The sequence below is a fragment of the Serratia liquefaciens genome (genome assembly GCF_027594825.1).
In the GTDB taxonomy this organism is placed as follows: domain Bacteria; phylum Pseudomonadota; class Gammaproteobacteria; order Enterobacterales; family Enterobacteriaceae; genus Serratia; species Serratia liquefaciens_A.
Genome location: NZ_CP088930.1, coordinates 3,523,473 through 3,579,542 on the forward strand (window position 1 = coordinate 3,523,473; position 56,070 = coordinate 3,579,542).

Below are 56,070 nucleotides of genomic sequence, written 5' to 3' on the forward strand. Positions count from 1 at the left end.
GTCGGCGATGTTGCCGGGTGCAGTGCTGGCAGCGGACTCGACCGACGTTGGCACCATCAACGTAAAAGGGCAGTCGCTGGGGGGCGGCATGATGGTGCAGGAGGACAGCGCCAAGTCGCGTTCCACCGTCACCAAAGAGGCGATGGATAAAATGCCGGCGGCGGCCAACGCCATCGACAAGCTGAAATATACGCCTGGCCTGAACGTCAACAGCAACGACGCCAGCGGCCTGAGCGGCGTCGATTACACCATGCGTGGCATGAACTCCGATCAAATCGGCCTGTCGATGGACGGGATCCCGATCAACGACTCCGGCAACTATGCGGTTTATCCGAACCTGCTGGGTGATTCGGAGAACCTGGGGGAAGTGTTCGTCACCCAAGGCTCTTCGGAAGCCGACGGCCCGCACATTGGCTCCAGCGGTGGCAATATTGGCCTGGTGACGCGGCGTCCGTCTAAAGACTTCGGCGGCTTCGTCAAACAGACGCTGGGCAGCAACAACCTGAGCAAAACCTTTGCCCGTCTGGAGACCGGTGAGTACAACGGCTTCAGCAACTGGATCTCCTATTCGCACACCGAGGCCAAAAAGTGGCGCGGGGAAGGGCGTCTGTACTCCAACAAGTTCGAGATGAACTCGCTGTATGAAGACGGTAACGGCAACAGCAGCAACCTGATCATGAAGTACAACCAGCAGAATAACGTTAACTACAACACCCTGAGCAAGGCGCAGTTCGCGGAGGACCCCCGTGGCGATTATGACACCACGCCGTCCTACAACAGCCGGGGCCAGTTGAACAAGTATTACAAGCTCAACCGCAATCCTTTTGACAATTTCAACCTGACCTTCACCCAGAAGCTGCAGCTGCGCGACAACCTGGCATTGACCCTGCAGCCGTACTACTACTGGGGGAACGGCGGCAGCTTCAGCGGTCAGACGGCATCGGTATTGTCCAATACCTCGGACCGGGCCGGTCAGTATGACCTCAGCAACTTGCAGTCCAACACCTATTACCGTCCTTCCTGGACCCAGACCTGGCGGCCGGGCATTACCACCAAGCTGAAGTGGGACATCAACGATCAGCACAGCCTGGATATTGGCTACTGGTATGAGCGTGCGCGCCAGTCGCAGACCCAACCGTTTATCGGCATCAAGGACGACGGCAACCCGGAACAACTCTCGGGCAAACTGGGCGGTTCCGATCAGGTGAAGGACGCCAACGGCAAAACCGTACAGGGGCGTAACCAGTACACCATTACCCCGGCGCAAAAAGTGTGGCTGCAGGACACCTGGTTTGCGACGCCGGACTGGACTTTCGTCGGCGGGCTGGCCTATCAGTACGTTGAACGAAAAGGCGATAACAAGGGCAGCCTGTATAACGTGCCGGAAAAGCGTGATGCCAAATACCATGAATTGCTGCCTAACTTCAGCGCCAGTTACAAGCTGAACCCGGAAAACCAGATGTTTTATAACCTGACGCGCAACATGCGCACCCCGCCAAACTATGTGTTGTACAACGTCGGCGACTCTATCAGCACCAAACCGGAGCTGAGCTGGAACCATGAGCTGGGCTGGCGCTTCGAGCGTGAAGATATGCTGCTCAGCGCCTCGTTGTTCTACATGCGCTACAGCGACCGTCAAATCTCCACCACCAACCCGGCCGGTGACTACGAGATGATGAACATCGGCAACGTAGAGAACAAAGGGCTGGAGCTGGAGTGGAGCGGCCAACTGCCGCATAACTTCAACTACTACACCTCTTACACCTATACCGAGTCCAAGCAGAAGAGCGACATTGTCAGCAACGGCGGCCTGCCGCTGCCGACCAGCGGCAAAGAGGTGCCGAACGTGCCCAAAAACCTGCTTAACGTAACCCTGGGTTATGACGACGGTTTGTATTACAGCAGCGTGAGCGGCAAATACGTCAGTGCGTTCTACGGCGACCTGACCAATGACGAGAAGATTGGCGGCCGTACGGTATTCGATCTGGCGGCGGGGGTGCATCTGCCGGTGGACAAGAAGATCGTCAAGAGTGCGGCACTCCGTTTTGGCATCAGCAACCTGTTTGACAAGGAGTACCTGACTTCGGTGCGTACCACGACCTTCAACGCCGCACCTTATAACGGCGTGAGGGCCAGCACGCCTTACTACAACGTCGGTGAAGAACGTACCTTCAGCGTATCGCTGGAAGCCACCTTTTAACTATTTATACCCTGCGGCTTTCAAGTTGCAGCCAGGCGGCCAACTCGCTCATCCCCAGGCGCTTACTTAAGTAAGTAACTGGGATGAGCGAGTGCAGGTAACAACGCTGCGGCTTGAAAGACGACGGGTAAGAGGACTGAACGATGAATGCCAATCTATTACACGACATTATTTTCTACGTGATGTACGCCGCGCTGGCGATTGCACTGGTGATCATTATCGAACGTGCGTTGTACTTTGCCTATACCCAACGTCAGGCGCGTCGACTGGAGCAGGCGCTGACGTTGGACGTGCACCGCACGGCCGATCTGCCGGATGAGTTGACCCAGCGCAACAGCCTGCCGCTGGCGGTGATTTCACCGGTGCTGGAGCAAAAACATCGTGCCGGTGACCGCGAGGCGATCGGTGATCTGATCGACGCTCAGTATTTGTTGAGCAAGCCGCTGATGGCGAGAGGCCTGTGGTTGCTGGAAACTATCGTTACCGCGGCGCCGCTGTTGGGGCTGCTGGGTACGGTGATGGGGATTATCGAAACCTTTAAGGCACTGGCTGCCTCGGGGGTGTCCGAACCGAGCCTGGTTTCTGCCGGGATGGGCACCGCACTGTACGCCACCGGGTTGGGTATCGCCATCGCGCTGCTGTGCCTGGTGGGGAACAACTATTTGCAAAGCCGCATGGAGCGGATTAACGAACTGTTGAAGGTGCTGCTGATCCGCGCCGGTGCGCCGGGCAGCCGCCCGGAAAACGGCAGCCGCGAGCAACGGGTTGACAGCGAGGTGCCGCGCTATGCCTAATGGCCGTCATTCACGGTGGCCACTGGGCCGCCTTTACACTGCGTTATGGGGTGGTTGTCTGTTGATGTTGAGCCAGAATGCGGCGGCGCGCTTTGAAATTCCCGGCTACGAGCTGGTGTATACCGCACCGGTAGAAACTGCGTTGCAGGCGGATGACCTGCGCAACACGGCCGAGGTGTGGCAGCAGATGTTTGATGCGGCGAAAACCCGCATCGATCTGGGCCAGTTCTACGTGGCGAACCAACAGGGTTCGCTGCTGGATGGCGTGCTGCAGCATCTTAAAGCGGCGGGGGAACGTGGGGTAAAAATTCGTTTCCTGATGGAGGAGAAGGGCATCCGCATTTCTACTCCCGAAACGCTGGAACAGCTCAAGGCGATCCCGAATCTGGAGCTGCGCATCATCCCTTACCAGCGGCTGAGCGGCGGCATTCTGCATGCCAAATACCTGCTGGTGGACGGTGAGCAGGCGTTTGTCGGCAGCCAGAACTTTGACTGGCGCGCGCTGGCACACATCCATGAAACCGGGTTGCGCATCAGCGATGCCGGGGTCGTGGGGCAGATCCAGGCGATCTTCGAACAGGACTGGCAGGCGCAGGCGTTGCTGGCGGCGGATAAACCGGTGCCCCAACTGACGTACCAACCCACGGCGGAAACGCCGCAGGGCAATTACCTGATCGCCAGCCCACGCGCCTACAATCCGGTGGGCGTGATTGACTCGCAGCTTGAGCTGCCGCGCCTGTTGGCTTCCGCCAGGCAGCGGGTGCGGGTACAGGTAATGGACTATGCGCCGTTGTCTTTTGGCCCGGACCGCACACGGCCTTACTACGCGGTGATCGATAACGCCCTGCGCAGCGCCGCCGCGCGCGGTGTGCAGATTGAGCTGATGGTCGCCAACTGGAATACCAAAAAGCCGGATATCGCCTGGCTGAAGAGCCTGGCGGTGGTGCCGAACGTACAGGTGAGAATTGTCACCATTCCACCGGCCAGCAGCGGGTTTATCCCATTTGCCCGAGTGATCCACAGTAAAATCATGACCATCGACGGCGGGATCGCCTGGGTGGGCACCAGCAACTGGACCGGCGGCTATCTGGACAATTCGCGTAATCTGGAGATTGTTCTGCACGACGCGAACATGAGCCTGCGGCTGGACAAGTTGTACAGCCAACTGTGGGACAGCCTGTACGCCGAACCGCTGAAGTTGGATTACGACTACCCGACGCCCAAACCGGGCGGCGAGTCCTGAGAGTGTCGGCAAATCCTCGTCAAGACTGAACCGGCAAGGGTCGAACACGTTCGACCCGATTTACCCCTGTTAATGCAGCACCCATGTTCTGGGCTTCACCGGATTATTTCCGCCAGCCGCTTTTTTCCAGTGCCGTCAGCAACTGTTCGGCGCTCAGTCCTTCCGCCCGATGGCCATTACCGGAAACGGTATTGGCGGCCAGCAGGGCATTGATAATCGCCTCTTCCACCGCTTCTGCCGCGGCTGCAAACAGCTCGGAGATGTAATCATTGTTCACCATGCGCAGCGGAGTGGTAAAGGCCCCTTTGTTGGCGTAGTCGGCAGGGGGGAGGCCGTCATTGCCGGTGGCGAAGGCGATAAAAATGTCGCCGCTCGAGTCTTCGGTACCGCCGCCGGTGCGGGCAATGCCGATGCTGGCGCGTTGGGCCAGACGGGCGCATTGGTGCGGCAACAGCGGGGCGTCGGTGGCCAGGGTGACGACGATCGACCCCATGCCCGGGTGCGGCAGCTGCGGCGTGAACGGCGAGTGAATATGTGCCAAATGACGGCCCACCGGGTAACCGCCCACCAGCAGCGACGCGCGTTTGCCGTGGTTGGCCTGCACGATGGCACCCACCGTCCAGCCACCGCGATCGGCAGGCAGGCGGCGCGAAGCGGTGCCGATGCCGCCCTTGAACTCATGGCAGATCATCCCGCTGCCGCCGCCGACGGCACCTTCCTGGGGTAGCCCTTGGTGTGCCGCCTGCAGTGCTTGCCGCACATGTTCAGGCTTGACGTGAAAACCGTTGATGTCGTTGAGCAGGCCATCGAAGGTTTCCATCACCACCGGCATATTCCAGTACACCGCGTCGCCGGCCGGCAGCGCCTCGCGTTCCAGCGCGATCAGGCTGTCACGTACCACGCCGACGCTGTGGGTGTTGGTGAAGGCGATTGGGCTGGTGAGCAGGCCGGCTTCGCGGATCCACTCCAGCCCGGTGGCGTCGCCGTTGCCGTTAAGCACATGCACGCCGGCAAAGCAGGGGGATTGTCGCGCCTGACCGGCACGCGGTTCGATCACCGTGACGCCGGTACGCACGCTGCGCCCCTCGGCCAAATCGGCGTGGATGCTGGCGTGGCCGACGCGAACGCCGGGCACATCGGTGATGGCGTTCAGCGGGCCGGCAACGCCGTGGCCGATTTTAATGCCCAAATCCTGAGCGCGCTGCGACATGGTTATTCTCCTTCAATTGAGGGTTCAACGTGCGGGATAGCCTGCCGGGTGCGCATGTAACTCAGCAGCAGACCAAAACAGAGGATACCGGCGATGATAATAAAGTCTTTCAGGCTGCTGGCGATCAAAATTGTCCATAACACATACAGGCAGCCGATCAGCGCGATCGCCACCGGCAGCGGCCACAGCGGCATCAGGTACGGGTGGTGGAAGCGTGCTCGGCGGCGGCTGATCAGCGCGGCGACCGCCATGATGATGTACACCAGCAGCAGCAGGATCACGGTAAAGGAAGTCAGATCGCCGAGGTTGGAGCAAAAGGCCAACAGCGCGGAGGGAATACCGAACAGCAGGGTGGCGATCCACGGCGTGCCAAAACGCGGGTGGATGATTTTCAATGCCCGGTTCACCTGCGGCAGCCAAAAACCGTCACGCCCGCTGGAGAACATCATGCGGCTAAACTGCGCCACGATGGCGATAATGGCGTTAAACACCGACAGGTAAATCGCACCGCTGACCACCCGCGCCAGCGTCGGCCCCCCCAGTTGGCTGACCACGTAGCCGACCGGATCGGCCTGTTTGGCCATTTCCGTCAGGGACGGCGCGCCAATCAGCAAAGCGGTAAAGGGCAGCAGCTCGACCAGTACCACGATCGCCAACGTCAGCATGATGGCGGTGGCCATGGGTTTGCCCTGTTCGCGCATGTCCTCCGCCATATACACCGCGGCACCGTAGCCGTTATAGGAAAACAGCGCGACGCCGACCATGGCGACGATCAGCGGTACGGAAACCGGCGCCAACACGCCTTCGGGGTTTAGCATCACCGGCGCGACGAGGATGTCCGCACTTTGGTGCGGGTTGCTGAAGCCCAACCAGGCGATTAACCCCAGCACCGCGATTTCAACCACCAAAAAGGTGCCGGTCAGCAGCGCATTGGCCTTGATGTTGAAAATGGCGCAGGCACCGCCGATCAGGATGGTGATCATCCCGGCGGTAGAGGCGTCGAACTGAGTCCCCAGCGCGGTGTTCAGATAAGGCACTGCACCGGTGGCCAGCACCGCCGGCACGAACAGCGCAGCGCTGAGGATAAACAGGTAAGTTTGCAGTCCGCACAGGGTGCCGAACAGGCGTTTGATAATGCTGTATTCACCCCCGGCGCTGGGGTGCGCCGCGCCGAGTTCGGCATAGCACAGGGCGATGGTGGCGGCGATAAAGGCGGCGATCAGAAATGAGATAAAGGCACCGCTGCCGGCGCTGGCGATCGCCAGTGGAGCAATAACGAAAATGGAGCTGGCGGGCGTGACGCCGGAGGCGGTAATCATCACCACGTCGAGGACGCTGAGATTACCTTTGAATTTGTGTTCTGGTGTGGACTCAGTCATTCAAAACTCCATTAACGCGTTAGTGGATTATTTTACGGACGGCGGTCGTGCGGGAGAGCATTGCGATGGCATGCCGCTGCCCGGGCCTGATTAAATGGAGCGCGTGGAAAACGAGGCGAATTTCTTCGCCCCTAAAAAATCATTATGTTTATTATGAGATTACCCTTGCCCGGACGGGAAGCTGAAGGTGGCATGCTGGGCGTCATGGGAAGAGGGCCAGCGCTGGGTAATGGTTTTGCGCTTGGTGTAGAACCTGACGGCATCCGGGCCGTAGGCGTGCAGGTCGCCAAACAGCGAGCGTTTCCAGCCGCCGAACGAGTGGTAGGCCACCGGAACCGGCAGCGCGACGTTGATCCCCACCATACCGACCTGAATATGATTGGAAAAATAACGTGCCGCCTCGCCGTCGCGGGTGAACAGGCAGGTCCCGTTGCCGTACTCGTGGGCGTCAATCATCGCCATCGCCTCTTTCAGCGAGCCGACCCGAACCACGCCCAGCACCGGGCCGAAGATCTCCTCCTGATAAATCCTCATTCCCGGTCGCACGTGGTCAAACAGCGTAGGGCCGAGGAAATAGCCCTGGCTGATTTGCCCGCTGTCTTCCCGCACTGCCAGCTTGCGGCCGTCGACTACCAGGGTGGCGCCTTCTTCAACGCCCCGATCGATATAGCCTTTCACCTTTTCATAATGCTGTTGGGTGACCAGTGGCCCCATGTCGTTGCGGTTATCGCTACCGGCGCCGATCCGCATGGCCGCCATTTGCTGCTGTAGCCCGGCGACCAGCGCATCGGCCGTGTCGTCTCCCACTGCCACCACCAGCGGGATGGCCATGCAGCGCTGTCCGCAGGAACCGAACGCCGCGCCCATCAGCGCACTAACGCTGCCGGCGATGTCGGCATCCGGCAGCACCACCGCATGGTTTTTCGCGCCGCCCAGCGCCTGCACCCGTTTGTTCTGACCACAACCGGTGTGGTAGATGTGCTCCGCGACCGGCGTAGAGCCGACAAAGCTGACGGATTTGACCCGGGGATCGTGCAGCAGGGTGTCCACCGCCTCGCGGTCGCCGTTGACCAGGTTCAGCACTCCCGGCGGCAGCCCGGCTTCGGACGCCAGTTGAGCGATATACAACGTGGAGGAAGGGACGCGTTCGGAGGGTTTCAGTACAAAGGTGTTGCCGCACACTACCGCCATCGGCCACATCCACAGCGGCACCATCGCCGGGAAGTTAAACGGCGTGATGCCCGCCACCACCCCCAACGGTTGAAACTCGCTCCAGCTGTCGATGCCTGGCCCGGCGTCCTTGCTGTGCTCGCCTTTCAGCAGCTCCGGTGCATAGCTGGCGTACTCAATGTTTTCGATACCGCGCTGCAGTTCGCCCATGGCGTCACTGAGCACCTTGCCATGTTCGACGGTGATCAACCGGCAGATGGCATCGGCATGCTGTTCCAGCAGCGTTTTTAGACGCATCATCACTCTGGCCCGCTTCAGCGGTGGCGTATCCCGCCAGGCCGGGTAAGCGCGTTCGGCGGCGTCGATGGCGCTTTCTACCGTGGCGCGGTCGGCCAGCAACACCTCCTGATATGACTGCCCGGTAGCCGGATCGTAGACCGGCTGGCTGCGGGTGCCGCCGGTGGCGGACTGGCCGTTGATCCAATGTGCAATTGGCATGGCTTGCGCTCCTTTATTATTCGGTTGCGTTGATAGCGTCGCCGAGGGCGTTGATCAGCGAATCGATCTGCGCCTCGCTGCTGATAAACGGCGGTGCCAACTGCAGGGTGTCGCCACCATAGCGGACATAAAACCCGCTTTCCCAGCAGCGCATCGCCACCTCATATGGCCTGCGTGCCGCCTCACCCGGCCGGGCCGCCAGCGTGATACCTGCCGCCAGGCCAAAGTTGCGAATGTCGCTGACGTGGCTGCATCCCTGCAAACCGTGCACCGCCCGTTCGAAATGGGGGGCCAACGCTTGCACTCGTTCGATCATCTTCTCGCGTTCAATGATATCCAGCGTCGCCAGCCCCACCGCACAGCTGACCGGATGGGCGGAGTAGGTGTAGCCGTGCGGGAATTCGAGCAAATATTCCGGTTCATCGGTGGCCATGAAGGCCTGGTAAATCTCGGGCCGAACCACCACGGCGCCCATCGGTTGTGCGCCGTTGGTGACCTGTTTGGCAATATTCATGATGTCCGGCGTGACGCCGAATGCCTCGGCGCCGGTCAAGGCACCACAGCGGCCGAAGGCGGTGATCACTTCGTCAAAAATCAGCAGAATATTGTGTTGAGTGCAGATCTCGCGGATGCGTTGCAGATAACCGACCGGCGGTACGATCACCCCGGCCGAGCCGGAGAAGGGTTCGACAATCACCGCGGCGATGGTCGAGGCGTCACGCAGTGCGATGATGCGGTTGAGTTCCTCCGCCAGTTCGGCCCCCTGCTCGGGCATGCCGCGTGAAAAGGCATTTCCCGCCAGTTGGGTATGGGGCAGGTGGTCCGCTTCGGCGCTGGCACCAAAGGCTTTACGATTGCCGGCAATGCCGCCCACCGCGATGCCACCAAAGTTAACGCCGTGGTAGCCTTTTTCGCGACCGATAAAACAGGTTTTTCCCGCCTGGCCTTTGGCTCGCCAATAGGCACGAGCCATTTTTAACGAGGTGTCTGCCGCTTCGGAGCCGGAGCCGGTGAAAAACACGTAGTCCAGCCCGGCCGGGGTCATGGCCTTGATTTTGTTAGCCAGCTCGAAAGATAAGGCATGGCCGAACTGAAACGCCGGGGAATAATCCAATCGGGAAAGTTGCCGGTGAGCGGCATCGGCAATTTCCTGGCGGCCATGGCCCAACCCGCAGCACCACAACCCGGATAATCCGTCAAAAATTTTGCGACCGTCCTGGCTAGTATAATAAACGCCTTGCGCGTGGCTTATCATTCTCGGGTTGGCTTTAAAATTACGGTTGCCGGTAAAGGGCATCCAATGTGCTTCTAACCATTCACGGTCGGCTTTATTTTCACGGTGATTTAAATCAGCCATTTTTCCCTCCGAGGGGGAGAACAGGTACGGTTAATTAAATATACCCGTCATCTTTTAAGTTACAGCGTTGTTATCTGCACTCAGTTATATGGCCCGTCCATGGGCCATACCCCTGCGGGCAGCGTTCAAATCGGCCACCGGCAGATTTGTCACCCCAGTTACTGTAGGGGGCGAATAAATTCGCCCCGATTAATGCGGGCGCAGCATGCAGCGCCCCTACAATATCTGGGATGAGCGAGCTGGCCGCCTAGCCGTAACTTAAAAGCCATAGGGTATAAATAAGCGTGTTAATGAAATGTTGAGTGAAATTGACTATGTTCTGCTTCTTCACTAATGTGAATAATCATATGTCGAAACTTACTTAAGGTTTTATGCAAGTAAAAAAGCGCGCATTGTTGGGCCAGTTATCGGATATGGATCTGCGGTTGCTGCGGGTATTCAAGGCGGTGGTCGACTGTGGCGGCATGAGTGCCGCCGAGCTGGAGCTGAACATCAGCCTGTCGACCATCAGCAAGCACATCAAGGATCTGGAGCAGCGGCTGGGCCTGACGCTGTGCCACCGCGGGCGCGAAGGGTTTGCGGTTACTGACGAAGGGCTGCTGATTTATCAGGAAACCGTGAATCTGTTGGCGGCGACCGAGGCCTTTCACCGTGGGGTGGATGATGTGCATCAACGCCTGGGAGGACAGCTGCACGTGGCGATATTCGACCATACCGTCAGTAATCCTCAGGCGCATATCGGCCGGGCGATCGCCTTATTCAGCGAGCAGGCGCCGGATGTCTCTTTGCAAATGTATGTGGAGCCGATAAATACCATTGAACGCGGCGTGATTGACGGCCAATTTCAAATTGGCATTATTCCCATGCACCGCAGTGCGGAAAGTTTATCTTATAGTTCGTTATTTCATGAGAGGATGTTCTTATATTGTGGCGCGCAGCATGAATTATTTTCCGCTAACCATGAAATACTTAATTGGGATCTGTTGCACAATTATGCCTTTGCCGGATTAGGCTACCATTCGCCGAATATGGAACTGAGCCTGCAGCAGCATTTACATCGCAAGGCAACGGGGTTTGCCCAGGAGTCGATCGCGACCCTAATTCTTTCCGGTAAGTACGTCGGCTTTCTTCCCGACCACTATGCAGCGTTTTTTGTCGCGCAAAATATGATGCGCGCCATCAAACCGACGCTGTTCCGTTATCACTGCGAATATTCCAGCGTGCTGCGGCGTTCGCCCAGCCCGCAGCGGGTGGTCAAGCTGTTCCACGAATGCCTGCTGGCGGCTCATGGAACAGCTTAATATTTACTGATCTTTCTTCTTGCCAAAAATCTTGATCAGCAAGCCGACCAGGATGCCAATCGCGATGCCGGTGAAAATCCAGCTGATGATGCCCATGTCCAATCTCCCGCTATTACTTTGATCTGATTATATAATCATTCGATGCGGAATGCGCCTTCGATCATCTGCTGCCGCTGCGGCGCGCTGTAGTCGATCAGCGAGTTCTTGCTGTTGGATTTTGCCAGCGTCACCGCCAGTTCGTCAGCGGAAATCGTCAGGTCATCCTGCCAGAAACTGGCGATGGCATTGCGGGTAATAAAGTCGATCAGGTAGCGTTCCGGGCTGTCATGCTGCTCGGGGAACAGACGGGCGGCAAGCTCAGCCATCAGCGCCCTCTGCTGCGGTTGTTCGCTTTTCGCCAGCAGTTCGAGGAACGGCAGCAGCAGGCGGCCGCAGACCTGGCCGTGGTGATAGTCGCGCAGGGCGCCAATCTCACCGGCGATGCCGTGGATCACTCCCAGCCCGGCGGCGCTCAGCGTCAGGCCGCCAAGATAGGAGGCTTGCATAATAGCTTCATGAGCCTCGGCGCTGCGGTTGAGCGCAGGCCAGGCCTGCAGGAAGTGGCGGATGCCGGTCAGCGACATCTCGCGCGTCATAGCGTTGGCGGTTTTGGACAGATAGGCCTCGAACAGGTGGGTAAAGGCGTCGATGGCGCAGTAGGCCAGCACCTTGTCCGGCGCACCCTGCAGCAGCTGTGGATCCAGGATGGCAGTCTGCGGCACAAAGTTGTTATGGCGCAGCGAGGCTTTCACCTTGCTCACCTGGGTGTCGGTGATCACCGCATTCTGCGTGACTTCACTGCCGGTACCGGCGGTGGTGGGGATGGCGATCAGCGGCAGGGTTGCACCGCTGATTTTTGTGTCGCCGATCTTTTCCATATAGCGCAGGGTGGGCAACGGGTGCTCGACCAGCGCGGCAAAGGCCTTGGCAGCATCCAGTACGCTACCGCCGCCAATGGCTACCACGCGTCGCACCTTGCCGCGCCAACGCGCGACCCAGGCATCTATCTCTTGCGGCGAAGCCTCGTGACTGACGATTTCGGTGCCGAGCAGCAGCGGCGTCAATGCGTCTGCCAGTGAGGAATACACCGCGCCATTGAGGAATGATCGGCAGCTAAACAGCAGCGTCGGCTGTGGTTCGGCGGTCAGTAGCGGGATCAGTTGGCTGATGCTGCCGTGGCCGAACCAGGTATGGCGGTTGGCAATGGTCAGGCTGATAGTCATGTTCTCTCCTTGGCACGCGAAAATCACAGCATAAGCCAGCCTCTGCGGCTGAACCACTGCTTTTCTCTGCCTGACAGGGATTCCGTTAATATATTAATCCAGCCTCATTCGGCCCCGCCGCAATAATCTGGCGAAGGTGTGATTTGTTTAACATGTAAACGATTATGCGGTTGCATTTGGCGCTATTGAGTGTTTTCTATAACAAACAGGCCACGGCGTAGCCGGAATAAAGTGATTGTTAATTTATTAATAATGGCGGGGCGAAGATGAATATTCAGGTGGAACGATTATCCGCAGTGATAGACGCAGTCGCAACCCAAGGTTTCTATCCCAACCTGCTGGCCTGGCTGGAAGGGTTCTTCGCCTTTGATAGCGCCATTGTTTACGCGTTTGAACGCGGCCAGGCACCGCGTTGCCTGATCAAAACCGAGCGAGAAAACAGTGACGCGGTCAATCAACTCTATCAACAGGGCGCTTACCTGCAGGATCCGTTTTACCAGGCGCTGAATGATGGCGGCGGTGGCGAGGTGCTGACCCTGCGCCAGTTGGCTCCCTGCGGCTTCTACCATACTGATTATTACCGTAACTTTTACCGCAAGACCGGCTGGCATGATGAAGCCGGCGTGCTGCTGCCCCTGACACCCGAACGCGGGCTGGGGGTGTTTTTCGGCTCGGCGCGCCAGTCGGTGGGCGTGCGTTATCCGCAGTTGGCTGAGCTGCGCGATGCGTTGACGCTGCTCAAGAGCGTAGCGCGGCTGCATGGCGAAGTGATCGTCGCTCCGGCAGAGCCTGAAAGGGTGATGGATCATGCGGTGCAGGCACGTTATCTGCTGACACCTCGTGAGCGCGAAATAGTGGATCTGATCCTGGACGGCTGCGGTTCGCAGCAAATCGCCGATCGGCTGTTCATCAGTCTGGGAACGGTGAAAAACCACCGCAAGAACATCTACAGCAAGCTGGCGATCGGTTCGCAGGCCGAACTGTTCAATCTGCTGTTGGCCACCCCGCTGCGTCGCAGCGCCTGAGTGTTAATTATTTGTTGCGAATGTCCCTAAGGGGACATGGCGACGTCGCGCCGACCTCCTGATAATCCGATGTTATGGCATAGGGTCTTCGGGAGTGCGACAGTGAACAATAATATCGAATCGTTAACCTACTACGCGGCAACCAAAAAATACGATCTGCGCTTCCCGACGCTGGAAGAAGATCTGGACGTTGACGTGGTGATCATCGGCGGCGGTTTCTCCGGCATCAATACCGCGCTGGAGCTGGCTGAGCGGGGCATCACCAATATCGCCATACTGGAAGGGCGTTATCTGGGTTACGGCGGCACCGGCCGCAACGGCGGGCAGGTGATGGCCGGCATCGGCCACGATCTGGAAAAAATCAAACGCCACGTCGGCCCCTCCGGGCTGGAAACCATCTTCAAAATCAGCAACCTCGGCGCCGGGATTATTCGCGAACGCATCAAGAAGTACGAGATTGATGCCGATTTCTGTTTTGGCTATGGCTACCTCGGCAGCAATGCACGCCAGGAGAAAACCCTGCGCAGCTGGCTGAAGGAATTCAAGGCGGTCTCGCCGGATGAAGAGATTGAACTCTACACCGGCGCAGAGGTGAAGCAGGTCGTGGGGTCAGACGCCTACACCTGCGCATTGAAACACATGGGCGGCGGCCACGTGCATTCGCTCAACCTGCTGTTGGGCGAGGCGAAGGCGCTCAGCGGCTACGGCGTGAAAATCTTCGAAAACAGCAGCGTGCTGGGCGTGGAATACGGTTCGCGCATCAAAGTGCGCACCGCCATGGGCTCAGTGCGTGCCAACAAGATGCTGTGGGCGTGCAACGGTTTTCTCAACGGCATGGAGCCGTTCATCTACGACAAAACCATCAATACCTACGCGTTCCAACTGGCTACCGAACCCTTGCCTGAAGAGCTGATCCGCCAGATCAGCCCGATCCGCGGTGCCTACAGCGATATCCGCCCGGTGATCGATTACTACCGGGTGACCAATGAAAACCGGCTGCTGTTTGGCAGTGCCACCCGCTTGATCGAATACATTCCCTCGGATCTTAAGGCCTGGAACCGCAACCTGATGCTCAAGGTGTTCCCGTACCTGCACGACGTGAAGATCGACCTGGCCTGGGGCGGGCCGCTGTGTTGCAGCGCCAACCTGTTCCCGCAGATCGGCACCTTGCCGCAGCATGACAACGTGTTTTATGTGCAGGGCTATTCCGGCTTTGGCGTAACGCCGAGTCATATCGTTTGCAAAGTGTTGGCAGAGGGCATGAGCGAGGGATCGGATCGTTACGATCTGATGAGTTCAATCCCGCACGTCAATATCTTCGGTAAAGACAAGCTGCGACGGGTAATGACTACCGCCGGCAAGGTTTGGCACCAGACATCCGGCTACTGGAAAGGCCGTCGCTAATTTTTATCACAGGAGAGAAACATGAAACCATTACTGCTTAAGCAACCACTGCCTGAACTGTTGGACATTGGCAGCGTCAGCAACCTGGGCGCCACAGTGATCGCCGGTGAGCCAAACGTCGGGGTGGCGAGCCTTTTCGGTGAGCCGACCGACAACCTGAACTGTGGCATTTTCAGCTGCACGCGCGGCACCTTTGTGATGGAGTATCCGTTCTCCGAACACGCCACGGTGTGGGAAGGCACCGCGACGCTGACCGACGAAAAGACCGGTCAATCCGTGCAGTACCAGGCCGGGGATTCGTGGTTTGTCGAAAAAGGCACCCCGGTACGCTGGGAGATCACCTCGGATCGTTTTGTAAAACATTACCTGGCGATCGTAGAAGGTTGATCGTGAACTGGCCCCTCTCCGCCGGGAGAGGGGCATTCCGCTATCCCAGCACCCGATCGATAAAGTCGGTGATCCGCCTTAATATCTGATCCTTGTTGGTTTCGTTAAAACTCTCGTGCCGCCCGCCTGGATTGACCATCGCTTCGAAATCGCTGCCCTTGAGCAGATCGATCGCGGTTTGCGATTCCGCCATTAACACCAGCCTGTCGTCATCGCCATGTATCCACAGCGTAGGCAGCGTGCCGAAGCCCGGGCCGGCGTTGATTTTCGCCAGGATCTGCTGCATTGCCCGCAGCGTCGGGCGTTTGAATGGCCCATGCCATACCAGCGGATCGGCCTGATAGGCTTCCCCCACCGCCGGGTCACGCGACAGGGTAGCGGGATCGAGCGGCGTATCTGGGATCACCGGCAGATCAAGCAGATCGGAAATCAGGGTTCTTTCGCCAATCAAGGGGCCGGAAAGCACCAGTGCACGCACGCCATCGCCATAGCGTTGAACGTAGCGGGTGGCAATCATCCCGCCCATGGAATGGCCGATGACCACCAGGGGGACGTCAGGATGCAGCTGCTGAAAATGCTCCGTCACGCGGCGAACGTCATCGACCACGGCGTCATAATCCTCAATCAATACGCGTTCACCCTGCGAAAGCCCATGACCGAGATGATCGGGGCCGAACACCCGCGCACCCTGGGCTTCCAGCGTACGGGCTACGTACTGATAGCGCCCGAGATGCTCGCCGTAACCGTGCACCAGCAGCGCCAGAAAGCGCGGCCGGTCATGGCCCCAGTCATGCACGGCAATATCGCCATGGCCGCCTTTGATAAAGCTGATCTTCTGTTCAGACATCGTATTTTCTCATCGGAAGGGTCATATTCAGCGTAGCGGCAAAGCGGAGAATGGGTAGGGGCACTGCGTGCGGTGCCCCAGGATATTTAGCGAATAAAGTGCTGCGCCAGCGCATCGATAGCCTGACGCTGGAACAGGTTGAAGGCGTCTCGCGGCTGCTGTTGGCGGATGAATGCCAGCAGCGGATCTTCGACCTCGGTGCGAATACCGCTCAGTTGCTCCATCACTGCCAGACCGCAGAAGGGCACGTAGGACTCGGCATAACCGCCCTCATGCACCATCACCAGCTTTCCATTGCACAGGCGGTCGGCAGCGTCCTGCACCAGAGCCGTCATGCTGCGGAAACTGTCGCTGTGCAGCTGCATGCGCGCCAGCGGGTCGAGGGCATTGGCATCGTAGCCGCAGGCGACAATGATCAGCTCGGGTTTGAAGCGCTCCAGTGCCGGGATCACGATCTGCCGCATGGCATACAGATAGCCGTCGTCACCGGCACCTGCCAGCAGCGGAATATTGATGTTAAAGCCTTCTCCTGCCCCGGCACCGCGGTCCTGTTCACCGGAGTAGCCCGCCGGGAAGCAGCCGTCCTGATGCAGCGACAGCGTCAGCACGTCGTCACGTTGCCAGTAGATATGCTGCGTGCCGTTGCCGTGATGCACGTCCCAATCGAGCACCGCCACTTTGCCCAAACCGTATTTGTCTTTGGCACGCTCGATGGCGATGGGGATATTGGCCAGAAAGCAAAACCCCATCGACCGATCCGGCAGGCAATGGTGGCCCGGTGGGCGCGACAGCGCATAGGCGTTATCCAGTTTGCCCTGCAGCACCGCTTCGACCGCCGTGCAGGCCAGCCCGGCGGACAGTTTGGCTATCTCGTAGCTGCCCGGCCCCAAAGGGGCTTCCTCACCCAGCATGCCCCCGCCGTTATCGCTTAGCTGTTTGAAACGTCGCAGGTAGTCGGCCGGATGAATGCGCAACAGGTCTTCTTCCGTCGCCATGTCGGCACTCAGCAGCTGGAGCTGGCGCGACAGGCCGGACACGTCCATCAGGTTTTTCATCCGCCGTTTGGTTTCCGGCGATTCGGCATGGCCCGCCCCTGAGGGCGGTTGCACCCAGCCGCCGACCGGCAGCGTAGTGGCATGCAGGCCGGTGCTGTGCCAGAAACAGCGTTCATCAAACAAGAAACCGGTTTTTCTTTTCACCTTATTACTCCTGTTAAATGGCGCGTTGAACGCGCGGTGAAGCCAGCGAAATCAGCAGCAGCGACAGCAGCGCACTGCCCAGCGCCCCGACCAGCAGCCTGTCGAAACCGCCTGAAGACTCAATCCAGTAACCGGCCAGCGTTGGGCCGATCGCCATACCGCCGCCAATCACCAGATTGATGTTGTTCATCAGCTTGCCGTTGTTATCCAGCCCGGCGACGCGGGCCAGGATAAACGGCAGCACAAAGGTCCAGGTAAACTTGAACAGCACCGCCGCCAGCGCAAAGCGCAGCAGCTGCGGCGTGTGGAACAGCAGCGCAATGCCGGCGATCAGCAAGCCGTAACTTAGCCAGATGAGCCCATTGCCGCTTCGCCTGGCGCTGATGAAGGCCGCACCACCGGCACCGACGATGCCAAACAGCGTGGCGGACGCCAGCACCTGGCCGCTGCTGACCGGCGAAAGGCCGGCCGCGTGGGCGATACTGCCGATAAAGGTCCAGACTGCGCTCAGGCTGATATAAAAGGTCAGCACCGCCAGAACGGCGAAGGCTTTGCGCAGCCATGGCGTTGCCGTGGCATGGGCGGTGGATTGAGCAGGATGAAAGCCGCTGGGAAAGGCGGAAAGCAACGGCAAGCTGCACAGCATGATGGCCGCCAGGATCAGGTATACCGCCATCAGGCCAAAATGGGCGAACAGCAGGGGCAGCACCAGCAGGCCAACGGCGCCCAGCACCAGTTGGCCCAGTACCCATAACGCGTAAACCCGGCTGGGGTTGGCGGTGCCACCGGCACAGGTAATACACAGGATCATCAGCGTGCCGCCCGCCAAAGAGGCGATGAAGCGCAGCCCCAGCAGCAGGTGAAAATCACTGACCAGTGCCGACGCCAAATTGCCGACGATAAACACCCCCGCAGCCAGGGTTGCCACCCGGCGCCAGTTAACGCGGCTGATCCACCACCAGGCGGGCAGGGTGGCGAGGCTCATGGCCCCCAGCTCGGTGGAAAACAGATGGCCGATTTGCGCGGGGGTGAGCGACCATTGGCTGGCCAGCTGTGCGGCAACCGCCGGAGCGGTCATCAGGATGCCCGGTGCAATGGCGGCAAAGATGATGATGGCGGTCAACAGCCGCGGCGGGCAGGGGAGAGCCGCCCCGGCAGCGGGTACAGAAACGGAATCACTGGACATAATAAGTATCCCCGCAGGTTAAGCCTGACTCAGATATAACCGCGTTGCCGTATTCTGGGCAGGCGGAAACCGCGCCATGAATGGCGAATAATTAACGAACTTATTTTCTCCACTATAAGCCGATGTTATGGCTCTATTTATTAACCGTGGGCAATAAAGCTGCTGGCCACCAATTCGGTACGGTTGACCACTTCAGTTTTGGCAAAAATATTGCGCATATGGGTTTTTACCGTTGAAAGCGAAATACCCAGCTTCAACGCTATGCGTTTATTACTGGCGCCTTCACGCACCATATTGACGATCTCCTGCTCTTTGGCGGTGAGCAGGCGGGCTTCCCCGTCGGGCAACAGGTCGCGGGTCGCCAGTTCGATCAGCGGCATCACCGCCCGCAGGCGACCGCGTTCCAGTTCGGTAAACGGCGTATCGCGGATCAAGGACACTCCGGCAACGATGCGTTTACGCTGCCGAATAAAGATCTCCGTCATGTCGCGCATATCATTGGGCAGCATAAAGTCATGATAGTAATGGCGGTTATTGGCGATTGCCGCCGGGCTCATGCCGACCATATTGATGTCCTGCTGGTGAAAGTTGGCCGGCTTGAGCGGATCGATCTGCTGGAAATGGTTCAAGTACTGCTGATGGGTTTTATCGGAGATGCCGTGCAAAATATAGTGGTCTGGCCGTAGGTCATGGTTAACCAAATAAAACACCCCTGCGGACACCGGGATCAGGTGTGCAATGGTGGTCAAACAGCTGTTGATAAAGGCATCGGACGATGCAATGTGCATGATTCATTTCCTCCCTTTATCGTTCGGTCTGGAATATTCGGTCAATATGTGAACGATACAAGCATAGTGATAGCAATTGTGCAACACAATAAATACATATTAACAACGTGAGCCTGATTGCAATAAAACACATAAATAACAAGGCAACGAAGAAGCCTCGGCAGCGACAGTGCTGCATGGGTGTCGATATTTTATTAATATATTAACGAATGACCTGTGGCCTTCCTGCTGAATTTACAGCAATTTCCCCCTCGGCGTGGTGACCCCCTGCGATATCACCGGCCAGTCTCGCCGCTGATGCCGCTCCCCGCGGCTCGTTCTTAAGAACGATAGACAGCCTTAATCCCGTTGGTTCTCTCTGTGAAAACCTTTTCCTGCCAACGAAAACCATAACGGTTGATTGGGCACCAAAGGTAAGACGAAAAAGCTATGGTTTGGCCTCGTCCTTAAGGACGATAGTCAGCATTTTCTTTTCCTCTCTATAGTGATATTGCCGCCACTGGCGACGAAACACCTGCAAATGCACCATCAGGGCCAAACGATAAAACTATAAGAGGATATAACCATGAACCTGTCGTCGCGGCTTCATGCCCATCTTGAGCGGGGCAAGGTCGGATTCCCCACCACGCTGGCCAGCTCGGTCGGGGTGATTATGGCCAGCCCGGTGATCCTCACCGTGACCAGCGGTTTCGGCATCGGCGGCGATACCTTCGCGCTGGCGATGCTGATCGCCTTTATCATGATGCAGGCCCAGCTCACCACCTTCTCGGAGGCGGCGGCGATATTGCCGACCTCAGGATCGGTGTATGACTATATCGCCTGTGGTATGGGACGTTTTTTTGCCATTACCGGCGCGCTGTCGGCCTACCTGATCGTGCATATCTTTGCCGGGACCGCCGAAACCATTCTCTCCGGCATCATGGCGCTGGTGAATTTTGAGCACCTTAATACCCTGATGGAAACGCACAATGCTTCCTGGATGGTGGGGGTGGGTTTGGTCATCGTCTTCGGTGCACTCAACGCCTTCGGCATTGAGGCCTTCGGTAAAGCGGAGATCGTGCTGACCTTCGCCATGTGGAGCACCCTGGTGATATTTGGCATTACCGGGCTGCTTTCGCCGCATGCGGTACCGCTGGAAGGCTGGTTTGGCAGCACGCTGAGCCTGAGCGATCCCTTTGCGGTATTCAGCCTGATCGGCATGGCGATGTTCATGTTCGTCGGGTGTGAGTTGGTCACGCCGATGGCGCCGGAGATCAAACGCTCCGCCAGCGTGATCCCTCGGGCAATGTCGCTGGGACTCTGCGGCGTGGCGGTTTGCATGGCGTTGTACGGCGCGGCGCTCAGCCATCAGGTGGAAAATGTGGTGGTAGATGCCGCCAACGGCGTTCATCTGTTGGATACGCCGATGGCGATCCCGGCTTTTGCCGGTCAGGTGATGGGCGAATTCGGCAAATACTGGTTGGGTATCGGGCTGCTGCTGGCCGGGGCGGCGACCATCAACACGCTGATGGCGGCGGTGCCGCGCATTCTTTATGGCATGGCGCTGGACGGGGCATTGCCACGTATCTTCGCCTATCTGCACCCCCGTTTTAAAACCCCGGTGGTGGGTATTCTGGTGGCGGTGTTAATACCCTGCGTGCATGCCTTCGCCATTCAGGGCAATCTCGACCGCATCATTCCGCTGGTGCTGGCGGCGGTGTGCGCCTGGGGCGTGGCCTACCTGCTGGTCACCTGCTCGGTGGTGATCCTGCGTATTCGCCGCCCGGATCTGCCACGCGCTTACAAATCTCCCTGGTTCCCGCTGCCGCAAATTGTCTCCAGCGTGGGCATCGTGCTGGCGATTATCTATATCACCCCGCCGGGCATGGATCCGCGTGCCGTCTATATCCCGTTCAGCATCATGATTGGCCTGACTGCCGCCTATGCGTTGTTCTGGACCCTGTGCGTACAAAAGGTCAATCCGTTTAAACCGGTGCCGGTCGAACAGGTACTGGAAACGGCCTTTGCCAAAGCGGAAAGCGAGGAGGCGCAGTTTGATCGGCTTACTTCCCTCACTTAATCGCTATTGGCAGCGTCCTCCGGCGGGCTACCAGCCAGGGGTGACCCTCAGCCGCCTGGCGAACAGTCTGCAGCCCTATGACTGCGAACGTCTTTCGCCCTGCCTGCTGCGCCTGACCCTGCCACAGGGAGCGGTTATCGACATCAGCGAACGGGTCAGCGCGCTGTTTATGGCGCATATCGTCAGCCAGCGTTTCTGCGTGCAGGGGGCGTGCTCGCAGAAGGAACCGCTGACGCTAGGTATTAACGCCGGGGGGTGGTTACGGCGACGCGGTATCGTTTATCGCGCGACCCGGGATGATGCCGCAGCGCAGCGAATGATTGCCGCTCTGCGGCGCTATCCGCAGATTGCTGAAACGCTGGAGCAGCTTGATTTTCGGCGTATCCAACTGACGGTCGCTGCCGGTCATTGGCGGCTGGAGATCGAACATTTTGCCGCTTCGGAAGTGGTCAGCCGTTTGCCTGCCGGTCGCCGCTATCTGCGGCTGGAACCGGAGCAGCGGCGCTTGCTGCTGAGCAGCCTGCTGATGATCGGCCAATTGATGGAGAAACTGGATGAGTAGAGTCGTGGTGATTACCGGCGGCGGCACCGGCGTGGGGGCTGCGTGCGCCAGGCTGCTGGCGAGCAGGGGCGATCGGGTATTTATCATCGGCCGCCGCCGTGAACCTCTGATGGCGCTGGCGGACGACATTGGCGCGCAGGTATTGGTGGGGGACGCCGCCAGCGGCGAATGCTGGCAAAGCCAGCTGTTGCCGGCCATTTTGCAACAGGCCGGGTGCATCGACTGCCTGATCGGCAGCGCCGGCGGGATGGGGCTGGGGCGGATTACCGAAATGAACGATGACCAGTGGCGTCTGGCGCTGGACAGCAATCTCAACAGTGCTTTTGCCAGCGCCCGCGCCTGCCTGCCGGAGCTGGTGAAAACCGGCGGCAACCTGCTGTTTGTCGCCTCGATCGCTTCGCTGGCCGCCGGGCCGGAGGTTTGCGGCTACGTGACCGCCAAACATGCGCTGATTGGGCTGATGCGCTCCATCGCTCGTGACTACGGCCCGCTGGGCGTGCGTGCCAACGCGGTGTGTCCCGGTTGGGTCACTACGCCGATGGCGGATGAAGAGATGCAGCCGCTGATGGCTGAGTACCACCTTACGCTGGAGCAGGCTTACCAACGGGTATGCCGCGACGTGCCGTTGCGTCGCCCGGCCAGCGCCGAAGAGATCGCCGGTATCTGCCGTTTTCTCTGTTCGGACGAAGCGTCGATCATTACCGGTGCGGCGCTGGTGGCCGACGGCGGCTCCACCATCGTCGACGTACCGACATTGGCTTTTACTTCCCTTTAAGGAGCATCAAATGAGTACAGAAGCGGTATTTATTCAGGTTGGCGCACTGGCGGAAGGCTTTGCGCCGCACAGCAATACGCTGGAACAGCAGCATGGGTTGAGCGGTAACACGCTGACATTACGTTTTGCCGACGGTGAAATGCTGAGTTGTCACTTTGTCGATGAGCAGACGCTGAGTTGGGGGGAGTACAGGGGCATCGCTTATCGCGCCACCAGCATCCGCCCCGGCATTCTGTTTATCGATTTTCTCGATCCCGCACAGGATAACGCCAGTATTACGCTGGTGTGCGATCGCAACCAGGGGAATTTCACGGCGGTGTATGGCCAATTGCCGGATGAGGAACAGGCCCGTCTGGACGCCTTCAGCCGGGTTGAGCAAGGGCTGCCGCTGACGGCGGTCAACGTTGAATTCCACTTTGGCACGCTGGATAACGCCGATGCTGAGCCGCCACAGTTCACTGACGAGCTGATCGGCATGCGCAATATGTATACCTACAGCCCGACCGAGCGTTACGAACACATTTATCTGAACGACAATTTCTATGCCTGGCAGTGTCTGGACGGCGTGGAAAAAGGGCTGGCGGATGTCGATCGCTGCCACTACGTGAAGGTAGCCGAACAGCTGTACCTGTTTGTCTGGCGGGAGAAGATTGTGCCGACGCTGGGCGTAGTCATTATCGACCTGCAAGGCATGCGCACCGACGGCAAGATCCTCGGCTATCAGGGCAGCGATTTCAGCGCGCTGAGCAATTTTGCGGTAGGCGCCCATGCGCAGGTGCTGAACACCACGCGTCACCCACGGGGATAGGCCGATGAATGCAACCTATGCGGCCGATGCCTTCAGCGGTCAGGTGGTACTGGTGACGGGCGGTGCGCAGGGCATCGGGCTGGCGATCGTCAGTGCCTTTGCTCAGTTGGGCGCGACGGTGGTGATGGCGGATCTGCAGCTGCAAAAAGCGCAGGATGCCGCCGAGGCACTGCAACAACAGGGCGGGCAGGTACAGGCGATGGCCTGCGATCTGGCCGATTCGGGGCAGATTACCGAACTGATAGCGGTGGTGGGGTTGCAGCATCAACGGCTGGACGTGGTGATCCATAACGCGGCTTACTTCCCGCTGACACCCTTTGCCGAGATTGACGCCGTGTTATTGCAACGCACGCTGAGCGTTAATCTGATGGCGCCGTTCTTTCTGGCACAGGCGGCGTTACCCTGGATGCAGCGTCAGGGCGGGGGCTGCATTTTGGTGACTTCGTCAGTGACCGGGCCACGGGTCGCCTATCCGGGGCTGGCGCACTATGCCGCTTCAAAGGCCGGGGTCAATGGGTTTATTCGCGCGGCGGCGCTGGAACTGGCGGCGGCCGGCGTCAGGGTCAACGGCGTGGAGCCGGGGATGATCCGCACGCCGGCGATGGCCAATCTGGGGGGCGCGGCGGTCAATCAGGCGATTGCGGCCGCAGTGCCGCTCGGGCGATTGGGGGAGCCGGAAGACATCGCGGCGGCGATGGTGTTTCTCGCCTCGCCGGCGGCCGCCTATATGACCGGCCAAACGCTGGTGGTGGACGGCGGCGCATTACTCCCCGAGGCCCATCCTGTTCTTTCTTGACGTTGCAGCCTGGCGGCAACGCCAATTATTTAGAGGATGATAATCGAAAGGATCATTTCTTTGTTGGATGGGCGGTCACGTTGGCGGGCAGTTTCTCCCCCAGGGTGATCAGTTCGTCCAGCAAGGTCATCAACTGGTCCATTTTCTGCTGTGAAAATGCGGCTTCGATCTCAGCGTACCCCTGTTCTACCTGGTGGCGCGCCACTTCATACAGCTCCTGCCCCTGCTGGGTGAGAGACACGTACAGCTTGCGCTGATCGTTAACCGGTTTCAGGCGGAAAATCAGCTTATCGCGTTCCATGCGCGACAAAATGCCGGTCAGGCTGGGGCGCAGGATGCAGGTTTCTGCCGCCAATTCGTGGAATTCGATTGAACGGCTGTTGGCCAGAACGCGAATGATGCGCCATTGCTGTTCGGTCAGGTTATGGCTTTTCAGGATCGGGCGAAAAAAGCCCATGGCGGTTTCACGCGCTTGCAGCAGGGCAATGGTTAAGGACTCATGCATAGATTTGGCCTTGGCTATAAGGGGTTCTTTGTTCCGGCATTTACCGGCGGGGCTCGGCAGGCGGCCCCACGGGCGCTGCAATCCCTTCCTGTAAATCCTGATTTTATTAATAACTTAATAGTAGCCAAGTTTACCCCGATGGATAAAGCGAAAACGCCTATACAGCGGTAAAAATCAGCTAAAAATGATTAATCCGTTGAATAATCACGCTAATGTTCATGGGTTGTGAATATTTTGTTATCACGATCACAAATCAATCCACCCGCGTTGCGTAAAAGCTGAACAGCGTATAAAAGTATTCATTAACATATTAATGAATGCCAAATTGCCCTGTTGTGTCATTGAAAGGAGTTTGCATGAAAGGCACCGTATTTTCCGTCGCGTTGAACCACCGCAGCCAGATAGACGCCTGGGATCAGGCGTTTCATCAGCCGCCGTATAAAACCCCGCCGAAGACCCCGGTGTGGTTTATAAAACCGCGCAATACCCACCTCGCCAACGGCGGGGCGATCCCGTTTCCTGCCGGTGAGCAGGTGCAAAGCGGCGCTACGCTGGCGGTGGTGATTGGCAACACCGCCCGTAAGGTGCCGGTTGAACGGGTCGCCGACTATCTGGCCGGTTATGCGCTGGCCAATGACATCAGCCTGCCGGAAAGTAGCTTTTACCGCCCGGCGATCAAAGCGAAATGCCGCGACGGTTTTTGCCCGTTGGGGGAGATAGGTGCATTGGTGAATTCCGAGCAATTGGAAATCATCACCGAAATCAACGGGGTGGAACAGGACCGCTGGTCGACAGCCGATTTGGTGCGTTCGGTGCCGGAACTGATCGCCGCCATCAGCGATTTTATTACCCTGCAGCCGGGCGACGCAGTGCTGATCGGCACGCCGCACCAACGGGTGGACATCAAACCCGGAGATGAAGTGAGGGTGCGTGCCGCCGGTTTACCGACCCTGACCAACCGCGTAGTGCAGGCAGGAGAAACAACATGAGACATGCCCGTATTCGCCATCATGGCCAAATTGTTAATGTCAGCGTCGACGAGCAACTGCGCGTGACGTTGCCGGACGGCACGGTGTTGCCAGAGCAGGACGTCGAGTGGTTGCCACCGGCGCAGGGCACGGTGTTTGCCCTGGGGCTGAACTATGCCGATCACGCCAGCGAGCTGGAATTCAAGGCCCCGGAAGAGCCGCTGGTGTTCCTCAAGGCGCCGAACACCCTGACCGGCCATCGGCAGGTTTCGGTACGTCCGGCCAACGTCGACTATATGCACTACGAAGCCGAGCTGGTGGCGGTGATCGGCAAGACGGCGCGTAACGTCAGCCGCGAAGATGCCATGGCATACGTGGCGGGCTACACGCTGTGCAATGACTACGCCATTCGCGACTATCTGGAAAACTATTACCGCCCAAATCTGCGGGTGAAAAGCCGCGATACCCTGACGCCGATTGGGCCGTACATCGTCGATCGTGACGATATCGCCGATCCGCACCGTCTGGCACTCAGCACCTACGTCAACGGCGAGCTGCGCCAGCGCGGCAGCACCGCCGACATGATTTTCGATATTCCCTACCTGATCAGTTACCTGAGCGAATTTATGACGCTGCAGCCGGGCGACATGATCGCCACCGGCACGCCGAAAGGGCTGGCCGACGTGCAGCCGGGCGATGAAGTGGTGGTGGAGATTGAGGGCATCGGCCGTCTGGTTAACCACATCATCAGTGAAAAAGATTACGAGGAAAGCCTGCGATGAAAACCATCAACCATTGGATTAACGGTAAGAACGTAGCCAGCAAAGAGTATTTCACCACCACCAATCCGGCCAACGGCGAGGTGCTGGCAGAGGTCGCTTCCGGCGGGCAGTTGGAGATCGATCAGGCGGTGGCTGCCGCCAAGGCTGTGTTCCCGAAATGGGCTAATACGCCAATGAAAGAGCGTGCTCGCCTGATGCGTCGTCTGGGCGAGCTGATTGACGAGAACGTGCCGCAGATTGCCGAGATGGAAACCGCCGACACCGGTCTGCCGATCCACCAAACCAAAAACGTGCTGATCCCGCGTGCTTCGCACAACTTTGAGTTCTTTGCAGAGATCTGCCAGCAGATGAACGGCCGCACCTATCCGGTGGACGACAAGATGCTCAACTACACGCTGATCCAGCCGGTGGGGGTATGTGCGCTGGTGTCACCGTGGAACGTGCCATTCATGACCGCAACCTGGAAGACTGCGCCTTGCCTGGCGCTGGGCAATACCGCAGTGCTGAAAATGTCCGAGCTGTCGCCGCTGACCGCCGATCGCCTGGGCGAACTGGCGCTGGAAGCCGGTATTCCGGCCGGGGTGCTCAACGTGGTGCAGGGTTACGGCGCCACCGCCGGCGATGCGCTGGTGCGTCATAAAGACGTGCGTGCGGTGTCCTTTACCGGCGGCACTGCCACCGGGCGCCGGATCATCGAAAGCGCCGGCTTGAAGAAGTTTTCCATGGAGCTGGGCGGGAAGTCGCCGGTACTGATTTTCGAGGATGCCGATATCGAACGTGCGCTGGACGCCGCGCTGTTCACCATTTTCTCGATCAACGGCGAACGCTGCACTGCCGGTTCGCGCATCTTTATTCAGGAGAGCATTTACCCGGAATTCGTCAAACGTTTTGCCGAGCGCGCCAACCGCCTGCGCGTAGGCGATCCGCAGGATCCCAACACGCAGGTTGGGGCGTTGATCAGCCAGCAGCACTGGGAAAAAGTGTCCGGCTATATCCGCCTCGGGCTGGAAGAAGGTGCCACCCTGTTGGCCGGCGGCCCGGACAAACCGGCCGGCCTGAGCCACGGCAATTTCCTGCGCCCGACGGTGCTGGCGGATGTCGACAACCGGATGCGTATCGCGCAGGAGGAGATTTTCGGGCCAGTGGCCTGCCTGCTGCCGTTCAAATCGGAAGAAGACGGCCTGCGCATGGCCAACGACGTGGAGTACGGCCTGGCGTCGTACATCTGGACGCAGGATGTGAGCAAGGTACTGCGTCTGGCCCGCAATATTGAAGCGGGGATGGTTTTCGTGAATACCCAAAACGTACGCGATCTGCGCCAGCCGTTTGGCGGCGTGAAATCCTCCGGCACCGGCCGCGAGGGTGGGGAATACAGCTTTGAAGTGTTCGCCGAGATGAAGAACGTGTGCATTTCCATGGGTGACCACCCGATCCCGCGCTGGGGCGTTTAAGCCTCAACCCATAATAAAAACGAAGGAGATGAGAACAATGACGACAAAACTTACCACCCATGCTGTCCCTGCTCCCGATGTTGTGCGCTGCGCCTATATGGAAATTCAGGTCACCAACCTTAAAGCCGCGCGCGAATTCTACGTCGATATCCTGGGTCTGGTTGTGACCGCCGAGGACGAAAAAACCCTCTATCTGCGGTCGATGGAAGAGTTTATCCACCATAACCTGGTGCTGCGTGAAGGGCCGGTGGCTGCCGTTGCGGCCTTTGCCTTCCGCGTGCGTACGCCGGAAGACGTCGATCGCGCCGAAGCCTATTTCAAAGCGCTGGGTTGCCGTACCGAGCGCCGGGTGAATGGTTTCGCCAAAGGCATTGGCGATTCGGTGCGGGTAGAGGATCCGCTCGGCTTCCCGTACGAATTCTTCTACGACGTGCAGCACGTCGAGCGTCTGGCCTGGCGTTACGATCTCTACACGCCAGGGGCGCTGGTACGTCTTGACCACTTTAACCAGATCACGCCCGACGTTCCGCGCGCGGTGGAATACATCCAGGGGCTGGGGTTCCGCGTGACGGAAGATATCCGTGATGAAAATGGCGTGGTTTACGCCGCCTGGATGCGCCGCAAAGCCACGGTGCACGACACCGCGATGACCGGCGGCGCCGGGCCGCGTATGCACCATATTGCGTTCGCCACCCATGAAAAGCACAACATTCTGGCTATCTGCGACAAGCTCGGCGCACTGCGTAAATCCGATTTGATCGAACGGGGTCCAGGCCGCCACGGCGTCTCTAACGCCTTCTATCTCTATCTGCGCGATCCCGATGGCCATCGCGTAGAAATCTATACCCAGGATTACTACACCGGCGATCCTGACAACCCGACCGTGAGCTGGGATGTGCACGATAACCAGCGCCGCGACTGGTGGGGCAACCCGGTAGTGCCAAGCTGGTACACCGAGGGGTCACTGGTGCTCGATCTTGATGGCCAGCCGCAGCCGGTTATCGAACGCAACGCGCCAAGCGAAATGGCCGTCACCATTGGCGCGGATGGTTTTTCCTATACTCGTCAAGGCGATACAGAGAAAGGCTTTAAGCTCGGCAACACCCTGTAGCCCCCAACGCGCGGACAGGCGTTCGCGCAAATTCGTTTCCCGGAGATTGCTATGCCGCATTTTTATGCTGAATGCACCAATAACATCCGCGAAGAAGCCGAGCTCCCCGCGTTGTTCGCCAAGGTCAATCAGGCACTGGCGGACACCGGTATTTTTCCGCTGGCAGGCGTGCGCAGCCGCGCTATCTGGCTGGATACCTGGCAGATGGCCGACGGTAAGCACGATTACGCCTTCGTGCATATGACATTGAAGATTGGTCACGGCCGCAGCCTGGAAAGTCGTGAACAGGTGGGCGAGATGCTGTTTGCCCTGATCAAAGAACATTTCGCCGCGCTGATGGCCAGGCGCTATCTGGCGCTGTCCTTCACGATGGAAGAGTTGGATCCGGTGCTGAACTACAAGCAAAACAATGTCCACGCGCTATTTCGCCAAGGCTAAGGGGCCGTCAATGTTGAATAAAGAGCTGGTGAGTCGTGCCGTGCAGCGCTTGCATCAGGCGGAGCAAAACCGCGAGCAGATCCGCGCGCTGTCGCTGGATCATCCCGAGATCACCATTGAAGACGCTTACGCTATTCAGCGCCAGTGGGTAGAGCTGAAGATCGCCGAGGGGCGCAAACTCAAGGGCCATAAAATCGGCCTGACGTCGCGCGCCATGCAGGTCAGTTCCCAGATCACCGAGCCGGATTACGGCGCGCTGCTGGACGACATGTTCTTCAACGATGGCAGCGATATTCCCATCGATCGCTTTATCGTACCGCGCGTCGAGGTTGAGCTGGCCTTTGTGCTCGCCAAGCCGCTGCGCGGGCCGAACTGCACGCTGTTCGATGTTTACAACGCCACCGATTACATCATCCCGGCCCTGGAGATTATCGATGCGCGTAGCCATAACGTGGATCCCGAAACTCAGCGCCCGCGCAAGGTGTTCGACACCATTTCTGACAATGCCGCCAATGCCGGGGTGGTGATGGGCGGGCGCCCGATCAAACCGGACGCGTTGGATCTGCGTTGGATCAGCGCGTTGCTGTACCGCAACGGCGTGATCGAGGAGTCTGGCGTGGCGGCGGCGGTGCTGAATCATCCGGCCAACGGCGTGGCCTGGCTGGCCAACAAACTCTTCCCGTACGACGTAGAGCTGGAAGCCGGACAGGTGATCCTTGGCGGTTCCTTCACCCGACCGGTTGCCGCCCGACGCGGCGATACCTTCCATGCGGATTATGGCCCGATGGGCTGCATCAGCTGCCGGTTTGTCTGATCGGCCCTTTCCCGGGGGAGAGTGAAAAAACCAATGGAGAACACCATGTTAACCAACCCTTTCAAGCAGGCGTTGCAGGAAAAACGCCCGCAGATTGGCCTGTGGCTGGGGCTGTGCAGCAGCTACAGCGCAGAAATGCTGGCCGGGGCCGGTTTCGACTGGCTGCTGATCGACGGCGAACATGCGCCCAACAACGTACAAACGGTACTGGGCCAGTTGCAGGCCATCGCGCCTTATCCGAGTCATCCGGTGGTGCGTCCGGCATGGAATGATCCGGTGATGATTAAGCAACTGTTGGACGTCGGCGCGCAGACGCTACTGATCCCGATGATCCAGAACGCAGAACAGGCGCGTGACGCGGTGCGAGCCACCCGTTATCCGCCGCACGGCATACGCGGCGTTGGCAGTGCGCTGGCACGGGCTTCCCGTTGGAACAGGGTGCCGGATTATCTGCAACAGGCCGACGCGCAGATGTGCGTACTGGTGCAAATCGAAACCCGCGAGGCGGTGAAAAACCTGGATGCCATCCTGCAGGTGGAGGGGGTCGACGGGGTGTTTATCGGCCCGGCGGATCTCAGCGCCGACATGGGTTTTTCCGGCAATCCGCAGCAGCCGGAAGTGCAGCGAACCATCGATGACGCTATAGCGCGCATCAGCGCCGCAGGCAAGGCTCCGGGCATTCTGACGGCCAATCCGGAACTGGCGCAGCACTATCTGGCGTCCGGCGCGCTGTTTGTCGCAGTAGGGGTGGATACCACCCTGCTGGCGCGAGCGGCGGAATCGTTGGCCAGCCGCTTTAAGCAGGAGCGGCCGCCCGTGCAATCCCCGAGCGTTTATTAGGTTGCAGGCAGCCATCTTATTGGAGACACCATGAGCAACGTCGATTCGCTGCCGCCGGCCAACCCGGCGCAGCAACATAAAGCGTTAACCGCCGCCGAGCAATCGGTGATTAAAAAGTTATTTCGGCGACTGATTATCTTCCTGTTTGTGCTGTTTGTTTTCTCTTTCCTCGACCGCATCAATATCGGCTTCGCCGGGTTGACGATGGGCAAGGATCTCGGCCTGAGCTCGACCATGTTCGGCCTGGCGGCAACCTTGTTTTATGTCACCTATGTGATCTTCGGCATTCCCAGCAATATCATGCTGGGGATTGTTGGCGCGCGACGCTGGATAGCCACCATCATGGTGCTGTGGGGGATAGCCTCGACCTGCACGCTATTCGCCACCGGGCCGACCAGCCTGTACCTATTGCGGATGATCGTAGGTATTACCGAGGCCGGTTTTCTGCCGGGGATTCTGGTGTATCTCACCTATTGGTTCCCGGCTTTTTACCGCGCTCGCGCCAACGCGCTGTTTATGATCGCCATGCCGGTGACTATGGCGATTGGCTCGCTGGTGTCCGGCTATATTCTGGCGCTCGACGGGCTGATGAACCTCAAGGGATGGCAATGGCTGTTTCTGCTGGAGGGCATTCCTTCGGTGCTGTTGGGCGTGGTGGTGTGGTTCTATCTCGACGATACCCCGGCCAAGGCCAAATGGCTGACCGATGAAGAAAAAGCCAGTCTGAAGGCGATGATGGAGGCAGACAAGCTGCAACTGGTGCAACCCAATGGGCCGCACAGCCATCGGGCGCTGCAGCAGCGCAGCCTGTGGAGGGAAATCTTCACGCCGATCGTGCTGATGTATACCCTGGCTTATTTCTGTCTGACCAACACCCTGAGCGCCATCAATATCTGGACGCCGCAGATCCTGCAGAGCTTCAACCAGGGCAGCAGCAACATTGTGATCGGTATTCTGGCGGCGATCCCGCAGATCTGTACCATCGCCGGCATGGTGTGGTGGAGTAAGAGATCGGATCGGCTGCAAGAGCGCAAATACCACACCGCGCTGCCGTACCTGTTTGCCGCTGCCGGCTGGCTGCTGGCGTCGGCCACCGATCACAGCATGATCCAGCTGCTGGGGATCGTGATGGCGTCGGTGGGGTCGTTCACGGCGATGGCGATCTTCTGGACCACGCCGGATCAGTCCATCAGCCTCGAGGCGAGGGCGATTGGGATCGCGGTGATCAACGCCACCGGCAATATCGGATCGGCGGTCAGCCCGGTGTTGATCGGGTGGTTTAAGGATCTGACCGGCAGCTTTAACTCTGGGCTGTATTTCGTTTCGGCGTTGTTGATCATCGGTGCCGTGATCGTTTGGCGGATCCCGATGCAGGGTTCGCGCCCACGGGCCACACCTTGAACTGCGGGGGCCGCTTGCGGCACCCCTGCCGGATACCTGTAGGGGTTGAGCATGCTCAACCCGTTCTTGGGGGATGAGGTCACTACATGCAGAAAAGTACCGGTTTTATCGCCAATATCGATATCTGCAAAGAGTACGATGCGCGTTACGCCACCGACGAAGTGCACTATGAAACCTTCGCCGGGCTGGCGGCGTTTTTTGGCCGCGATATGCAGGTGCATTGGCACGATCGGTTTTTCCAGATGCATTTTCTGGAGACCGGCAAGATTGAGCTGCAGCTGGACAGCCAGCACTATTCGGTGCAGGCGCCGCTGTTCATCCTGACGCCGCCCTCGGTGCCCCATGCGTTTTTCACCGAACCGGACAGTGACGGCCACGTGCTGACGGTACGCCAGGAGCTGATTTGGCCTTTGCTGGAACGCCTCTACCCTGGCAGCAATCTGGCGTTGGACATGCCGGGCATTTGCCTGTCGCTGGCGGATGCACCGCAGGAATTGACCGCGCTTAGCCATTACTGGGCGCTGATCCGGCGTGAGTTCAGCCAGAGGTTAGTGGGCCGCGAACAGACGCTGGTGCTGTTGGCGCAGGCGGTGTTTACCCTGCTGTTGCGCAATACCACGCTGGAGGATACCGCCACCAGCGGCGTGCGTGGCGAACTGAAGCTGTTCCAGCGTTTCAACAAGATGGTGGACGAGCGTTTTCGCGATCACCTGGCAGTGCCGGACTATGCGCAGGCGCTCGGCGTCACCGAATCGCGGCTGAACGATTTGTGCCGGCGGTTTGCCAACCAGCCCCCCAAAAGATTGATCTTCGATCGCCTGCTGCGCGAAGCCAAGCGCATGCTGCTGTTCAGTGCCTGCACGGTGCATGAAACGGCCTACAGCCTGGGTTTTAAGGATCCGGCCTATTTCGCGCGCTTCTTCAATCGTCTGGAAGGCTGTTCACCCTCGACCTACCGCGCTGCTCAACATCCCCTTTCATAACGGTGGAACACCGTCTGGATCACAATTCGCGGCAATTGCGGCCTACCAGCCTGAAAAGTACCGGCGTTTGCCGCAAAAGTCTCTTCTCGAAACCGGCCCTGGAAGCTTCAATTAAGCAACCAAAAGAAAACATTATTTTAACAAGCGGCCGAATCCACGGTCTGCACTATGCCGATTACGAGGAAGACTTAAATGAAACCTGAAGACTTTCGTGCTGACAACAAACGCCCGTTCACCGGTGCTGAATACCTGAAAAGTTTGCAGGACGGCCGTGAAATTTATATCTACGGCGAACGAGTGAAAGATGTCACCACCCACCCGGCATTCCGCAATGCGGCGGCTTCGGTCGGCCAACTGTACGACTCGCTGCACGATCCGGTCAGCCAGGATCGCCTGTGCTGGAACACCGATACCGGCAACGGCGGTTACACTCACAAGTTCTTCCGCTACGCCCGCAGCCCGCAAGAGATGCGCCAGCAGCGTGATGCCATCGCCGACTGGTCACGCCAGAGCTACGGTTGGATGGGGCGCACCCCGGACTACAAGGCGGCCTTCGGTTGCGCGCTGGGGGCTTATCCCGAGTTTTATGGTCAGTTCGCTGATAACGCGCGCCACTGGTACAAACGCATTCAGGAAACCGGCCTGTACTTTAACCACGCTATCGTTAACCCACCGATTGATCGCCACAAACCAGTCAACGAAGTGAAAGACGTTTACATTCAGGTGGAGAAAGAGACCGACGCGGGCATCATCGTCAGCGGGGCCAAGGTGGTGGCGACCAACTCGGCGCTGACCCACTATAACTTTATCGGTTTCGGTTCTGCCCAGGTGATGGGGGATAACCCGGACTTCGCGCTGATGTTTGTGGCGCCGATGGATGCCGAAGGGGTGAAGCTGATTTCTCGCGCCTCCTATGAACTGGTGGCCGGCGCAACGGGATCTCCGTTCGATTATCCGCTTTCGAGCCGTTTCGATGAGAACGATGCGATCCTGATTATGGATCATGTGCTGATCCCATGGGAAAACGTGTTGATCTACCGCGATTTCGATCGTTGTCGCCGCTGGAGCACCCAAGGGGGATTCGCTCGTCTGTTCCCGCTGCAGGCCTGTGTGCGCCTGGCGGTGAAGATGGACTTTATCACCGCGCTGCTGCAAAAAAGCCTGTCCTGTACCGGCGTGCTGGAGTTCCGTGGCGTACAGGCCGATCTTGGCGAAGTGGTGGCCTGGCGCAATATGTTCTGGTCACTGAGCGATGCGATGTGCGCCGAGGCCACCCAATGGGAAAACGGCGCTTATCTGCCGGATTCCACCGCGATGCAAACTTACCGCGTGATGGCACCAATGGCCTACACCAAGGTGAAGCACATTATCGAAAAGAACGTCACCAGCGGTTTGATTTATCTGCCGTCCAGCGTGCGCGACATGAATAACCCGGAGATCGATAAATACCTTTCTCGTTACGTGCGCGGATCCGACGGTATGGATCACGTTGAACGCATCAAGATCCTCAAGCTGATGTGGGATGCGATCGGCAGCGAATTCGGCGGTCGCCACGAGCTGTATGAGATCAACTACGCCGGCAGCCAGGATGAGATCCGCCTACAGTGTCTGCGCAACGCACAGGGATCCGGCGCCATGAACCAGATGATGGAGATGGTCGACAAATGCCTGTCCGACTACGACCAGCACGGTTGGAAAGTGCCGCATCTGCATAATAATGGTGATATTAATCAGCTGGATAACTTGCTCAAGTGATCCTGAAGGAGGGGTGTATGTCTCAGGAAAATGAACACCGTTTGCTGTTTCGCGACGCGATGGCCAGCTTGTCCGCCGCGGTGAATATCGTCACCACCGACGGCCCTGCGGGGCGCTGCGGCATTACCGCCACCGCCGTGTGCTCGGTGACCGATACGCCGCCGACGCTGCTGGTCTGCATTAACCGCAACAGTGCGATGAACCCGGTTTTCCAGGCGAATCAGCGCCTGTGCGTCAACGTGTTGAACCATGAGCAGGAGCTGATGGCACGCCACTTTGCCGGGATGACCGAACTCAGCATGGAGGAGCGTTTCCGTTTGGAGGAATGGCAGAACGGCGCGCTGGATCAACCGGTGCTGCGTAACACGTTGGCCAGTCTGGAAGGGGAGATCGAGCAGATCCAAAGCATTGGCACCCATCAGGTTTATCTGGTGCAAATTCGCCAGATCCGTGTGAGTGCGGGCGGTAACGGTCTGATCTACTTCAAACGCAACTTCCATCCGGTGATGCACAAGATGGCGGCGTTAGTCTGAAAATGGCGGGGCGCACGGGCTGCGCCCCGTTACGGCATTAGCTTTTGTTGGTCGCCAAATCACTCACCAGCCGGTTCACCGGATCGCTCATGTTGGTGAATTTACTCAGTTCCGAGCGGGTTACCACCACAAATACCCCAACGTTTTTCTGCGGGATCATCGCCATATAGGTAATAAAGCCGCCGCCACCGCCGGTTTTCTGAATAATCCCCGGCAGTTCACCGTTCGGCGCCATATACACCCAGCCCAATCCCAGGGCGCTGGCTTCACCCGGCACATCCATCCCTTTGAGCGAAACCAGATCGTTACGCTGGAAGTACATGGTCTGCTCGCTGGCTGCGGTTGATTTGCGTGAGCCGGAGACGTTGGAGGTGAGGAACTGTTGCATCCAGCGTTGCATATCGCGTGGGGTGGAGTAGACGCCGCCGCTGCCGGCTGCGGCCGTGGTATCGCGGCAGGCGCTAGGGCCGGCTGCGGCGACCATCAGCCGTGAGCACTGCTCGGCACTGGGGGTCAGGGTGGTGTCGACCATGCCGAGCGGCGCGGTGATTTTTTCTTTCAGGAGGGCGCTGTAAGGTTTGCCTGCCGCCCGTGACAGCGCATCCGCCAGCAGGTCATACGCCAGGTTGGAGTAAGAGGCGCGTACGCCCGGCGGAACCGTCACGTTGGCGTGCTCCAGCCACTGCCAGCGCTGCGCTTTGGTCGGCCAGGTGAACACCGGCGTTTTTGGCGGTTTCTTGCCCGGTTGCTCACGCGGCAGGGCGCTGGTGTGGGTGGCCAGGTTCAGCAAGGTGATCGGCTGGCGAGCGTTATAAGCCGGTACGTAGGCACCCGACGGGGCGTATTTGCGCAGCGGATCGTTGAGCTTGACCCGGCCTTCCGCCGCCATTTTGACCATCACTTCGCTGGTCATCAGCTTGGTGATCGAGGCGATGCGGATCAGGGAATCCGGGCGCGGGCGCAGGTTGTTGCCGGGTTTGGTGTCGCCAAAACTGCGGTTAACCACCTGATTGCCGTCGATCACCACCAGCGCCATGCCGGTGGCGCCGCTGTTGTAGAATATGTGCTCGGCATATTGGTCGACGATTTGCGAAGCCAGCTGCGGGGCGGCGGCCTGCGCGGCCAGCGGAGCGGCACACAGGCTCAGCGCCAGCAATGAAGCGGAGAAAGAGTTCTTCAACGGTCGTTATCCATTTTAAAAGGCAGCAGGGAAAGGGCCGGGGACGGCTTAATCTGCTGTCAGTGTAATGTGCCTGAGCCTTGGCTGCATGTGGAAAAAAGGCGGTTTGAGAAAAAATTTCCCACCGCCCTGATGCCGGTCAATCGTCCTACTGCGCGCGGGCGAAAATGGCGATCACTTCGTCCAGATGCGCTTTCATCGCCTTGCGTGCGCCACGCACGTCACGCGCCTCGATAGCGGCCAGAATTTCCCGGTGTTCCTGTTCGGAACGGTGCGGCATATCATCCGGCGTGTAGTGACGCTGAAGTACGCGGAACATGCTGCCGTAGCGGTGGCCGAGCAGGTGGCCGATGATAAAGGCGTAAGCCGGGTTGCCGCTGGCCTGTGCGATGCGGATATGGAACAACCGATCGCCGGGATGGGTGGCCGATCCTGCGCGGTTATCACGGCAGTTTTGCTCGTAGGCCTCGCGGATACCCGCCAGTTCCTGATCGGTGGCGTGGCGCGCCGCCAGTGCTGCGGTTTCGGGTTCGATCAACAGGCGGGTTTGCAGCAGTGAGAACGGCGGCAGCTCGGCGTTAAAATCCAGCTCGATATTCAATTCATCATCGATTTCTGCCCACTGATCCCGGCCGGCCTGGGCCATCACCGGCTCTTGCGATGTCATCACCGGCGTTTGCGCCCGGACGATCACCCCGTTGCCGACTTTGACATCCACCAGGCCAATCACTTCCAGCGCGATCAGCGCCTCTCGAACGGAGGCCCGGCTAACCTGTAACTGCTGGGCCAGATCGCGTTCGGAGGGCAGGCGGCTGCCGGGAGGAAATTCATTGTTATCGATGAGCCGTTTCAATTGGTCGGCTATCTGTCTGTAAATACGAGGATTTTCCAGTCGGGTAATCGGCATTTTTTACCTTGGCCTTTTCCGTGTTAAGTGATTCAGCGCACAGTTATTAGTCAAACCGCTTGAGTAATCGTTATTCAAGTGTAAAAAATTGGTTAATCAAAAAGCTGTTCCAAGTGTATCTCATAACATTCTCACCAAACCATAACGCGTAAAGCGTCTTTTGTCATGTTAAAGGCCTGACCTTTAATTGCCCTAAGTGGCCTGACCATTAGACCTTTGAGCCAAGGGAGCGAAAATGAATTTAACCGGAAAACGCGTGCTGATCACCGCCGCCGGCCAGGGGATTGGCTTCAGTACCGCCAAACTTTTTGCTGAGGCAGGCGCGCAGGTCATTGCCACCGACATCAACACCGAGCAACTGCAGGGTTTGCCCGGCATCGTGCCAATGACGCTTAACGTCACCGATGCCGCGGCGATTGCGGCAGCGGCGGAAAGCCTTGGCCCGATCGACGTGTTGTTCAACTGTGCCGGCGTGGTGCACAGCGGATCGATCCTGGAGTGCAGCGAGGATCAGTGGGCATTTGCGCTGGATCTGAATGTGACCGCAATGTTCCGCATGATCCGCGCCTTTCTGCCCGGCATGCTGGCGCGAAAAAACGGGTCGATTATCAACATGTCCTCGGTGGCTTCCAGCGTGAAAGGGGTGCCGAACCGCTTTGCTTACAGCGCCACCAAGGCGGCGGTGATAGGCCTGACACGTTCGGTGGCGGCGGATTACGTCACTCAGGGTATCCGTTGCAACGCCATTTGCCCCGGTACGGTGGAGTCGCCTTCGCTGCGGCAGCGCATCGCCGAGCAGGCGCGCGAACAGGAACGCAGCGAAGAAGAGGTGTACCAGGCGTTTGTGGCTCGTCAACCGATTGGCCGTATCGGCACCACCGGCGAGATCGCCCAATTGGCGCTGTATCTGGCCTCCGATGCCAGCTCCTACACCACAGGGACGGTACAGATTATCGACGGCGGCTGGAGCAACTGAGACCAGACGCTTTGGGCCGCTATGCCCAACCCATTTTTCACAGCGAGGACATCATGAAACTTTTACGTTATGGCGCGCCGGGACAGGAACGCCCAGGAATATTGGATCCGCAGGGGCAAATCCGCGACCTGTCGCAGCATATTGCCGACCTGAGCGGTGAAGCCTTGCTGCCGGCGGCCTTGGACAAACTGCGTGCGCTGGACATCAACCAACTGCCGCGGGTGGAAGGACAACCGCGACTGGGGCCGTGCGTGGGCCACATCGGCAAATTTATCTGCATTGGCCTCAATTATGCCGACCATGCGGCGGAAACCGGCGCGGCAATCCCCTCCGAGCCGGTGGTGTTCAACAAATGGACCAGCGCGGTGGTCGGGCCGAACGATGAGGTGCAAATCCCGCGTGACTCGCTCAAAACGGACTGGGAAGTAGAGCTGGGCGTGATTATTGGCCTGGGCGGAAGTTACATCAGCGAGCAGGATGCGATGCGCCACGTCGCCGGTTACTGCGTGATTAACGACGTCTCGGAGCGTGAATTCCAGATTGAACGCGGCGGTACCTGGGACAAAGGCAAAGGCTGTGACACCTTCGGCCCCACCGGCCCCTGGCTGGTAACCGCCGACGAAATTGCCGATCCCCATAGCCTGAACCTGTGGCTGGAGGTGGACGGCAAGCGTTATCAGGACGGCAACACCAGCACCATGATCTTCCGCATTCCGCAAATTATCAGTTACCTGAGCCGTTTTATGAGCCTGCAACCGGGCGATGTGATCTCGACCGGTACGCCGCCGGGCGTCGGCATGGGGCAGAAACCAACGCCTCTTTACCTGAAAGCCGGACAGACGATGCGGCTGGGTATCGAGGGATTGGGTGAACAGCGTCAAACAACCGTACAGGCCTGATGGGGAGCATTGCCATGACAACGATTACCGCACTGCGGGTGGAAGATATTCGCTTCCCGACTTCACTGGCGCTGGACGGATCCGATGCGATGAATCCGGATCCCGACTACTCCGCCGCTTATGTGATCCTGGAAACCGATCGCGCCGATCTGAGCGGCCATGGGCTGACTTTTACCATTGGCCGTGGCAATGAGATCTGCTGCGCGGCGATCCGTGCGCTGGAGCATCAGATCGTCGGCGTCACTCTGGAAGAGATCGCCGCCGATATGGGAGCCTTTTGGCGCCGTTTTACCAGCGACAGCCAGCTGCGTTGGATCGGGCCGGACAAGGGGGCGATCCACCTGGCGACCGGGGCGGTGATCAACGCGGTTTGGGATCTGTGGGCCAAAGCTGAGGGTAAGCCGGTGTGGCGGCTGGTGGCGGAGATGACGCCAGAGGAACTGGTGCGCTGCATCGATTTTCGCTACATCACCGACTGCATTACGCCGCAGGAGGCGCTCACGCTGCTCAAACAGCGGGCGCAGGGCAAAGAGCAGCGTCTGGAACGGCTGCTGCAGGAAGGCTACCCCTGTTACACCACCTCCGCCGGGTGGCTGGGCTACCCGGATGACAAATTGCGTCGATTGTGTCAGGAAGCGGTCGATGCCGGTTTCTCCTACCTGAAGCTGAAGGTGGGGCGCGATCTGGAAGACGATATCCGCCGCGTGCGCATTGCCCGCGAGGTCATTGGCCCCGATCGTCAACTGATGATCGACGCCAACCAGGTCTGGGAGGTCAACGATGCCATCCCGTGGGTGAAGCATCTGGCGTTCGCCAAGCCCTGGTTTATCGAAGAGCCCACCAGCCCGGATGATGTCGAAGGGCATCGCCGCATTCGCGAGGGGGTTCATCCGGTCAAGGTCGCCACCGGCGAGATGTGCCAAAACCGCATTATGTTCAAGCAGTTCATCATGCGCGAAGCGATTGACGTGGTGCAGATCGACGCCTGTCGCCTGGGGGGCGTCAATGAAGTGCTGGCGGTGATGCTGATGGCCGCCAAATACAACCTGCCGGTGTGCCCGCATGCCGGAGGCGTGGGGCTGTGTGAATACGTTCAGCATCTGTCGATGATCGACTACCTGTGCATTGCCGGTACCCACGAAGGACGGGTGATCGAATACGTCGATCACTTGCATGAACACTTTGTTCACCCTTGCGACGTCAAGGGGGCGGCCTATATGCCGCCGCGCCATCCCGGTTATTCGATCGAGATGCATGCGTCGTCGCTTGAACAGTATCGGTTCCGCGGTTGAACGGGAAACAGGCCATGCTGCGCATCGATGCCCATCAACATTACTGGCAATACCATCCGCAACGCTACCCGTGGATCGGCGAGCAGATGGCGGTGCTGCAGCAGGATTTTGGCCCGGCTCAGCTTGATCCGTTGCTGCAGCGCCACGGTTTTGACGGTGCGCTGGTGGTGCAGGCCCGCCACGGCGAACAGGAAACACAGGAACTGTTGGCCCAGGTGCAGCAAAGCCGGGGTGTGTGCGGGGTCGTGGGCTGGCTGGACATTGCCGGACCGCAGCTGTCGCAGCAGCTTGATGAATGGCGGCAGCAGCCTCTGCTGCGTGGCCTGCGTCATCTGGTACAGGATGAACCGCAGCCGGACGCCTGGCTGGCGCGGCCGGAGGTGCGGCGCGGCATGCAGACGCTGCAGCGGCAGGGCTACGTTTACGACATTTTAGTCACCCATCGGCATTTGACGGCGTCGGCGCAGTTTGCCGCCGAGCACGACGATTACTGGTTGGTACTGGACCATCTCGGCAAGCCGGATATCGCTTTGGGCGCGAAGCACTGGGCGCAGCAGATCAAGCCGCTGGCGGCATTGAGCCATGTGGTCTGCAAACTGTCGGGGCTTATCACCGAAGTGCCCGGTGGCAGATGGCAGGCATCGCAGCTGCTGCCGTTTTTTGATGCGGCGCTGGAGGTATTCGGCCCGCAGCGGCTGATGTTCGGTTCCGACTGGCCGGTGTGCCTGCTGGCCGGGGATTATGGCCAGGTTTATCAACTGAGTGAGCAGGCAATCGCCACGCTGAGTCCTTCGCAACAGGCGGAGATTTGGGGCGGTACCGCCTGCCGAATTTATGGCTTAACGGAGTCTGGTTATGGATCTGTATCTGAAAGATAAGGTGGTGATCGTCACCGGCGGCGGTTCCGGCATCGGCGCGGCCATCACCCTGCTGCTGGCGGAGGAAGGGGCGATCCCGGTGATTGTCACCAACGCTGCGCCAGAGGTGGAGTTTCTGACGCAACTGCGGCAGTTGCAGCCGAGCAGTACGGTGATCATCACCGACTTATGCGAAGAGCGGGATTGTCGGCGGGCAGTGGCGCAAACGCAAGAGACCTTCGGCCGCATCGATGCGCTGGTGAATAACGCCGGTGTTAACGATGGCGTGGGGTTGGAGGCCGGACGCGAGGCCTTTGTCGGATCGCTGGAGAAAAACCTGATCCATTACTACCTGATGGCGCACCTGTGCCAGTCGGCGCTGCAAAACAGCAAGGGCGCCATCGTCAACATCGCTTCCAAAACGGCCTTGAGCGGGCAGGGCGGCACCAGCGGTTATACCGCCGCCAAGGGCGCCGTGCTGGCGTTGACCCGCGAGTGGGCGGTGTCGCTGCGCCATGAAGGCGTACGGGTGAATGCGGTGGTTCCGGCGGAGGTGATCACACCGCAGTATCAGCGCTGGATCACTACCTTCGAGCAGCCGGAACAGCAGCTCGAGAAAATTACCGCGCGCATTCCTTTCGAACATCGGATGACCACGCCGCAGGAAATCGCCAACACCGTGGTGTTCCTGATTTCATCGCGTTCGTCGCACACCACCGGGCAATGGCTGTCGGTGGATGGTGGTTATCTGCATCTTGATCGGGCGATCACATGAGTAGCGGGGCGGGCAGGGGACGGCGCTTTTGTCAGGCGCTCGATCTGGTCGACTCACCGGCGCTGATCGAGGAGTACCTGCACCATCACCAGCGTATCTGGCCGAAGATTGCCGCTTATCTGCGGGAGCACGGCATTTTGGATATGGAGATTTATCGGCTGGGTACCCGGCTGTTCATGATTGTTGACGTTAGTACCGAGTTCGATGCCGCGCGGTTTGCCGCCGCCGGCCTGAGCAACCCCCACGTGCAGCGCTGGGAAGCCCTGATGTGGCAATACCAGGTCGCCACCCCCTGGACGCCGAAAGGCGAAAAATGGGTGGAGATGGAGCAGATATTTTCTTTGCAAAAACAATAACATCGCTACTCTACCGAGGATATATCAATGCTTGCTGAAAAAAGTGCGGCCCCGCCACAGCTGGGCGTCAAGTCAACCGCCAACCTGCGCTGGGCTTTTATTCTGGTCACCAGCCTGTTCTTTATGTGGGGGCTGTCGTATGGCTTGTTGGACGTATTAAACAAACACTTCCAGGAGACATTGCACGTTACCAAAGCGCAGTCGGGATTGTTGCAGGCAGCGTATTTCGGCGCCTACTTCCTGGTGGCGCTGCCCGCCGGCTATTTTATGGATAAGAAAGGGTACAAGGCCGGTATTTTGGTCGGGCTGTGCCTGTATGCGCTGGGGGCCTTGCTGTTTGTGCCGGCGGCATCCGCCAACAGCTTCGCCATGTTCCTGTTCGCGCTGTTTGTCATTGCCTGCGGATTGGGCTGTCTGGAAACGGCGGCCAACCCTTATGCCACGGTATTGGGCGACGCTAAAGGGGCTGAACGGCGGCTGAACCTTTCCCAGTCGTTTAACGGTCTGGGGCAGTTTATCGGCCCGATGATCGGCGGCACGCTGTTTTTCTCTGCCACCCAAGGGGCGAGCAGCGGTGACCAGAGCGCGGTGAAGATGACCTATGTGGCGATCGCCGTGCTGGTGCTGCTGATTGCCTTTTTGTTTGGCCGCACCCGGCTGCCGGATATTCGTGAGGAAGAGCAACCGGAACACGGCGAAATCGCGCAGGGGCTGTGGCAGCACCGGCACTTTGTCAGCGGGGTGATTACCCAGTTCTTCTATGTAGCAGCGCAGGTTGGCGTCGGTGCGTTCTTTATCAACTACGCCACCGAACACTGGAACGAAGTGTCCAACCAAAGTGCGTCCTACCTGCTTTCTATCGCCATGATTTGCTTTATGGTCGGGCGCTTCTTCAGCACCTGGCTGATGGGCAGGGTCAAGCCGGCCACATTGCTGATGATCTACTCGCTGATTAACATTGCGCTGTGCGGCGTAGTGATGCTCAGCCTGGATGGCGTCTCGGTGGTGGCATTGATCGCGGTGTTCTTCTTTATGTCGATCATGTTCCCGACCATTTTCGCCCTGGGGGTGAAAAACATGGGCAAACACACCAAGCGCGCCAGCTCCTTTATGATCATGGCGATCGTCGGGGGGGCCATCATGCCTTACTTTATGGGTGCGCTGGCGGACAGATACAGCACGGCGCTGTCGTATGTGCTGCCGCTGTTGTGCTTCGGCGTGGTGTTTGTGTACGGCCTGCAGCAGCGCCGTCGCTAAGCCCCCGGCCCGTCGGCTCAGACAGCGGCGGGCTGCACGCTAGGTGCCAGCTGGATATTATTGCGGCCGTTGTTTTTCGCCTGATACAGCGCGGCGTCGGCTGCGCGGATCGCCGAGGACACGTCCAGCTTGTCCAGTGCGGAGATTCCGGCGCTGAGCGTCACGGTAGTGGCTTCCAATTGGTTGAAGCGATGAGGAATTTTTAATTCCTGCACCCGCAGCCGCACCCGTTCGGCCAGTTGGGTGGCGTAATCCTCGCTGACGTTGGTCAGCAGCACCAGAAACTCTTCCCCGCCGTAGCGCACCACAATATCGCGAGAACGCACCGAATCGCGGATGGTGATGGCAACCTGCACCAGCGCCTGATCGCCCATGGTGTGACCATAGTTATCGTTATAAGCCTTGAAATGGTCGATATCGAGTAACACCACGAAATGACAACCCGACGGCGGCACCGTCAGCATATTGATTTTATTTTCCAGGCCCCGGCGGTTATAAAGCCCGGTTAGGGGATCGATCATGCTCAAATTGCTGAACCTGTCCCGTTCGTTATACAGATTGGCCACCAGCGTTTGGGTAAAAAGCTCGCTGCGTTTGAGCATCAGATGATGAATTGAGAATGCGATAATCGGCAATACCGTGGTGAATACGATCCTGGTGGTATTGTGCATACCGTCCAGTAATAGAATAACCAGGGCGGAAGGCACGGCGTGCAGGCAAAAAGCGATAAAGTTATCGGTTAAGGCAATGGCGCTGATAAAAAACATACTGAACAGACTAATTAATAGAAAACTTTGATTGTTCGGCGCACAGTACTGACTTTTAACGTAAATATGCGCTGCCCACAGCAGGCCGAGCACGCAGGAAAATAGATTCAATTTTTTGACGTATAACCGTGGAGACTGCAAGGTAAATAACAGCGCCACCAGACAAAATATCGGTATACCTAATAAAGGTAGGGTAAAAGCGGGCTTGTCATTAAATGGGACCAATAATGTAAATATGGAAGAGGCAGCGTTCATCAACAAAAATAAAAATAATGATAAGCGGTGTTTGCTGTTCAGCAGTTCCTGATAAGAACGCGCGTTCATACGGAGTTCACTCTTCACAAAATCGATCTGTCGAAAAATTAAGGTGGCGAAAAATTCTTTCGGCGTGAATTAAACATCCGCATTGTATGGTTGTTGATTGTGATTATTCACATGCGAATTAGACTAAGAATTTTCTTATGGCAAACTATCATTTTTACACCGTTATGTCATCCGCGTTTGGTGGTTGCGGCGAAAATGATGCGCAGTGAAAAAAAGTGGTATATGATATTGGTTATCATTATCACTTGAAGGGTGGGGTTATCATGATTGCAGCCATGATTACCGCGTGTGGGTTGTGGGGCGTCAGCTGGTGCCTGGGCAATCGGCTGGCCAGCGCCTGGGGCGTTTTGTTGCCCTGCGCTTTAATGCCGTTACTGGCATTGATCAACCTGGATATGATGCAACTGCGTACGCTGATTGTGATCGCTATGCTGGCGACGCTGGTGATGTTGTTCAACAGCCGCTGGCGGCATTACCTGCTGCTGCCTTCCTGCATGGCATTGGCTGGGGGATTGGCGGCGATCAGCCTGAATTTCAATCTGGGATAAAAACGTAAAAATCACGCTATCGCGTGTTGGTTATCGTTTCGATTGGGAATGGCTTTGGAGGGGGACTTCCGAAGAGATTTATCGATTGGTGCGAAGAGAGGGACTTGAACCCTCACGTCCGTAAGAACACTAACACCTGAAGCTAGCGCGTCTACCAATTCCGCCACCTTCGCACAGCCGATAATCTTTATTTTGCTTTCGATTTATATCACCAGCTTGGTGCGAAGAGAGGGACTTGAACCCTCACGTCCGTAAGAACACTAACACCTGAAGCTAGCGCGTCTACCAATTCCGCCACCTTCGCATTGATGCTGTGCAATATAAATCATGTGGTTATTTGGTGCGAAGAGAGGGACTTGAACCCTCACGTCCGTAAGGACACTAACACCTGAAGCTAGCGCGTCTACCAATTCCGCCACCTTCGCATACCAGATACATTACCGGAGTAACGTTACCACGGAGGCGAATTCTAGAGATTTTGGCGGGTACGTCAATAGTTATTTCCCCTGTTTGCGGGCGTTTGCTGGAAAAACGTCCGTTTTGGGTGACTGATAGCGTTCAAACAGCCAAATCAGCCAGTCAATCAACACCCTGACCCGTGGCGCAAGGAAACGGCCGGGGGGATACATGACGTAAATGGGCATCGGCGGCGGCGGGGTCTCCGCCAGCACTTCGACCAATTCTCCTTTCTGCAGCCAGGGTGCCAGCGAATAATGTGCCGCCTGTATCAGCCCCATGCCGGCGCGGCAGCTGCTGGTGTAGGCATCAGCCCCGCTGACGCTCAGTTTGGCGGGCAACTCGCGCAATTCCACTTTGCCGTTGCGGCAAAACTCCAGCGGATAATCCCGGTTGCTGGCGAGGGAAAAATAGCCCACCGCCTGGTGCTGCTGCAGCTGGTCAATCGACTGCGGCACGCCGAACGCCGCCAGGTAGGCAGGGGAGGCGCAGGTCAGCTGTGGCAACATGGCAATGCGGCGCGCCACCAGGCTGTCATCTTCGGTTTCCCAGGCACGCAGCACGCAATCCACACCCTCGCGCAGTAAATCCACGTGGGTGTCGTTGGCACCCAATGCCAGGGTCAGATCCGGATAGCGCTGGTAAAAGTCACCCAATGCCGGAATAACGATTTCGCGTGCCAGCGAATGGGGCATATCGATACGCACTTTGCCGGAAGGCTGCAGTTTTTGGTGGCTGAACAGCGTGTCCGCTTCTTCCAGTGCGCCCAGCAGCTGTACGCAGCGCTGGTAATAAAGCGTGCCTTCGTGGGTTACCTGCACCTGGCGGGTGGTGCGCAGCAGCAGGCGCACACCGAGGCGCTGCTCCAGCCGCTTAAGCGCATTGCTGACCGTGGCGCGGGGTAACTGCAAGCGCTCCGCCGCCCGGCTAAAACTGCCCAGTTCGACGATACGGGTAAAAATGCGCATGGCCTGGATCTGGTCCATCTTGCCCGCTCCGTATTGTTAGTGATTTATGAACAGTGATGAGTAATCTGCATTATTTATCTTTTTAGGCGAAACAACCAGACTCTGTTGCATCAGCATCTTCGCTGATAAAAACCGCAAGAGGGCAACACAATGCAACAACGCAAATTAGGTCCCACTGGCCCGCTGGTTTCCGCTCTGGGGTTGGGCTGCATGGGCATGAGTGATTTCTATTCGACAGACCACGATGAACCGGAAGCTATCGCCACGCTGCACCGTGCGCTGGAGTTGGGGGTCACTCTGCTGGATACCGCCGACATGTACGGCCCGCACACCAATGAACAGCTGATTGGCAAAGCGATCAAGGGCAAGCGGCAGCAGGTCTTTCTGGCCACCAAGTTTGGCATTGTGCGCGATCCGGCCAACCCTGCAGCGCGGGGCGTCAGCAGCCGACCGGAGTATATCCGCCGATCGGTGGAGGGCAGCCTGAAGCGTCTCGGGGTCGAGGTGATCGATCTTTATTACCAGCACCGCGTCGATCCTGAGGTGCCGATTGAAGAGGTGGTCGGCACGATGGCGGAGCTGATTAACGAAGGCAAGATCCGTTATATCGGGCTGAGTGAAGCTTCGGTCGCCACGCTGGAGCGTGCGCATAAAGTGCACCCGATTACCGCACTGCAGACTGAGTATTCATTGTGGACACGCGATGCCGAACAGGGCGTATTGGCGGCCTGTGAACGCCTGGGGATTGGGTTTGTTCCCTATAGCCCGCTGGGGCGCGGTTTTCTCACCGGGGCGATCCAACGGCCGGAAGATCTGGACGCTGACGATTTCCGTCGCAGCAACCCGCGTTTTCAGGGGGAAAACTTTGCACGCAATCTGGCGCTGGTGGCAAAAGTGACCGAGCTGGCTAAGCAGAAGGGCGTTGCGCCGTCGCAGTTGGCGTTAGCCTGGGTGTTGGCGCAGGGAGAGCACATTGTCCCGATCCCTGGCACCAAACGCCGTCGTTATCTGGAAGAGAATATCGCAGCGGCCGAATTGATGCTCAGCGCCGCCGAACTGGCGGCCATTGAGGCGGTATTCCCCCTGCAGGCCGCGGCGGGGGCACGCTACGGCACGGAGTCGATGACCTATATCAACGGCTGATAAAAAGGGCGCAGCGTGTGAACGCTGCGCCCTGATACGGAGACGCGTTAGCGGGTCGCCGTTACTTCTTTTTCTTGGTATCGCGCGGCGCACGGGCTACGGTCGCCTGATACACCTTGAAGCGGCCATTTTGTGCCAGCACTTCATGGCTGCCGAAGGTGGCGTCCAGAATGTCCGGGTACGGCAGGAAGGCGTTGGCCACGATGCGCAGACGGCCGCCGATCGGCAGGTGTTTCAACGCTCCGCGGATCAGGGTTTCTGCTGCGGTCAGGCTGGTTTGCAGGCCATCATGGAACGGCGGGTTGGAGATGATCAGGTCGAAACGGCCGGTAATGTCGGAATAGACGTTACTGACGATCACTTCGCCCTCAATGCCGTTGGCGGCAAGCGTAGCCCGGCTCGATTCCACGGCGGCGGCGTTAACGTCGCTGAGGGTCAGCTTCATCTTCGGCGACAGTTTGGACAGCACGGAAGCCATCACGCCGGCGCCGCAGCCCACGTCCAGCACCTTGCCTTTCATGTGTTTTTCCAGGGTCGACAGCAGCAGTGAGCTGCCGACGTCCAGCCCGTCGCGGCTGAACACGCCCGGCAGGGTTTTTACTTCCAGATCGTGCAGCTGATAGCTTTCCCACCAGTCTTCCAGGTTGAATTCGGTCTGCGTATCCAGACGGCCGTGATACAGGCCACAGCGACGGGCGCTGTCGATTTTCACCAGCGTGGCGTAGTCTTCCACCATCTGGTCGGCGCTGCGCACGCCGCTGCGGTTTTCACCGACCACGAACACTTCTGCGCCGACCGGCAGCAGCGCCAGAATGTTGCACAGCTGGAATTGCGCTTCCTGCTTGCTCTTCGGCCAATAGTAGATCAGCGTATCGCACTCGGCGACGAACGCAGCGTCCACGGTCAGCCCGAACTGCACGTTTTCGCCCATCGCCCGGTTCAGTAACTGCCAGTGATGGTACTGCTGGGTATGGACACGCACATCCGCGGCCTCGAATTGGGCCGGCAGGGCGTCCTGCAGGTCACCGGCAAACAGAACGCGGCGTTCGATAAACTCATCACTGTGGCGCAGCATAACTTCACTGGCGGGGGTTAATGCAGACATCAGGTTTTGGCTCCTAGAAATTAGACCGGGGATTATAGAGCTTTGTGGCGATATGTTCGACGGGTTTGTTGGCGCAGGCCGCGCGGGTTTGTTAGCATAGCGCGGCGCATGGCAGGCATGGCGCACCACAACGGGTAGATCCTGACAGGAATCGGCATGGCATCAAAACGCGACTGGCTGTTACAACAACTGGGTATTACGCAGTGGACATTGCGCCGCCCGGGCGTGTTGCAGGGCGAAGTAGCGGTCAGCCTGCCGCCCGAAGTGCGTTTGCTGATCGTGGCGCAGGCACTGCCTGAGCATAACGATCCGCTGTTTTGCGACGTGTTGCGTAGCCTGGGGCTGACGCCGGCGCAAACCTACGGCCTGACGCCGGACCAGGTGGCGATGCTGCCTGAAGATACCGAATGCAACAGTTGGCGGTTGGGCGTTGCGGAGCCGCTCGCGGTGGCCGGCGCACAGCTACACAGCCCGGCGCTGGCCGAGCTTTCTCTCGATGCGGGTGCCAAACGCGCACTCTGGCAGCAGATTTGTCATAATGAACAGTATTTCTACCCTGACCGCAGCCGATCTGGCCGCGGCCTTCAAGATTGAGCAAGCCAGTCACGCCTTTCCCTGGACGCAAGCCACCTTTACCAGCAATCAGGGCGATCGTTACCTTAACCTGAAACTGGACGCCGACGGGCAGATGGCGGGTTTTGCCATCACCCAGATCGTGCTGGATGAGGCCACGCTGTTCAACATCGCCATTCACCCCGACTGGCAACGTCGAGGCTTCGGCCGCCAGTTGCTGGAAGCCTTGATTGCGCAGTTGGAAACGCGCGGTGTGGTTACGTTGTGGCTGGAAGTACGAGCCTCCAACCGTGCGGCCATTGCGCTGTACGAAGATCTCGGCTTTAACGAAGTGACCGTCCGCCGTAATTACTATCCGAGCGCCAATGGGCGTGAAGACGCCATCGTCATGGCGCTGCCGCTGGCCTGATCCTGCATTAAAAACAGCTTATTTATTGTTTTGTTGTTTATTTACAACTAATGAGTTGTTTTTGGCTGTAAATACAGCAAATTTGTTGTTTTAATTTTCAGCGACGACTACTCTTCAGGTATTTGCTGGTTAAAAAACGGTCAATGGGTTGCTTTGGGAGTGATGGATGCGCAAATCATCAGAGATAGCCAAATTTTTGAAAGAGAAACGCGCCGAGCTGGGCTGGAATCAAAAAGACTTTCTGATGAAGATTGGCATGACTCAGCAGCAATATCAGCGTATTGAATCTGGCAGTGATATTCGGATGAGTACCCTGATGCGTCTGTTGGCGGCGATGGATCTGGAGTGCGTTATCGTGCCGAAAAAAAGCGTGCACGATGTGGAGCGCTTGCTGCAAAAAGAAACGGACAAAGTTTTAGAGGTGCACGAATTACAGGGGTTTGACAAAAAACTCAAAGATCTCGAGGACTAGCGAATGGATGGACAACGGCAGGTTGAAACGGTACAGGCATTGGCACTGATACTGCACGATGTACGTATTGGTGTGCTTGCGCACTATAGCGGTGGCAAAAATATCCTGACGTTTGACCCGCAATATCTTGCTTTGCCGGAGGCCACTCGTCCGCTGTTTACCCTAAGGCAGCGGGCGCGCCCGGGCTATCTCGAACAAGTTCTGACCTCGTCTCAGCGTCTTCCTCCCGTTTTATCCAATTTGCTGCCTGAAGGGGCATTGCGTAGTTGGTTAGCGCAATCGTTGAAAGCGCACGTTAATGAAGAGTTTCCTTTGATGGCCTGGACAGGAGCCAACCTGCCAGGGGCTCTTGAGGCGCGAGCGCTTGCCGCCAACGAGATCCCCGATTGGGCATTAACCTCGCGTGGCGAGCCGGAAGCGGTACAAATTAACGTCGGCCTGGATGCGCAGAAATTCTCTCTGGCAGGTGTGCAGATGAAGTTTTCCTCTCTGCGTAAAGACGGGCGCTTCAACATCACTTCTCAGGTGGGGGCTGACAGCTGGATCATCAAAACGCCATCGACGGTTCATCGTCACGTGCCTGAAAACGAGTATACGGCGATGCGATTGGCCCAAGCTATTGGTGTGGATATTCCAGACATTGAGCTGGTTGAGCTGAGCAAACTCGATAACCTACCGGATATTCGCTTGGCTGATGAGCCTTATGCTTACGCCATCCGTCGTTTTGATCGTAGCGAAAACGGGCGAGTGCATACTGAAGATTTTGCCCAAATATTTGAACTCTATGCACAGGATAAATACCGTGGCAAAAATTATGAGCAAATAGCGGCTTATCTCTATGACTTAGGCAGTGAACCCTTGGTTGATGTGCAACAGATGGCCCGACGCTTGTTGACGAATATTCTGCTGGCGAATGGCGATGCCCATCTAAAAAACTGGTCGATGATCTACCCCAATCAAACCGAAATTCGGCTTTCTCCCGCCTATGACATTGTGACGACCAGGGTTTATATCCCGGGTGAATCAGAAGTGGCGTTGAATATGGCGAGAGAAAAGCGCTGGTCAATGATGACCCTGCAAACTTTCGAGCATTGGGCGGCGCGCGTCGGTATTCCCTGGCCGGCTATTCGGGTGCATTTATTGGATGCTATCAATCAGGCTCGTACCCTATGGCCCGATTTATTGGAAACTTTACCCATGGTGGCAGAGCATCAATCCGTCTTACGGCAGCACTGGGCTTCGCTCTCACCCGACTTTCGTTTCTAATCTCAAACCAGGTTATTCTCCGCCGGGAAAAGCATTGATTGTCACCGGTTGACAAATCAGCGAAAATGCCCGGCTATTATCTTTTATTTACCGCTTTGCCTGGCGCCGTGCGCGGCGCGTTCTGATGCTTTCGCAGGGCGGACCAACTGTAGAATCTGAAAAACATGTCTCCTAGTGAATTTGCCCGCGAAGTCTCGAAAAGAAGAACCTTCGCCATCATCTCGCACCCCGATGCCGGTAAAACTACCATTACCGAAAAGGTGTTGCTGTTCGGACAGGCGATCCAAACCGCCGGTACGGTAAAAGGCCGTGGCTCAAACCAGCACGCCAAATCCGACTGGATGGAAATGGAAAAGCAACGTGGTATCTCGATCACCACCTCGGTGATGCAGTTCCCGTATCGCGAATGCCTGGTTAACCTGCTGGATACCCCAGGGCACGAAGACTTCTCCGAAGATACTTACCGTACTCTGACCGCCGTCGACTGCTGTCTGATGGTGATCGACGCCGCGAAAGGGGTTGAGGATCGTACCCGTAAGCTGATGGAAGTAACCCGTCTGCGCGATACGCCGATCCTGACCTTTATGAACAAACTGGACCGCGATATCCGCGATCCGATGGAAGTGATGGATGAAGTCGAGCGTGAGCTGAAAATCGCCTGTTCGCCAATCACCTGGCCCATCGGCTGCGGCAAGCTGTTTAAAGGTGTTTATCATCTGTACAAGGATGAAACCTACCTCTATCAGACCGGTAAAGGCCACACCATTCAGGAAGTGCGCATTGTCAAAGGCCTGGATAACCCAGATCTGGATGCCGCGGTGGGCGAAGATCTGGCCGCACAGCTGCGTGAAGAGCTGGAGCTGGTACAGGGCGCATCACACGAGTTCGATCGTGAAGCCTTCCTGAGCGGTGATTTGACCCCGGTCTTCTTCGGTACCGCGCTGGGTAACTTCGGCGTGGACCACATGCTCGACGGTCTGGTCGCCTGGGCACCGGCGCCGATGCCGCGTAACAGCAACACCCGTGAAGTGGTGGCCGCAGAAGAGAAATTCACCGGGTTCGTGTTCAAGATCCAGGCCAATATGGATCCAAAACACCGCGACCGCGTAGCCTTTATGCGTGTGGTTTCCGGCCGTTACGAGAAAGGCATGAAGCTGCGCCAGGTACGCACCGGTAAAGATGTGGTGATCTCCGACGCGCTGACCTTTATGGCGGGCGACCGTTCGCACGTGGAAGAAGCCTATCCGGGCGACATCATTGGCCTGCACAACCACGGTACCATTCAGATTGGCGATACCTTCACCCAGGGTGAAGACATGAAGTTCACCGGTATCCCGAACTTCGCGCCGGAGCTGTTCCGCCGCATTCGCCTGCGCGATCCGTTGAAGCAAAAGCAGCTGCTGAAAGGCCTGGTTCAATTGTCCGAAGAAGGGGCGGTGCAGGTCTTCCGTCCAATTGCCAACAACGACTTGATCGTGGGGGCGGTGGGTGTGCTGCAGTTCGACGTGGTGGTTGCGCGCCTGAAAAGCGAATACAACGTGGAAGCCTTGTACGAGTCGGTCAACGTCTCGACGGCACGCTGGGTTGAATGCAGCGACGTGAAGAAATTCGAAGAGTTCAAGCGTAAGAACGAGCTTAACCTGGCGTTGGACGGTGGCGACAACCTGTCTTACATTGCGCCAACCATGGTTAACCTGAATCTGACGCAGGAGCGCTACCCTGAAGTGGTGTTCCGCAAAACGCGCGAACACTAACAGAACGACAGGGCGCCTTAGGGCGCCCTGTGTTACATTGCTTCACCCTATTCTGCTAATTAATAAATCCCCCTCATCAGTTTCATCCACTTCCCGCATCCGCCAGCATCCGCACGGCACTCCCTGCTTTTTCTGTCATATGGTCTATATTTAATAGGGCCTTACTCAGTCGGTAAGCGTAATTCACTGTTTTTTGTCATGGTAATAGCGAGTTATTCGGTACTGTTGCCAATCAGAGACAGTGCGAAGTTATGAATATCAATAACATAGCTTTAACTCTGATTTAACTGAATGGCGTTGTCGTCAATAGGCGACAGTTTTTAGAGCGATTAGTAATCAATTTTTGTTTTGTTATTGATTTTTAAGGTTGTTTTAAAGTTGGCACAGCCGTTGCAATATTCCTGGTGTGGCAACAATCGTCTTAGCGTGAATGTTTGAACGTATAGAAATCGTGAAGTATTCACTGAGTGAGTCGCGTTATGGCGACTGAAGGGTCCGCAATCATTTTGGATCCATAACCAAAGGAAGAGATCGATGAAAAATACTAAATTTGCACAATCACTGATGGCTGTTGTTTTGGGTTCCGTTCTGGTTAGTGGCAGCGCGCTGGCTGAAGATACGCTGCTCAACAAAGCGTCGAGTGCCGCTGATAGCGCGGGTGCCAAAATCGATAGCTCCATGAAAAAAGTTGACGGCTACATGGATGACAGCGCAACAACGGCTAAAGTTAAAAGTGCGTTGGTGGATGACAAAACCATTACCAGCAGCGATATCTCGGTGAAAACGGAAAAAGGTACCGTTACCCTGAGCGGTTTTGTCGGCAGTCAGGCGCAGGCCGAGCATGCGGTTGAAGTGGCCGGTAAAGTCGAAGGCGTCAAATCCGTCAGCGACAAGCTGCACGTGAAAGACGAAAGCAAACAGTCCGTGAAGGCTTACGCCGGTGACACCGCGACCACCAGCGAACTGAAAGCCAAACTGCTGGCCGATGACATCGTGCCTTCACGCAATGTGAAAGTGGAAACCACCGACGGTGTGGTGCAGCTTTCCGGTGAAGTGAAAACTCAGGCGCAGTCTGAGCGTGCAGAAAGCATCGCCAAAGCTATCGACGGCGTGAAAAGCGTTAAAAACGACCTGGTAGTTAAGCCGTAAGTTTTAGTACGCGTAACAACAAGCACCAAATCCTGGGTTAGCTGAAAGGTTAACCCGGGATGCACCATCAAAAAAAGAAACTGACCGGCAACCTGGAAGAGCCTGAAAAGGGCACGGGTTGCGATGTGTTTTTTCACTATGGTAAGGAGAGGCTTATGTTTCGTTGGGGCATTATCTTTTTAGTCATCGCACTGATTGCTGCGGCGTTAGGTTTCGGCTCTTTGGCGGGTACCGCCGCCTGGGCTGCAAAAATCGTCTTCGTCGTGGGGATCATTCTGTTCCTGGTCAGCCTGTTTACCGGCCGCCGACGTCCTTAGCTTTTCTCTCAAAGTGTAACAAAGCTTAATTCCTTTTCTCACCGCAGGGAGGTCAGTCATGAATAGCGACATCATCCTCGGACGCTGGAAACAGTTGAAGGGCCGGGTGTGTCAGGCATTGGCGGAGTGGTCCGACAATGACTGCATCTGGCTGATGGGAAGCAATGACTGCCTCTCTGGCGTACTGCAAGAGGATTACGGAAGAGAGCAAGACGAGGTATCCTCGGGTAAAACGTCTCACTGAGGATGCAGGGTTGGGATACAGAATACCCATCACGCTCGGCAATATAGAACCGCTGGCGTATAAACCATACCGGCCCGGTAAAATGGCGCTGGTGTGTGAAGGGGGCGGGCAGCGCGGCATTTTTACCGCCGGCGTGCTGGACGAGTTTCAGCGTGCCCGCTTTAACCCTTTTGATCTGATGATCGGCACTTCTGCCGGCGCGCAAAACCTCTCGGCCTTTATTTGTGGTCAGATGGGCTATGCGC

The 56,070-nt window shown here is 57.8% G+C and carries 56 protein-coding genes and 3 tRNA genes (2 of these 59 running past the window's edge); 41 read left to right on the forward strand and 18 right to left on the reverse strand.

Annotation, left to right across the window (positions count from 1 at the left end; genetic code table 11):
• The 3 genes from LQ945_RS16105 to LQ945_RS16115 all read left to right on the forward strand — a co-directional run.
• Positions 1-2,200, forward strand: partial view of a TonB-dependent receptor family protein gene (locus tag LQ945_RS16105; RefSeq protein WP_270101218.1) — the 3' portion only. The gene continues 41 nt to the left of window position 1, outside the view; only the last 2,200 of its 2,241 coding nucleotides appear in the window; its start codon lies off the left edge, out of view; the stop codon is at positions 2,198-2,200.
• A gap of 143 nt (positions 2,201-2,343) precedes the next feature.
• A complete protein-coding gene (locus LQ945_RS16110; protein ID WP_020825059.1) occupies positions 2,344-2,994 on the forward strand; it encodes a MotA/TolQ/ExbB proton channel family protein in 651 nt (216 codons plus the stop codon).
• Entirely contained in the window at positions 2,987-4,237 is a 1,251-nt protein-coding gene (locus LQ945_RS16115) for a phospholipase D-like domain-containing protein (protein ID WP_270101220.1), read from the forward strand. The genes LQ945_RS16110 and LQ945_RS16115 overlap by 8 nt, the downstream gene beginning before the upstream one ends.
• Positions 4,238-4,340: 103 nt before the next feature.
• Here the strand turns inward: LQ945_RS16115 and LQ945_RS16120 are convergent, their stop codons facing one another.
• The 4 genes from LQ945_RS16120 to LQ945_RS16135 form a co-directional block, all read right to left on the reverse strand.
• Positions 4,341-5,447, reverse strand: coding sequence for a P1 family peptidase (locus LQ945_RS16120; protein ID WP_269934919.1), 1,107 nt, complete (start codon positions 5,445-5,447; stop codon positions 4,341-4,343).
• 2 nt (positions 5,448-5,449) lie between these two features.
• Entirely contained in the window at positions 5,450-6,826 is a 1,377-nt protein-coding gene (locus tag LQ945_RS16125) for an APC family permease (RefSeq protein ID WP_270101221.1), read from the reverse strand.
• Positions 6,827-6,985: 159 nt separating this feature from the next.
• Positions 6,986-8,494, reverse strand: a complete 1,509-nt coding sequence (locus tag LQ945_RS16130) for a CoA-acylating methylmalonate-semialdehyde dehydrogenase (RefSeq protein WP_270101222.1) — start codon at positions 8,492-8,494, stop codon at positions 6,986-6,988.
• 16 nt (positions 8,495-8,510) lie between these two features.
• On the reverse strand, positions 8,511-9,851 hold the full coding sequence (locus LQ945_RS16135; protein WP_270101223.1) for an aspartate aminotransferase family protein: 1,341 nt from the start codon (positions 9,849-9,851) through the stop codon (positions 8,511-8,513).
• 371 nt (positions 9,852-10,222) lie between these two features.
• On the opposite strand from LQ945_RS16135, the gene LQ945_RS16140 reads away from it, so the two are divergent.
• Positions 10,223-11,152, forward strand: a complete 930-nt coding sequence (locus LQ945_RS16140) for a LysR family transcriptional regulator (protein WP_270101224.1) — start codon at positions 10,223-10,225, stop codon at positions 11,150-11,152.
• Between the two features lie 134 nt (positions 11,153-11,286).
• Here LQ945_RS16140 and LQ945_RS16145 read toward each other — a convergent pair whose 3' ends face one another.
• Positions 11,287-12,414, reverse strand: coding sequence for an iron-containing alcohol dehydrogenase (locus tag LQ945_RS16145; protein WP_270101225.1), 1,128 nt, complete (start codon positions 12,412-12,414; stop codon positions 11,287-11,289).
• 266 nt (positions 12,415-12,680) lie between these two features.
• Here LQ945_RS16145 and LQ945_RS16150 point away from each other — a divergent pair, with 266 nt between their 5' ends.
• From LQ945_RS16150 to LQ945_RS16160, 3 genes are all read left to right on the forward strand, one after another.
• Positions 12,681-13,439 (forward strand): response regulator transcription factor, encoded by a 759-nt coding sequence (locus LQ945_RS16150; RefSeq protein WP_270101226.1) that lies wholly within the window; start codon positions 12,681-12,683, stop codon positions 13,437-13,439.
• A 102-nt stretch (positions 13,440-13,541) separates the two neighbouring features.
• Positions 13,542-14,843, forward strand: coding sequence for an NAD(P)/FAD-dependent oxidoreductase (locus tag LQ945_RS16155; protein ID WP_270101227.1), 1,302 nt, complete (start codon positions 13,542-13,544; stop codon positions 14,841-14,843).
• 21 nt (positions 14,844-14,864) lie between these two features.
• Positions 14,865-15,230, forward strand: a complete 366-nt coding sequence (locus LQ945_RS16160; protein ID WP_044554062.1) for a cupin domain-containing protein — start codon at positions 14,865-14,867, stop codon at positions 15,228-15,230.
• A gap of 40 nt (positions 15,231-15,270) precedes the next feature.
• On the opposite strand, the gene LQ945_RS16165 is transcribed toward LQ945_RS16160, so the two are convergent.
• From LQ945_RS16165 to LQ945_RS16180, 4 genes are all read right to left on the reverse strand, one after another.
• Positions 15,271-16,077 carry an alpha/beta hydrolase gene (locus LQ945_RS16165; protein ID WP_270101228.1) on the reverse strand — a complete coding sequence of 269 codons (807 nt, stop codon included), beginning with the start codon at positions 16,075-16,077 and terminating at the stop codon, positions 15,271-15,273.
• Between the two features lie 86 nt (positions 16,078-16,163).
• Positions 16,164-17,276, reverse strand: a complete 1,113-nt coding sequence (locus LQ945_RS16170; RefSeq protein WP_270101229.1) for a class II histone deacetylase — start codon at positions 17,274-17,276, stop codon at positions 16,164-16,166.
• Positions 17,277-17,289: 13 nt separating this feature from the next.
• The gene (locus LQ945_RS16175; protein WP_270101230.1) at positions 17,290-18,462 is read right to left on the reverse strand and encodes an MFS transporter; all 1,173 of its coding nucleotides are present in this window, start codon (positions 18,460-18,462) and stop codon (positions 17,290-17,292) included.
• Between the two features lie 140 nt (positions 18,463-18,602).
• Complete coding sequence (locus tag LQ945_RS16180; RefSeq protein WP_182820756.1) at positions 18,603-19,250, reverse strand: helix-turn-helix transcriptional regulator; 648 nt, start codon at positions 19,248-19,250, stop codon at positions 18,603-18,605.
• A 565-nt stretch (positions 19,251-19,815) separates the two neighbouring features.
• On the opposite strand from LQ945_RS16180, the gene LQ945_RS16185 reads away from it, so the two are divergent.
• The 5 genes from LQ945_RS16185 to LQ945_RS16205 are packed head-to-tail and all read left to right on the forward strand — an operon-like array spanning position 19,816 to position 24,250.
• Entirely contained in the window at positions 19,816-21,309 is a 1,494-nt protein-coding gene (locus tag LQ945_RS16185; protein WP_044554068.1) for an APC family permease, read from the forward strand.
• Entirely contained in the window at positions 21,284-21,871 is a 588-nt protein-coding gene (locus tag LQ945_RS16190; RefSeq protein WP_270101231.1) for a DUF3156 family protein, read from the forward strand. The genes LQ945_RS16185 and LQ945_RS16190 overlap by 26 nt, the downstream gene beginning before the upstream one ends.
• Entirely contained in the window at positions 21,864-22,646 is a 783-nt protein-coding gene (locus tag LQ945_RS16195) for an SDR family NAD(P)-dependent oxidoreductase (RefSeq protein WP_270101232.1), read from the forward strand. Before LQ945_RS16190 ends, LQ945_RS16195 begins: the two co-directional genes overlap by 8 nt.
• Positions 22,647-22,656: 10 nt before the next feature.
• Positions 22,657-23,454: a MoaF C-terminal domain-containing protein gene (locus tag LQ945_RS16200; protein ID WP_270101233.1), complete on the forward strand. Its 798-nt coding sequence runs from the start codon at positions 22,657-22,659 to the stop codon at positions 23,452-23,454.
• Between the two features lie 4 nt (positions 23,455-23,458).
• On the forward strand, positions 23,459-24,250 hold the full coding sequence (locus LQ945_RS16205; RefSeq protein WP_270101235.1) for an SDR family oxidoreductase: 792 nt from the start codon (positions 23,459-23,461) through the stop codon (positions 24,248-24,250).
• Between the two features lie 52 nt (positions 24,251-24,302).
• Here LQ945_RS16205 and hpaR read toward each other — a convergent pair whose 3' ends face one another.
• Positions 24,303-24,755, reverse strand: coding sequence for a homoprotocatechuate degradation operon regulator HpaR (hpaR, locus tag LQ945_RS16210; protein WP_262242170.1), 453 nt, complete (start codon positions 24,753-24,755; stop codon positions 24,303-24,305).
• Positions 24,756-25,111: 356 nt separating this feature from the next.
• Between hpaR and LQ945_RS16215 the strand changes: the two genes are divergently transcribed.
• The 11 genes from LQ945_RS16215 (at position 25,112) to hpaC (ending at position 35,831) form a co-directional block, all read left to right on the forward strand.
• Positions 25,112-25,744, forward strand: a complete 633-nt coding sequence (locus tag LQ945_RS16215; protein ID WP_270101236.1) for a fumarylacetoacetate hydrolase family protein — start codon at positions 25,112-25,114, stop codon at positions 25,742-25,744.
• Positions 25,741-26,505 carry a fumarylacetoacetate hydrolase family protein gene (locus tag LQ945_RS16220; protein ID WP_020825083.1) on the forward strand — a complete coding sequence of 255 codons (765 nt, stop codon included), beginning with the start codon at positions 25,741-25,743 and terminating at the stop codon, positions 26,503-26,505. Before LQ945_RS16215 ends, LQ945_RS16220 begins: the two co-directional genes overlap by 4 nt.
• Positions 26,502-27,956 (forward strand): 5-carboxymethyl-2-hydroxymuconate semialdehyde dehydrogenase, encoded by a 1,455-nt coding sequence (gene hpaE, locus LQ945_RS16225; protein WP_270101237.1) that lies wholly within the window; start codon positions 26,502-26,504, stop codon positions 27,954-27,956. Before LQ945_RS16220 ends, hpaE begins: the two co-directional genes overlap by 4 nt.
• Before the next feature lie 37 nt (positions 27,957-27,993).
• Positions 27,994-29,067, forward strand: a complete 1,074-nt coding sequence (gene hpaD, locus LQ945_RS16230) for a 3,4-dihydroxyphenylacetate 2,3-dioxygenase (RefSeq protein WP_270101239.1) — start codon at positions 27,994-27,996, stop codon at positions 29,065-29,067.
• A 51-nt stretch (positions 29,068-29,118) separates the two neighbouring features.
• Positions 29,119-29,505 (forward strand): 5-carboxymethyl-2-hydroxymuconate Delta-isomerase, encoded by a 387-nt coding sequence (locus LQ945_RS16235; protein WP_020825086.1) that lies wholly within the window; start codon positions 29,119-29,121, stop codon positions 29,503-29,505.
• A 10-nt stretch (positions 29,506-29,515) separates the two neighbouring features.
• On the forward strand, positions 29,516-30,319 hold the full coding sequence (gene hpaH / locus LQ945_RS16240; protein ID WP_044554075.1) for a 2-oxo-hept-4-ene-1,7-dioate hydratase: 804 nt from the start codon (positions 29,516-29,518) through the stop codon (positions 30,317-30,319).
• A gap of 45 nt (positions 30,320-30,364) precedes the next feature.
• Positions 30,365-31,159, forward strand: coding sequence for a 4-hydroxy-2-oxoheptanedioate aldolase (gene hpaI, locus LQ945_RS16245; protein WP_044554076.1), 795 nt, complete (start codon positions 30,365-30,367; stop codon positions 31,157-31,159).
• A 30-nt stretch (positions 31,160-31,189) separates the two neighbouring features.
• Positions 31,190-32,560 (forward strand): 4-hydroxyphenylacetate permease, encoded by a 1,371-nt coding sequence (gene hpaX, locus LQ945_RS16250; protein ID WP_044554077.1) that lies wholly within the window; start codon positions 31,190-31,192, stop codon positions 32,558-32,560.
• Between the two features lie 86 nt (positions 32,561-32,646).
• Entirely contained in the window at positions 32,647-33,543 is an 897-nt protein-coding gene (gene hpaA, locus LQ945_RS16255; RefSeq protein WP_044554078.1) for a 4-hydroxyphenylacetate catabolism regulatory protein HpaA, read from the forward strand.
• A gap of 192 nt (positions 33,544-33,735) precedes the next feature.
• Positions 33,736-35,298: a 4-hydroxyphenylacetate 3-monooxygenase, oxygenase component gene (hpaB, locus tag LQ945_RS16260; RefSeq protein WP_182820740.1), complete on the forward strand. Its 1,563-nt coding sequence runs from the start codon at positions 33,736-33,738 to the stop codon at positions 35,296-35,298.
• A 17-nt stretch (positions 35,299-35,315) separates the two neighbouring features.
• Entirely contained in the window at positions 35,316-35,831 is a 516-nt protein-coding gene (hpaC, locus tag LQ945_RS16265; RefSeq protein ID WP_262242134.1) for a 4-hydroxyphenylacetate 3-monooxygenase, reductase component, read from the forward strand.
• A 37-nt stretch (positions 35,832-35,868) separates the two neighbouring features.
• On the opposite strand, the gene ampH is transcribed toward hpaC, so the two are convergent.
• Positions 35,869-37,011 carry a D-alanyl-D-alanine-carboxypeptidase/endopeptidase AmpH gene (ampH, locus tag LQ945_RS16270; protein WP_270101241.1) on the reverse strand — a complete coding sequence of 381 codons (1,143 nt, stop codon included), beginning with the start codon at positions 37,009-37,011 and terminating at the stop codon, positions 35,869-35,871.
• 148 nt (positions 37,012-37,159) lie between these two features.
• Entirely contained in the window at positions 37,160-37,918 is a 759-nt protein-coding gene (locus tag LQ945_RS16275) for a FadR/GntR family transcriptional regulator (RefSeq protein ID WP_020825094.1), read from the reverse strand.
• A gap of 235 nt (positions 37,919-38,153) precedes the next feature.
• On the opposite strand from LQ945_RS16275, the gene LQ945_RS16280 reads away from it, so the two are divergent.
• From LQ945_RS16280 to fucP, 7 genes are read left to right on the forward strand one after another with little or no spacing between them, the layout of a single operon-like run.
• Positions 38,154-38,894 (forward strand): SDR family oxidoreductase, encoded by a 741-nt coding sequence (locus LQ945_RS16280; protein ID WP_270101242.1) that lies wholly within the window; start codon positions 38,154-38,156, stop codon positions 38,892-38,894.
• A gap of 53 nt (positions 38,895-38,947) precedes the next feature.
• Complete coding sequence (locus tag LQ945_RS16285) at positions 38,948-39,793, forward strand: fumarylacetoacetate hydrolase family protein (protein ID WP_270101243.1); 846 nt, start codon at positions 38,948-38,950, stop codon at positions 39,791-39,793.
• A 14-nt stretch (positions 39,794-39,807) separates the two neighbouring features.
• Entirely contained in the window at positions 39,808-41,085 is a 1,278-nt protein-coding gene (locus tag LQ945_RS16290) for an L-fuconate dehydratase (protein WP_044554083.1), read from the forward strand.
• A 14-nt stretch (positions 41,086-41,099) separates the two neighbouring features.
• Positions 41,100-41,963 (forward strand): amidohydrolase family protein, encoded by an 864-nt coding sequence (locus tag LQ945_RS16295; RefSeq protein WP_044554084.1) that lies wholly within the window; start codon positions 41,100-41,102, stop codon positions 41,961-41,963.
• Positions 41,941-42,717 carry an SDR family oxidoreductase gene (locus LQ945_RS16300; protein ID WP_270101244.1) on the forward strand — a complete coding sequence of 259 codons (777 nt, stop codon included), beginning with the start codon at positions 41,941-41,943 and terminating at the stop codon, positions 42,715-42,717. The genes LQ945_RS16295 and LQ945_RS16300 overlap by 23 nt, the downstream gene beginning before the upstream one ends.
• Positions 42,714-43,073, forward strand: a complete 360-nt coding sequence (locus LQ945_RS16305) for an L-rhamnose mutarotase (RefSeq protein WP_270101245.1) — start codon at positions 42,714-42,716, stop codon at positions 43,071-43,073. The genes LQ945_RS16300 and LQ945_RS16305 overlap by 4 nt, the downstream gene beginning before the upstream one ends.
• A gap of 27 nt (positions 43,074-43,100) precedes the next feature.
• Complete coding sequence (gene fucP / locus LQ945_RS16310; protein ID WP_044554087.1) at positions 43,101-44,330, forward strand: L-fucose:H+ symporter permease; 1,230 nt, start codon at positions 43,101-43,103, stop codon at positions 44,328-44,330.
• Positions 44,331-44,347: 17 nt separating this feature from the next.
• On the opposite strand, the gene LQ945_RS16315 is transcribed toward fucP, so the two are convergent.
• A complete protein-coding gene (locus LQ945_RS16315) occupies positions 44,348-45,421 on the reverse strand; it encodes a GGDEF domain-containing protein (RefSeq protein WP_270101246.1) in 1,074 nt (357 codons plus the stop codon).
• A 263-nt stretch (positions 45,422-45,684) separates the two neighbouring features.
• Between LQ945_RS16315 and LQ945_RS16320 the strand changes: the two genes are divergently transcribed.
• A complete protein-coding gene (locus tag LQ945_RS16320) occupies positions 45,685-45,969 on the forward strand; it encodes a DUF1435 domain-containing protein (RefSeq protein ID WP_020825103.1) in 285 nt (94 codons plus the stop codon).
• Positions 45,970-46,055: 86 nt separating this feature from the next.
• Here the strand turns inward: LQ945_RS16320 and LQ945_RS16325 are convergent.
• From LQ945_RS16325 to LQ945_RS16340, 4 genes are all read right to left on the reverse strand, one after another.
• A tRNA-Leu gene (locus LQ945_RS16325) sits at positions 46,056-46,142 on the reverse strand.
• Positions 46,143-46,186: 44 nt separating this feature from the next.
• Positions 46,187-46,273 (reverse strand) — tRNA-Leu (locus tag LQ945_RS16330).
• A 34-nt stretch (positions 46,274-46,307) separates the two neighbouring features.
• A tRNA-Leu gene (locus LQ945_RS16335) sits at positions 46,308-46,394 on the reverse strand.
• Between the two features lie 72 nt (positions 46,395-46,466).
• Entirely contained in the window at positions 46,467-47,411 is a 945-nt protein-coding gene (locus tag LQ945_RS16340; RefSeq protein ID WP_270101247.1) for a LysR family transcriptional regulator, read from the reverse strand.
• Positions 47,412-47,543: 132 nt separating this feature from the next.
• Between LQ945_RS16340 and LQ945_RS16345 the strand changes: the two genes are divergently transcribed.
• Positions 47,544-48,536: an aldo/keto reductase gene (locus tag LQ945_RS16345; protein WP_270101248.1), complete on the forward strand. Its 993-nt coding sequence runs from the start codon at positions 47,544-47,546 to the stop codon at positions 48,534-48,536.
• A 61-nt stretch (positions 48,537-48,597) separates the two neighbouring features.
• Here the strand turns inward: LQ945_RS16345 and rsmC are convergent, their stop codons facing one another.
• Entirely contained in the window at positions 48,598-49,641 is a 1,044-nt protein-coding gene (gene rsmC, locus LQ945_RS16350; RefSeq protein ID WP_046374563.1) for a 16S rRNA (guanine(1207)-N(2))-methyltransferase RsmC, read from the reverse strand.
• Positions 49,642-49,797: 156 nt separating this feature from the next.
• Between rsmC and LQ945_RS16355 the strand changes: the two genes are divergently transcribed.
• The 9 genes from LQ945_RS16355 to LQ945_RS16395 all read left to right on the forward strand — a co-directional run.
• On the forward strand, positions 49,798-50,235 hold the full coding sequence (locus LQ945_RS16355) for a DNA polymerase III subunit psi (RefSeq protein WP_269934947.1): 438 nt from the start codon (positions 49,798-49,800) through the stop codon (positions 50,233-50,235).
• Complete coding sequence (gene rimI, locus LQ945_RS16360; RefSeq protein ID WP_262242122.1) at positions 50,180-50,623, forward strand: ribosomal protein S18-alanine N-acetyltransferase; 444 nt, start codon at positions 50,180-50,182, stop codon at positions 50,621-50,623. Before LQ945_RS16355 ends, rimI begins: the two co-directional genes overlap by 56 nt.
• 166 nt (positions 50,624-50,789) lie before the next feature.
• Entirely contained in the window at positions 50,790-51,095 is a 306-nt protein-coding gene (locus tag LQ945_RS16365; RefSeq protein ID WP_269934948.1) for a helix-turn-helix domain-containing protein, read from the forward strand.
• A 3-nt stretch (positions 51,096-51,098) separates the two neighbouring features.
• A complete protein-coding gene (locus tag LQ945_RS16370; protein ID WP_270101250.1) occupies positions 51,099-52,361 on the forward strand; it encodes a type II toxin-antitoxin system HipA family toxin in 1,263 nt (420 codons plus the stop codon).
• 164 nt (positions 52,362-52,525) lie between these two features.
• On the forward strand, positions 52,526-54,115 hold the full coding sequence (gene prfC / locus LQ945_RS16375; protein WP_262242121.1) for a peptide chain release factor 3: 1,590 nt from the start codon (positions 52,526-52,528) through the stop codon (positions 54,113-54,115).
• 534 nt (positions 54,116-54,649) lie between these two features.
• Complete coding sequence (gene osmY / locus LQ945_RS16380) at positions 54,650-55,264, forward strand: molecular chaperone OsmY (RefSeq protein ID WP_020825110.1); 615 nt, start codon at positions 54,650-54,652, stop codon at positions 55,262-55,264.
• A gap of 155 nt (positions 55,265-55,419) precedes the next feature.
• Positions 55,420-55,581 carry a DUF1328 domain-containing protein gene (locus LQ945_RS16385; protein WP_004857650.1) on the forward strand — a complete coding sequence of 54 codons (162 nt, stop codon included), beginning with the start codon at positions 55,420-55,422 and terminating at the stop codon, positions 55,579-55,581.
• A gap of 58 nt (positions 55,582-55,639) precedes the next feature.
• Positions 55,640-55,825 carry a CsbD family protein gene (locus tag LQ945_RS16390; protein ID WP_037424142.1) on the forward strand — a complete coding sequence of 62 codons (186 nt, stop codon included), beginning with the start codon at positions 55,640-55,642 and terminating at the stop codon, positions 55,823-55,825.
• Positions 55,826-55,835: 10 nt separating this feature from the next.
• Positions 55,836-56,070, forward strand: partial view of a patatin-like phospholipase family protein gene (locus LQ945_RS16395; protein WP_269934952.1) — the start only. The gene runs 887 nt beyond the window's last position; the window shows 235 of its 1,122 coding nt (coding positions 1-235); the start codon lies at positions 55,836-55,838; the stop codon falls past the right edge of the window.

What these genes read in the sequence shown, in the direction of transcription:
- LQ945_RS16110 (WP_020825059.1), top strand. Translation starts at nt 2,344, where the DNA reads ATGAATGCCAATCTATTACACGACATTATTTTCTACGTGATGTACGCC.
- LQ945_RS16115 (WP_270101220.1), top strand. Translation starts at nt 2,987, where the DNA reads ATGCCTAATGGCCGTCATTCACGGTGGCCACTGGGCCGCCTTTACACT.
- LQ945_RS16120 (WP_269934919.1), bottom strand. Translation starts at nt 5,447, where the DNA reads ATGTCGCAGCGCGCTCAGGATTTGGGCATTAAAATCGGCCACGGCGTT.
- LQ945_RS16125 (WP_270101221.1), bottom strand. Translation starts at nt 6,826, where the DNA reads ATGACTGAGTCCACACCAGAACACAAATTCAAAGGTAATCTCAGCGTC.
- LQ945_RS16130 (WP_270101222.1), bottom strand. Translation starts at nt 8,494, where the DNA reads ATGCCAATTGCACATTGGATCAACGGCCAGTCCGCCACCGGCGGCACC.
- LQ945_RS16135 (WP_270101223.1), bottom strand. Translation starts at nt 9,851, where the DNA reads ATGGCTGATTTAAATCACCGTGAAAATAAAGCCGACCGTGAATGGTTA.
- LQ945_RS16140 (WP_270101224.1), top strand. Translation starts at nt 10,223, where the DNA reads ATGCAAGTAAAAAAGCGCGCATTGTTGGGCCAGTTATCGGATATGGAT.
- LQ945_RS16145 (WP_270101225.1), bottom strand. Translation starts at nt 12,414, where the DNA reads ATGACTATCAGCCTGACCATTGCCAACCGCCATACCTGGTTCGGCCAC.
- LQ945_RS16150 (WP_270101226.1), top strand. Translation starts at nt 12,681, where the DNA reads ATGAATATTCAGGTGGAACGATTATCCGCAGTGATAGACGCAGTCGCA.
- LQ945_RS16160 (WP_044554062.1), top strand. Translation starts at nt 14,865, where the DNA reads ATGAAACCATTACTGCTTAAGCAACCACTGCCTGAACTGTTGGACATT.
- LQ945_RS16165 (WP_270101228.1), bottom strand. Translation starts at nt 16,077, where the DNA reads ATGTCTGAACAGAAGATCAGCTTTATCAAAGGCGGCCATGGCGATATT.
- LQ945_RS16175 (WP_270101230.1), bottom strand. Translation starts at nt 18,462, where the DNA reads ATGTCCAGTGATTCCGTTTCTGTACCCGCTGCCGGGGCGGCTCTCCCC.
- LQ945_RS16180 (WP_182820756.1), bottom strand. Translation starts at nt 19,250, where the DNA reads ATGCACATTGCATCGTCCGATGCCTTTATCAACAGCTGTTTGACCACC.
- LQ945_RS16185 (WP_044554068.1), top strand. Translation starts at nt 19,816, where the DNA reads ATGAACCTGTCGTCGCGGCTTCATGCCCATCTTGAGCGGGGCAAGGTC.
- LQ945_RS16195 (WP_270101232.1), top strand. Translation starts at nt 21,864, where the DNA reads ATGAGTAGAGTCGTGGTGATTACCGGCGGCGGCACCGGCGTGGGGGCT.
- LQ945_RS16200 (WP_270101233.1), top strand. Translation starts at nt 22,657, where the DNA reads ATGAGTACAGAAGCGGTATTTATTCAGGTTGGCGCACTGGCGGAAGGC.
- LQ945_RS16205 (WP_270101235.1), top strand. Translation starts at nt 23,459, where the DNA reads ATGAATGCAACCTATGCGGCCGATGCCTTCAGCGGTCAGGTGGTACTG.
- hpaR (WP_262242170.1), bottom strand. Translation starts at nt 24,755, where the DNA reads ATGCATGAGTCCTTAACCATTGCCCTGCTGCAAGCGCGTGAAACCGCC.
- LQ945_RS16215 (WP_270101236.1), top strand. Translation starts at nt 25,112, where the DNA reads ATGAAAGGCACCGTATTTTCCGTCGCGTTGAACCACCGCAGCCAGATA.
- LQ945_RS16220 (WP_020825083.1), top strand. Translation starts at nt 25,741, where the DNA reads ATGAGACATGCCCGTATTCGCCATCATGGCCAAATTGTTAATGTCAGC.
- hpaE (WP_270101237.1), top strand. Translation starts at nt 26,502, where the DNA reads ATGAAAACCATCAACCATTGGATTAACGGTAAGAACGTAGCCAGCAAA.
- hpaD (WP_270101239.1), top strand. Translation starts at nt 27,994, where the DNA reads ATGACGACAAAACTTACCACCCATGCTGTCCCTGCTCCCGATGTTGTG.
- LQ945_RS16235 (WP_020825086.1), top strand. Translation starts at nt 29,119, where the DNA reads ATGCCGCATTTTTATGCTGAATGCACCAATAACATCCGCGAAGAAGCC.
- hpaH (WP_044554075.1), top strand. Translation starts at nt 29,516, where the DNA reads ATGTTGAATAAAGAGCTGGTGAGTCGTGCCGTGCAGCGCTTGCATCAG.
- hpaI (WP_044554076.1), top strand. Translation starts at nt 30,365, where the DNA reads ATGTTAACCAACCCTTTCAAGCAGGCGTTGCAGGAAAAACGCCCGCAG.
- hpaX (WP_044554077.1), top strand. Translation starts at nt 31,190, where the DNA reads ATGAGCAACGTCGATTCGCTGCCGCCGGCCAACCCGGCGCAGCAACAT.
- hpaA (WP_044554078.1), top strand. Translation starts at nt 32,647, where the DNA reads ATGCAGAAAAGTACCGGTTTTATCGCCAATATCGATATCTGCAAAGAG.
- hpaB (WP_182820740.1), top strand. Translation starts at nt 33,736, where the DNA reads ATGAAACCTGAAGACTTTCGTGCTGACAACAAACGCCCGTTCACCGGT.
- hpaC (WP_262242134.1), top strand. Translation starts at nt 35,316, where the DNA reads ATGTCTCAGGAAAATGAACACCGTTTGCTGTTTCGCGACGCGATGGCC.
- LQ945_RS16275 (WP_020825094.1), bottom strand. Translation starts at nt 37,918, where the DNA reads ATGCCGATTACCCGACTGGAAAATCCTCGTATTTACAGACAGATAGCC.
- LQ945_RS16280 (WP_270101242.1), top strand. Translation starts at nt 38,154, where the DNA reads ATGAATTTAACCGGAAAACGCGTGCTGATCACCGCCGCCGGCCAGGGG.
- LQ945_RS16285 (WP_270101243.1), top strand. Translation starts at nt 38,948, where the DNA reads ATGAAACTTTTACGTTATGGCGCGCCGGGACAGGAACGCCCAGGAATA.
- LQ945_RS16290 (WP_044554083.1), top strand. Translation starts at nt 39,808, where the DNA reads ATGACAACGATTACCGCACTGCGGGTGGAAGATATTCGCTTCCCGACT.
- LQ945_RS16295 (WP_044554084.1), top strand. Translation starts at nt 41,100, where the DNA reads ATGCTGCGCATCGATGCCCATCAACATTACTGGCAATACCATCCGCAA.
- LQ945_RS16300 (WP_270101244.1), top strand. Translation starts at nt 41,941, where the DNA reads ATGGATCTGTATCTGAAAGATAAGGTGGTGATCGTCACCGGCGGCGGT.
- LQ945_RS16305 (WP_270101245.1), top strand. Translation starts at nt 42,714, where the DNA reads ATGAGTAGCGGGGCGGGCAGGGGACGGCGCTTTTGTCAGGCGCTCGAT.
- fucP (WP_044554087.1), top strand. Translation starts at nt 43,101, where the DNA reads ATGCTTGCTGAAAAAAGTGCGGCCCCGCCACAGCTGGGCGTCAAGTCA.
- LQ945_RS16315 (WP_270101246.1), bottom strand. Translation starts at nt 45,421, where the DNA reads ATGAACGCGCGTTCTTATCAGGAACTGCTGAACAGCAAACACCGCTTA.
- LQ945_RS16320 (WP_020825103.1), top strand. Translation starts at nt 45,685, where the DNA reads ATGATTGCAGCCATGATTACCGCGTGTGGGTTGTGGGGCGTCAGCTGG.
- LQ945_RS16340 (WP_270101247.1), bottom strand. Translation starts at nt 47,411, where the DNA reads ATGGACCAGATCCAGGCCATGCGCATTTTTACCCGTATCGTCGAACTG.
- LQ945_RS16345 (WP_270101248.1), top strand. Translation starts at nt 47,544, where the DNA reads ATGCAACAACGCAAATTAGGTCCCACTGGCCCGCTGGTTTCCGCTCTG.
- rsmC (WP_046374563.1), bottom strand. Translation starts at nt 49,641, where the DNA reads ATGTCTGCATTAACCCCCGCCAGTGAAGTTATGCTGCGCCACAGTGAT.
- LQ945_RS16355 (WP_269934947.1), top strand. Translation starts at nt 49,798, where the DNA reads ATGGCATCAAAACGCGACTGGCTGTTACAACAACTGGGTATTACGCAG.
- rimI (WP_262242122.1), top strand. Translation starts at nt 50,180, where the DNA reads ATGAACAGTATTTCTACCCTGACCGCAGCCGATCTGGCCGCGGCCTTC.
- LQ945_RS16365 (WP_269934948.1), top strand. Translation starts at nt 50,790, where the DNA reads ATGCGCAAATCATCAGAGATAGCCAAATTTTTGAAAGAGAAACGCGCC.
- LQ945_RS16370 (WP_270101250.1), top strand. Translation starts at nt 51,099, where the DNA reads ATGGATGGACAACGGCAGGTTGAAACGGTACAGGCATTGGCACTGATA.
- prfC (WP_262242121.1), top strand. Translation starts at nt 52,526, where the DNA reads ATGTCTCCTAGTGAATTTGCCCGCGAAGTCTCGAAAAGAAGAACCTTC.
- osmY (WP_020825110.1), top strand. Translation starts at nt 54,650, where the DNA reads ATGAAAAATACTAAATTTGCACAATCACTGATGGCTGTTGTTTTGGGT.
- LQ945_RS16385 (WP_004857650.1), top strand. Translation starts at nt 55,420, where the DNA reads ATGTTTCGTTGGGGCATTATCTTTTTAGTCATCGCACTGATTGCTGCG.
- LQ945_RS16390 (WP_037424142.1), top strand. Translation starts at nt 55,640, where the DNA reads ATGAATAGCGACATCATCCTCGGACGCTGGAAACAGTTGAAGGGCCGG.